General features: G+C 43.9%; 45 protein-coding genes (2 of these 45 running past the window's edge). 16 read left to right on the plus strand and 29 right to left on the minus strand.

What is annotated here, in order from left to right; all coding sequences use genetic code 11:
- The 3 genes from AC59JT_RS08825 to AC59JT_RS08835 form a co-directional block, all read right to left on the minus strand.
- A protein-coding gene (locus tag AC59JT_RS08825; protein WP_497397869.1) for an energy transducer TonB crosses the window boundary here: on the minus strand, positions 1-559 show its 5' portion. Its footprint begins 269 nt before the window's first position; 559 of the gene's 828 nt are visible here — the first part of the coding sequence; it begins with the start codon at positions 557-559; its stop codon lies beyond the left edge, outside the window.
- Positions 560-794: 235 nt separating this feature from the next.
- Positions 795-3,467 (minus strand): TonB-dependent receptor, encoded by a 2,673-nt coding sequence (locus AC59JT_RS08830; protein WP_497397871.1) that lies wholly within the window; start codon positions 3,465-3,467, stop codon positions 795-797.
- Positions 3,464-4,408, minus strand: coding sequence for a GLPGLI family protein (locus AC59JT_RS08835; protein ID WP_497397873.1), 945 nt, complete (start codon positions 4,406-4,408; stop codon positions 3,464-3,466). The genes AC59JT_RS08830 and AC59JT_RS08835 overlap by 4 nt, the downstream gene beginning before the upstream one ends.
- Before the next feature lie 184 nt (positions 4,409-4,592).
- Here AC59JT_RS08835 and AC59JT_RS08840 point away from each other — a divergent pair, with 184 nt between their 5' ends.
- The 4 genes from AC59JT_RS08840 to AC59JT_RS08855 all read left to right on the plus strand — a co-directional run bounded on the left by AC59JT_RS08840 (position 4,593) and on the right by AC59JT_RS08855 (position 9,433).
- Entirely contained in the window at positions 4,593-4,823 is a 231-nt protein-coding gene (locus AC59JT_RS08840) for a DUF4287 domain-containing protein (protein ID WP_497397875.1), read from the plus strand.
- 267 nt (positions 4,824-5,090) lie between these two features.
- Positions 5,091-7,058, plus strand: a complete 1,968-nt coding sequence (locus AC59JT_RS08845) for a PAS domain-containing sensor histidine kinase (RefSeq protein WP_497397877.1) — start codon at positions 5,091-5,093, stop codon at positions 7,056-7,058.
- A 3-nt stretch (positions 7,059-7,061) separates the two neighbouring features.
- The gene (locus AC59JT_RS08850; protein ID WP_497397879.1) at positions 7,062-7,496 is read left to right on the plus strand and encodes a response regulator; all 435 of its coding nucleotides are present in this window, start codon (positions 7,062-7,064) and stop codon (positions 7,494-7,496) included.
- A 41-nt stretch (positions 7,497-7,537) separates the two neighbouring features.
- Complete coding sequence (locus AC59JT_RS08855) at positions 7,538-9,433, plus strand: PAS domain-containing sensor histidine kinase (protein ID WP_497397881.1); 1,896 nt, start codon at positions 7,538-7,540, stop codon at positions 9,431-9,433.
- Here AC59JT_RS08855 and AC59JT_RS08860 read toward each other — a convergent pair.
- The 8 genes from AC59JT_RS08860 to AC59JT_RS08895 all read right to left on the minus strand — a co-directional run bounded on the left by AC59JT_RS08860 (position 9,430) and on the right by AC59JT_RS08895 (position 21,351).
- Entirely contained in the window at positions 9,430-9,924 is a 495-nt protein-coding gene (locus AC59JT_RS08860; protein WP_497397883.1) for a DUF421 domain-containing protein, read from the minus strand. The two genes, AC59JT_RS08855 and AC59JT_RS08860, sit on opposite strands and share 4 nt — an antisense overlap.
- 114 nt (positions 9,925-10,038) lie before the next feature.
- Positions 10,039-12,762, minus strand: coding sequence for a ThuA domain-containing protein (locus AC59JT_RS08865; RefSeq protein ID WP_497397885.1), 2,724 nt, complete (start codon positions 12,760-12,762; stop codon positions 10,039-10,041).
- A gap of 123 nt (positions 12,763-12,885) precedes the next feature.
- Positions 12,886-14,298, minus strand: a complete 1,413-nt coding sequence (locus tag AC59JT_RS08870; protein WP_497397887.1) for an efflux transporter outer membrane subunit — start codon at positions 14,296-14,298, stop codon at positions 12,886-12,888.
- A gap of 18 nt (positions 14,299-14,316) precedes the next feature.
- Positions 14,317-17,529 (minus strand): efflux RND transporter permease subunit, encoded by a 3,213-nt coding sequence (locus AC59JT_RS08875; RefSeq protein ID WP_497397889.1) that lies wholly within the window; start codon positions 17,527-17,529, stop codon positions 14,317-14,319.
- Between the two features lie 109 nt (positions 17,530-17,638).
- A complete protein-coding gene (locus AC59JT_RS08880) occupies positions 17,639-18,826 on the minus strand; it encodes an efflux RND transporter periplasmic adaptor subunit (RefSeq protein ID WP_497397891.1) in 1,188 nt (395 codons plus the stop codon).
- A gap of 123 nt (positions 18,827-18,949) precedes the next feature.
- Complete coding sequence (locus AC59JT_RS08885) at positions 18,950-19,549, minus strand: TetR/AcrR family transcriptional regulator (protein ID WP_497397893.1); 600 nt, start codon at positions 19,547-19,549, stop codon at positions 18,950-18,952.
- Positions 19,550-19,694: 145 nt separating this feature from the next.
- Complete coding sequence (locus AC59JT_RS08890) at positions 19,695-20,615, minus strand: helix-turn-helix domain-containing protein (RefSeq protein ID WP_497397895.1); 921 nt, start codon at positions 20,613-20,615, stop codon at positions 19,695-19,697.
- Between the two features lie 211 nt (positions 20,616-20,826).
- Complete coding sequence (locus AC59JT_RS08895) at positions 20,827-21,351, minus strand: lipocalin family protein (RefSeq protein WP_497397897.1); 525 nt, start codon at positions 21,349-21,351, stop codon at positions 20,827-20,829.
- A 54-nt stretch (positions 21,352-21,405) separates the two neighbouring features.
- On the opposite strand from AC59JT_RS08895, the gene AC59JT_RS08900 reads away from it, so the two are divergent.
- Complete coding sequence (locus AC59JT_RS08900) at positions 21,406-22,227, plus strand: SDR family oxidoreductase (protein ID WP_497397899.1); 822 nt, start codon at positions 21,406-21,408, stop codon at positions 22,225-22,227.
- A 132-nt stretch (positions 22,228-22,359) separates the two neighbouring features.
- On the opposite strand, the gene AC59JT_RS08905 is transcribed toward AC59JT_RS08900, so the two are convergent.
- From AC59JT_RS08905 to AC59JT_RS08920, 4 genes are all read right to left on the minus strand, one after another.
- Complete coding sequence (locus AC59JT_RS08905) at positions 22,360-23,256, minus strand: SMP-30/gluconolactonase/LRE family protein (protein ID WP_497397900.1); 897 nt, start codon at positions 23,254-23,256, stop codon at positions 22,360-22,362.
- A 21-nt stretch (positions 23,257-23,277) separates the two neighbouring features.
- Positions 23,278-24,756 (minus strand): alpha-L-fucosidase, encoded by a 1,479-nt coding sequence (locus AC59JT_RS08910; RefSeq protein WP_497397902.1) that lies wholly within the window; start codon positions 24,754-24,756, stop codon positions 23,278-23,280.
- 102 nt (positions 24,757-24,858) lie between these two features.
- A complete protein-coding gene (locus AC59JT_RS08915; protein WP_497397904.1) occupies positions 24,859-25,392 on the minus strand; it encodes a DUF4142 domain-containing protein in 534 nt (177 codons plus the stop codon).
- 87 nt (positions 25,393-25,479) lie between these two features.
- Positions 25,480-28,062: a phosphoenolpyruvate carboxylase gene (locus tag AC59JT_RS08920; protein WP_497397906.1), complete on the minus strand. Its 2,583-nt coding sequence runs from the start codon at positions 28,060-28,062 to the stop codon at positions 25,480-25,482.
- 203 nt (positions 28,063-28,265) lie between these two features.
- On the opposite strand from AC59JT_RS08920, the gene AC59JT_RS08925 reads away from it, so the two are divergent.
- Positions 28,266-30,401, plus strand: a complete 2,136-nt coding sequence (locus tag AC59JT_RS08925) for an FUSC family membrane protein (RefSeq protein WP_497397908.1) — start codon at positions 28,266-28,268, stop codon at positions 30,399-30,401.
- 359 nt (positions 30,402-30,760) lie between these two features.
- Here the strand turns inward: AC59JT_RS08925 and AC59JT_RS08930 are convergent, their stop codons facing one another.
- On the minus strand, positions 30,761-32,110 hold the full coding sequence (locus tag AC59JT_RS08930) for a PhoH family protein (RefSeq protein ID WP_497397910.1): 1,350 nt from the start codon (positions 32,108-32,110) through the stop codon (positions 30,761-30,763).
- A gap of 80 nt (positions 32,111-32,190) precedes the next feature.
- On the opposite strand from AC59JT_RS08930, the gene AC59JT_RS08935 reads away from it, so the two are divergent.
- Positions 32,191-32,808 (plus strand): hypothetical protein, encoded by a 618-nt coding sequence (locus tag AC59JT_RS08935; protein WP_497397912.1) that lies wholly within the window; start codon positions 32,191-32,193, stop codon positions 32,806-32,808.
- 792 nt (positions 32,809-33,600) lie between these two features.
- Here the strand turns inward: AC59JT_RS08935 and AC59JT_RS08940 are convergent.
- On the minus strand, positions 33,601-34,359 hold the full coding sequence (locus AC59JT_RS08940; RefSeq protein ID WP_497397914.1) for a TIGR03915 family putative DNA repair protein: 759 nt from the start codon (positions 34,357-34,359) through the stop codon (positions 33,601-33,603).
- A gap of 2 nt (positions 34,360-34,361) precedes the next feature.
- Positions 34,362-35,618: a putative DNA modification/repair radical SAM protein gene (locus tag AC59JT_RS08945; protein WP_497397916.1), complete on the minus strand. Its 1,257-nt coding sequence runs from the start codon at positions 35,616-35,618 to the stop codon at positions 34,362-34,364.
- A gap of 225 nt (positions 35,619-35,843) precedes the next feature.
- Between AC59JT_RS08945 and AC59JT_RS08950 the strand changes: the two genes are divergently transcribed.
- Positions 35,844-36,260, plus strand: coding sequence for an organic hydroperoxide resistance protein (locus tag AC59JT_RS08950; RefSeq protein WP_497397918.1), 417 nt, complete (start codon positions 35,844-35,846; stop codon positions 36,258-36,260).
- 81 nt (positions 36,261-36,341) lie between these two features.
- Positions 36,342-37,220, plus strand: a complete 879-nt coding sequence (locus AC59JT_RS08955) for a diiron oxygenase (RefSeq protein ID WP_497397920.1) — start codon at positions 36,342-36,344, stop codon at positions 37,218-37,220.
- A 109-nt stretch (positions 37,221-37,329) separates the two neighbouring features.
- Here the strand turns inward: AC59JT_RS08955 and bioB are convergent, their stop codons facing one another.
- Genes bioB through ribD form a run of 5 tightly spaced genes read right to left on the minus strand, consistent with a single transcriptional unit; the run spans position 37,330 to position 42,333 of the window.
- A complete protein-coding gene (bioB, locus tag AC59JT_RS08960; RefSeq protein WP_497397922.1) occupies positions 37,330-38,343 on the minus strand; it encodes a biotin synthase BioB in 1,014 nt (337 codons plus the stop codon).
- Positions 38,344-38,391: 48 nt separating this feature from the next.
- Positions 38,392-39,747, minus strand: a complete 1,356-nt coding sequence (mgtE, locus tag AC59JT_RS08965) for a magnesium transporter (RefSeq protein WP_497397924.1) — start codon at positions 39,745-39,747, stop codon at positions 38,392-38,394.
- A gap of 57 nt (positions 39,748-39,804) precedes the next feature.
- A complete protein-coding gene (locus AC59JT_RS08970; RefSeq protein WP_497397926.1) occupies positions 39,805-40,419 on the minus strand; it encodes an IMPACT family protein in 615 nt (204 codons plus the stop codon).
- 4 nt (positions 40,420-40,423) lie between these two features.
- A complete protein-coding gene (locus AC59JT_RS08975) occupies positions 40,424-41,284 on the minus strand; it encodes a DMT family transporter (protein ID WP_497397927.1) in 861 nt (286 codons plus the stop codon).
- Positions 41,284-42,333 carry a bifunctional diaminohydroxyphosphoribosylaminopyrimidine deaminase/5-amino-6-(5-phosphoribosylamino)uracil reductase RibD gene (ribD, locus tag AC59JT_RS08980; protein ID WP_497397929.1) on the minus strand — a complete coding sequence of 350 codons (1,050 nt, stop codon included), beginning with the start codon at positions 42,331-42,333 and terminating at the stop codon, positions 41,284-41,286. The genes AC59JT_RS08975 and ribD overlap by 1 nt, the downstream gene beginning before the upstream one ends.
- Before the next feature lie 41 nt (positions 42,334-42,374).
- Here ribD and prmC point away from each other — a divergent pair, with 41 nt between their 5' ends.
- The 3 genes from prmC (at position 42,375) to AC59JT_RS08995 (ending at position 44,704) form a co-directional block, all read left to right on the plus strand.
- Entirely contained in the window at positions 42,375-43,310 is a 936-nt protein-coding gene (gene prmC / locus AC59JT_RS08985) for a peptide chain release factor N(5)-glutamine methyltransferase (RefSeq protein ID WP_497397931.1), read from the plus strand.
- A 397-nt stretch (positions 43,311-43,707) separates the two neighbouring features.
- Entirely contained in the window at positions 43,708-44,148 is a 441-nt protein-coding gene (locus AC59JT_RS08990; protein ID WP_497397933.1) for a VOC family protein, read from the plus strand.
- Positions 44,149-44,152: 4 nt separating this feature from the next.
- Complete coding sequence (locus tag AC59JT_RS08995; RefSeq protein ID WP_497397935.1) at positions 44,153-44,704, plus strand: dihydrofolate reductase family protein; 552 nt, start codon at positions 44,153-44,155, stop codon at positions 44,702-44,704.
- A gap of 256 nt (positions 44,705-44,960) precedes the next feature.
- On the opposite strand, the gene AC59JT_RS09000 is transcribed toward AC59JT_RS08995, so the two are convergent.
- The 6 genes from AC59JT_RS09000 to AC59JT_RS09025 form a co-directional block, all read right to left on the minus strand.
- Positions 44,961-46,073: an aldose epimerase family protein gene (locus AC59JT_RS09000; RefSeq protein WP_497397936.1), complete on the minus strand. Its 1,113-nt coding sequence runs from the start codon at positions 46,071-46,073 to the stop codon at positions 44,961-44,963.
- A gap of 27 nt (positions 46,074-46,100) precedes the next feature.
- On the minus strand, positions 46,101-47,051 hold the full coding sequence (locus AC59JT_RS09005) for a DUF6282 family protein (protein WP_497397938.1): 951 nt from the start codon (positions 47,049-47,051) through the stop codon (positions 46,101-46,103).
- A gap of 5 nt (positions 47,052-47,056) precedes the next feature.
- Positions 47,057-49,321: a GH92 family glycosyl hydrolase gene (locus AC59JT_RS09010; protein ID WP_497397940.1), complete on the minus strand. Its 2,265-nt coding sequence runs from the start codon at positions 49,319-49,321 to the stop codon at positions 47,057-47,059.
- A 163-nt stretch (positions 49,322-49,484) separates the two neighbouring features.
- Positions 49,485-50,267, minus strand: a complete 783-nt coding sequence (locus tag AC59JT_RS09015; RefSeq protein ID WP_497397942.1) for a 3-keto-disaccharide hydrolase — start codon at positions 50,265-50,267, stop codon at positions 49,485-49,487.
- 71 nt (positions 50,268-50,338) lie between these two features.
- Positions 50,339-51,487 carry a hypothetical protein gene (locus tag AC59JT_RS09020; RefSeq protein WP_497397944.1) on the minus strand — a complete coding sequence of 383 codons (1,149 nt, stop codon included), beginning with the start codon at positions 51,485-51,487 and terminating at the stop codon, positions 50,339-50,341.
- Between the two features lie 24 nt (positions 51,488-51,511).
- Entirely contained in the window at positions 51,512-53,074 is a 1,563-nt protein-coding gene (locus tag AC59JT_RS09025; RefSeq protein ID WP_497397946.1) for a hypothetical protein, read from the minus strand.
- A 153-nt stretch (positions 53,075-53,227) separates the two neighbouring features.
- Here AC59JT_RS09025 and AC59JT_RS09030 point away from each other — a divergent pair, with 153 nt between their 5' ends.
- The 4 genes from AC59JT_RS09030 to AC59JT_RS09045 all read left to right on the plus strand — a co-directional run.
- Entirely contained in the window at positions 53,228-55,072 is a 1,845-nt protein-coding gene (locus AC59JT_RS09030) for an outer membrane protein assembly factor BamB family protein (protein WP_497397948.1), read from the plus strand.
- Between the two features lie 95 nt (positions 55,073-55,167).
- Entirely contained in the window at positions 55,168-55,617 is a 450-nt protein-coding gene (locus AC59JT_RS09035; protein WP_497397950.1) for a hypothetical protein, read from the plus strand.
- 55 nt (positions 55,618-55,672) lie between these two features.
- On the plus strand, positions 55,673-56,545 hold the full coding sequence (locus AC59JT_RS09040; protein ID WP_497397952.1) for a bestrophin family protein: 873 nt from the start codon (positions 55,673-55,675) through the stop codon (positions 56,543-56,545).
- A gap of 118 nt (positions 56,546-56,663) precedes the next feature.
- A protein-coding gene (locus AC59JT_RS09045; RefSeq protein WP_497397954.1) for an acyltransferase family protein crosses the window boundary here: on the plus strand, positions 56,664-57,671 show its 5' portion. It continues 99 nt past the right edge of the window; 1,008 of the gene's 1,107 nt are visible here — the first part of the coding sequence; its start codon is at positions 56,664-56,666; its stop codon lies beyond the right edge, outside the window.

The following is a 57,671-nucleotide window of genomic DNA, read 5'->3' on the forward strand; positions in this document are numbered from 1 at the left end:
CGTTGTTTCCGCCAACAGGTTCAGGCATTTTTTCCAGTGTCTCAAAGGGCTGTAACGCGTTAGGATCACCAGTGCCTACACCTGTTCCCCCGGTACCAGTTCCGGTGCCTGGGTCGGCATTTGTTCCACCTTCTGTGCCTTTAGATTCAACGTTCGAAATAACAACATTTTCTAACTCAGCGATTTTCGGCGGTTCAATTACCGCCGGAGTTTCCACCGGTCTCATCGCTATAAATATTTTAGTGGTTTGCTGCGCTGCCGGTTTTGCTGATTTTGGCTTTGGTTGTTCTACAGGTTTTTTTCGCTCAACAGGCGGCTTGGCTAGTTCAACCACTATTACCTTGTCTGTTGGGATAACAGCGGGCAGCGGTTTTACCCTAATAGCCATACCATAAGCGGCTGCAGATATGGTAATTGTACAAAGTGCAATTACCAATGCCTTCACCGTGTCTTTGTCATGATTTTTTCTTAGTTCGTAAGCGCCATAAGCTTTGTTTCTGTTAGCAAATACAACATCGAGCCACTCGTCATTGTACAAATTAAATTTTGAAGTTAGCATAGTGTTTGAGATTTAGTTTTATTAGTAAAACGATCTCAAAATATAATTTGTTGCAACAATATTGCATTTTAGTATTATTGCAACAACATTGCATTTTTATTTTTATTATTTCAATTTTGATGTTTTAACATTGAAATTATTTAAACAAATGCAATGTTGTTGCAATTGCCAATTATTTACTTACCGACTCGCAAAGCAACATTTTCACTCTTTTTCGGCGCAAAACGCGCGTTTGCTAAATATTGAACATCAGTTTTGCTAAAATAATACGGCCCGGTATGGTATAGTTGCTTGAGGTAAATACGTTGGCCGCCAAATAAACCGCCGTATAGTTTTTGGTGTTAAGCAGGTTTTGGGCGCTCAACTCAATATCCAGCTTAGTTTTCACGAATTTGTAGCGCACACAAGCGTCGGCAAACATATATTTCAAATCGCTGCTTTGCTGCTGGCGGGTGTAGTAATGATCAACCGAAAAGCTGGTAAACAGATTACTCAACGGGTTATAGTACAGCGTAGCGCTTTGTACCAGCCGTTCAAACTTGCTGCTGTTGGCCACTGCCGATGACTGGCTTGTAGTATGGCTATAATTTGCTTTATAGCTAAAGTTCATTTTGTCGCTCAGCTTGCTTTCGGCGCTGCCATTAACCATTTTAGTTATGGTGTTGTAAGGTAATATAATGCCATTTTGAATTTGGTTAAGCTTAGTGGTTTGATAACTTAACCCAGCCGTAAACGTGGTGCGCATACTAAACGAGTACTTGCTGGCAAAGCCGTTAAACATCCAGGTATCCATATTATTATCAAAAGGCAACACTACACGCTGTTGTATATTATTGGTAACCACACTGGTTGCAATGTTATTAGCGTTTTGGTGCGTATAAGCTGCATTAACACTAAAAAAGAACAGCGTAATAGCCCTTTTATAATTGTAACCCAACACAGCGGTTTGGCTTTTGCGTTCGGTCAGGTCGGCATTATTGGCATACAGGCTTCTGTAGTTGGTGAGTATATAGCCACGGTACACATCCTCTATCCCACCGATATTGTTGCGGTAATTATAGCTCAGGGTTACAAAGTTTTCAATACCGGTTTGGTATTTTATGGAAATCCGCGGATCGAAATACAAGCGGTTCAAGCCCCTTTTTAGCTTATAATATTCATCGTTATAATCTATCTGCTGCAGGCTTACAGGTAAAGCCATGTTTAGCTTTAATTTATTGCCGGGGATATCAATCGAAGCTTCGCCATATACTTTATTTCGGTTCCAATCCAGGTTATTACGCGCGCTATCGCTCACTAAAGCGGTGTTGCCATTATACTGCGTTACCGAAAGATCGGAAGTTAACGACTGTGATTGGATGCTAAAACCCGCCTTATAGCTCTGGGTTATAAACTGGCCCGGTATTTTGTACGAGAAATAGTTATTGGTAAATACCGATGGCACGTTAGCATTTTGTGTTAAGCGCGCATAGCCAACATTATTATTAAATATATCCGGATTTAAACCGGGATCTATTATCCTATTCTCAGGTTCGGTAAAACGATTGATATAGCTGTAAACCTCCATAATGCTGTTGTTTTTGAAGGTTTTCATAAAGTTGAATTCGTTACTCAGATCGGTTAAATTATCTTTAAAAACCTGGTTTACCGGCACACCGTTGGTCACCAATGCCGAGTAAGCCGTGTTGCGCGCATAATCTGTTTGCAGGCTGTTGTTAAGGTAAAACTTGCTCTGGTTCATGTTAAGTGTTAACTGGCTGCGTAGTATATCTGGCCGGCGCTGGTTGTACTGGGTTTCCGCGTAGCGGATGGTATCGTTAGGAAGATAGATCTCGCTGCTTTTACGATAATCCTGCCGCTGGCCATCATGCAGGTACGATACGTTAGCACGCAATTGCACATCTTTTTTCAGGTTCACCAGGTTATTCATATTTAACAAACCCGAGCGGTTGAACAGGTAACGGTTACGCGGCAGATCAGGATCGCCCGCTGTACCCAAAGACAATAACGTACTTGGCTGGTCGTTTCCAATGTTTGACAGGTAGTTTGCCCGGTTGTGGGCTATAAGATCTGTACCTACATCAAAGCCTACGTTATTGCCTTTCAAATAATTAATGCCTTTGTATTTATCCTTGAACATCATGGCATTCAGTTCGCCGTAATAGTTACCCGGCAGTCCGCCACCAACAGTCTCCTGCCCTACCAATTGTATTTTGGCGTCCTTTTTAATGGTGAGATTTAAGGCTACGTCATCGCTAACTACCTTGTTTTGCAGCATTTTTATAGGCTGATGGTTTTCCATCACCTGCACCTGGTCGACAACGCCGTTAGGGATAGTATTTGTAGCTATATTATACTTGTCATCCAGTAAGTTATCACCACCAATATAAAGATTTGATATAGCCTTACCATTATAGCTTATCTTACCATCCTTGGCCACATCAATGCCCGGCAATTTTTTGATCACATCGCCAATCACCCTGTCCTGCGGACTACTAAAGTCAGAAACCTTATAACTCGTAGTATCGCCACTGGTACGCAAAAAAGGTCGCGTGTTTTTGATCTTCACATCCTGCAGCATATTCACCGACGCGCTTAGCTTAAAATTATAAGCCTCATTAACGTTACTAACCGATCGTGTTTGTTTTTTAAAACCCAGGCAACTTACCTCCAGCTGCAGGCCCGCTTTATCAACATCCGCCGGAATGCTTATGCTATAGGCACCTTTATCGCTCGTTGTAGCGTAGGCAACAATTAAGTTGCCCGCGCTTTTAAGGTTAATACTGGCATAGCCAACGGGCTTGCCCAAACTATCGGTAACGGTGCCTTTAATGTTTTGCGCAACGCATAGCATGGGCAGCAGCATCCACAAAATGAACACTTTGCCCCCTTTGGCAAGGTCTATCATTTTTTCTCGGGTAACTCTAAAGGATTATTGATAACCGGGCCCCCGCTGTTTTGTATACGGATGTTATTACCTCCGCCGGGGCCACCAGGGCCGCCCGGGCCACCTAAACGCACACCCTGGCTTGCCATTGCGGCCTGTGCAAAAGCTGTGGGGTCTTTACGCATAGCATCCTGTAGCTTAGCAAACTCTTTTTCTGATGTTTTTACGGCATCAGTCGGTACCTTGATAACGTTAGGGTCTTCGTTGGCATCTTCCATACCAAACATGCGTACAGTTGGCATGCCTTGTGCTGCGGGTTCTTCTTTAGGTTTAACAAATGGTTTTGCTTCTTCCAGGCCATCAAATTTAAATACAACTTCTTTGTTAGTATCGTAAGCTTCCAGTATTAAACCAGGCAAACCGTTCAACTTCCATGGGCCGGCGCGGAAAGGTAATTCAGGGGCAAACCATGCGGTATAATCCCGTCCTTTAAAATGCGCGGTAGCTTTCTGGCAGCGCATACCGCCAAAGGTGGCGGTATCGGTGCTAATCTTCCAGCTAATGGCCGGCATTTGTTCTTCAATTAAATATGGCGTTATCAGGCGCTCTTTGCGGATAAATTTTTTATCGTTGTTAAACTGGTAATATTCTGTATTGGTTGTAGGCGTGCGGCTTTGCACATTGATACGCACCTGGCCCGATCCTTTTTGCTCGGCCAGTTGTTGTGCCATTTGCTGGCGCATCATGGCTTCCTGTATCTTACGATCGTAGCTTTTGTAGGCACTGGCGCTTCGGCCTAAAAACAGGATCATGTTTTCGATATAGGGCTTAGTACGATCTGTAGTATCGCGCAGGTGCGAAAACTTGTAACGCACGGTCAGTTTAGCCGTGTCAACCTGTTGTGCTTTGGCGCTGTAAGCCACTGAAGCCACCGCCGCTAAAAAAAGTAATTTTGCTTTCATTATTGTGATATTGAATAAATAACCTGAAACAAACATAACGAACAATTCGTAAATCTACGAAATAATCGTAATTGTTTAACAAATTTTAACAGTTCATTTTTTTAACAAAATTTAGTTTTTGCATAAAATCTTCGTTTTTTACTACTTTAGGCTATATTTACGGTACACCAGTTAATAAACATACATGTCATTCCAGGCTTATTTAGAAAACATAAAAACCAAAACCGGCAAAACCGCATCCGATTTCAGGGCGCTGGCCGAAGAGAAAGGTTTCACTCAAAACGGCAAACTAACAGCAACCACTAAAGCAGGCGATATTGTTAGCTGGCTTAAACAGGATTTTGATTTAGGGCACGGGCATGCCATGGCCATATTCGCTTTACTAAAGGGTAGTAAAAACGAGGACAGTATTTAATTTAAAGTGTAATTACCATTGTAATTGCGAAAAACGAATATTAGATTTGTTTTAATACCTGATCAGAATAGTAAATTACATTATAAAAACAGGCGCAAACCCGTTTTAAATACCTTAAGGTAATGATCAGGCCTATTACTTTCACCCCCTTACCGAGGTAATACCAATTTGTATTATTATTTCATACTCCTGCTTTATTACGGGACAATGAAACTTTGTTTTATAACGACATTTTTTGCCCATTAACCGCATAAAGTATACTTTAATATGCCGACGCGCCAGGATAATATACCAGCATTAAGCAATAGCCTTGATGATAAGCTGTTTCAGTTGCTTGTTGCCAATGTGGAGGATCATGGCATATTTATGATAGACCCTAACGGCATCATTATGAGTTGGAACCAGGGAGCCACCAACATTATAGGCTACACTGCTGATGAGGTTATTGGTAAGCACATCTCCATTTTTTACACACCCGAAGACGTTAAGAAAAACATTGCCCGCGATATTTTAAACCAGGCTTTAAAAAACGGCAATTACCAGGTTGAGGGCTGGCGGATATGTAAAGACGGCTCGAAATTTTGGGCACATGTGGCACTCACCACTTTGTATAATGACAAAGGGCACCTTATCGGCTTCGCCAAAATAATACGTGATGTTACCGAACGTAAAAACCGCGAGGACAAGAAAGCGGCCATTAACGCCGAATTGGAAAAACGCGTTAAAGAAAACACCGAAAAGATCATCGCTAATGAACTACGTTTCCGCAAGATCATTGAGAATAGCCATGATGGTATCTCGCTTTTAGATGCTGACCTGAATGTTATTTATCGTAGCCCATCTTCTGAACGCATAAACGGCTACAGCACTGCAGAGCGAGTAGAACTGGAAATTGAAGACCTGATACATCCTGACGACCGCCAACTGGTGAATGATATATTTAAGGAGGTGCACGCAAAACCCGGGTTACCCATCCTCACCTCCTATCGTACCAAACACAAAAACGGCCATTACATTTGGGTAGAATGTTTGTATACCAATATGCTGGATAATACCACCATTGGTGCCATAGTATGCAATTTTAAAGATATCACCTACCGTAAAACTGCCGAGCAGGAACTTAAAAACAAAACCGAGCAGATAGAGAACATACTGGAGCGTATCACCGATGGCTTTATTGCTTTGGATAACGACCTGCGCTATACCTACGCGAACAAACGCATAGGCGAAATGATGGAACAGACGCCCGAAGCCATGCTGGGCAAAAACATATGGGAGCTTTTCCCTGACGCGGCATCGTCCGAGTCGGCGAAGGCTTTTGAGCGTGCGTTAAAGGAGCAGGAGTATATTTATGTGGAGGATTATTACGCCCCGCTAAACCTTTGGCACGAAAACCATATTTATCCCTCACCCGCCGGTCTGTCCGTATTCATTCGTGATATATCCGAACGTAAAACTGCCGAGCTGGAGATACAGTACCTAAACGAAACGCTGGAGAAGAAAGTGACCGAGCGCACGGCCCAACTACAAGTAGCCAACAAAGATCTTGAGTCCTTCTCCTACTCGGTATCGCATGATTTGCGCACTCCGTTACGCGCTATTAACGGCTATGCCAGCATGCTTAAAGAAGACTTTGAAGATAAGCTTGGCGCCGAAGGTAACCGCATTATCAATACCATCAGCGATAATGCTCGGTTGATGGGTCAGTTGATTGATGATCTGTTGTCATTTTCGCGCATCGGTCGTAAAGAGATCAATGTGAATACCATTAACATGTACACGCATGTTAAGGCCTGCTTCAGGCAATTGTTTGAAAACGGGCCACAAAAATACCAGGTAACCATCCATCAGTTGCTGGATTGCGAAGGCGACAGTGCCATGATCAAACAGGTGTGGATGAACCTTATCGGCAACGCCATAAAATATACGTCAAAAACAGAATCGCCCAGTATAGAAATTGGTGTAATACCCGATAAACGCAAGAACACGTACTACGTAAAAGATAATGGCGTAGGTTTTGATATGCAATATAGCGATAAGCTGTTCGGTGTATTTCAGCGGCTGCACCGGCAGGACGAATTTGAGGGTACCGGCGTGGGTCTGGCCCTGTCAAAACGTATTATTGATAAGCATGGCGGCAAAATATGGGCCGAATCTGAACCTGATAAGGGAGCTACGTTTTATTTTAGCTTGCCTTGCAAAAAAGTAGCTGTATCAAAAACAGGAAAGGGCTAAGTGATGAACGATATAGAAATACTGTTAGTTGAAGACAACGTTTATGATGCCGAATTCACCATCCGTTCGTTAAAAAAAGTAAACCTGGCTAACAAGCTTTACCATGTTAAAGACGGTGCCGAGGCGCTTGATTTTATATTTGGCCGTAACGCTTACGCCGCCCGTGCAAATGATAAGCTGCCGAAAGTAATTTTGCTGGATATAAAAATGCCTAAGGTTGATGGCATTGAGGTATTGCGGCAAATTAAAGGCAATGATACTACCTGCAGTATCCCGGTAGTGATCATGACCTCATCAAAAGAAGAACAAGATATAATAACCAGTTATAAATTAGGCGTTAACAGCTATGTTGTAAAACCCGTAAACTTTGAAGGTTTTGCCAAAGCAGTTGCCGAACTAGGCCTTTATTGGCTAATGACAAATCAGCCCCCTCTGTAATTGTTGTTAAAGTTTTTTGAGTATAAATATTTGTATTCCTAATGACTATTCTACAGAAAATTAAGATCTTACACCTTGAAGATGTTTACACAGATGCCGAATTAATAAACAGAGTACTCACCAAGTCGGGTATTTTGTTTGACAGATTGCTGGTTGATAATAAATCGGATTTTGTGCGCGCGCTTAACGAGTTTAAGCCTGATATTATTTTGTCCGATCATTCCCTCCCCTCTTTCGATTCGTTAGAGGCGTTGACTATATTAAAGCAAAGCGGACTTAAAATTCCGTTTATACTCATAACGGCTACAATGTCTGAAGAGTATGCGGTTAGCGTAATGAAGGAAGGCGCCACGGACTATATACTCAAAGACCGCACGCAGCGTCTGCCAAGCGCTATCGAGAATGCCCTGAACAAATTTAAGCTGGAAGAAGAACATCGCAAAGCTTACGAAACCCAGGCGGCTATACTGAATGCTCTTTCCCCCAATATTACCCTACTAAACGAAGCCGGCAAAATAGTTGCTGTAAACGAGTCGTGGAAAAAATCGGCTTTACTAACTAACCTGGGCATGCCCAACTACGGTGTGGGCTACAGTTATATTGCTATTGCCGAAAAAGCCAACGCTGTTGACTCCGCCACCGCGGCAAAAATAGCTAAAGGTATACGCGAAGTGATATTGGGCCAAATACATGAATTTACCATTGAATACTGCAGTAATTTACCTGGCGGGAAACGTTGGTTTCAGTTGGTTGTAGCACCGCTGGCTAATGCTAATGATAAGGGAGCGGTAGTGCTTCACGTTGATATTACAGATCGTAAACTGGCGCAGGAATCGCTGGTACAATCAGAAGCTAACCTACGGTCGGTTTTTGAGAATACCGACCTGTGTATTATTTTGTTGGATGCCGGGCTTAACGTGGTATCATTTAACAGCAATGCCAGTGCTGCCATGACAAAACAGTTCAATAAAAAACTGAAGACAGGTGTCAGCCTCTTACGTTATTTCCCCGCCGAGCGGAAACCCGGGATCAAAAAAGCGCTTAAACTGGTAACCGAAGGCGAAGTTGTTACTTACGAAACTACGTACGAAGACCCGGACGGCTCAACACTATGGTACGAGGTAAAATGGGTAAGCGTAGTTACCGAGCATCGCGAAGACGCCGGCATAGTACTCACCTTTAAAGATATAACCGCTAAAAAAGAACAAGAAAAAGCAAGCAATAACATTACCGCCGATCTGGTACAACGCAATAAGGACCTGGAGCAGTTTGCCTATATCGTATCGCATAACCTGCGTGCGCCTGTGGCCAATATATTGGGACTGCTAAACCTGGAAGCCTTTAACCCCAGCGATGAGGAAGGCAAAGAAGTATTACAGGCGCTATCCTCGTCGGTAAATAACCTGGATAAAGTTATTGTCGATCTGAATAACGTACTGCAGATCAGTAGCCAGTTTAATGATAAAAAGGAAACAGTATCATTTACTGAACTGGTGCAGGAAATTAAGACCGGTATAAGCCAGATGATACAGAAAAACAATGCCAATATTCAGTACGATTTTAGCGCTATTGATGAGATGCTGATATTGAAAAGCTATATGCACAGCATTTTTCAAAACCTCATTGTAAACGCCATTAAATATCGCCGGGTAAATGAAGCGCCGGTTATTACCATCAACAGCAAAATATCGGGCAATACGATTTGTATTATTATTAAAGACAATGGCAAAGGCATTGACCTGGTACAAAACGCCAAGCACCTGTTTGGCTTGTATAAACGTTTTGATAAAACCGTGGAAGGTAAAGGCATGGGCCTGTTTATGGTAAAAACACAGGTAGAAAGCCTGGGCGGCCGTATAAAAGTACAAAGCGAATTAGGCAAAGGCACCCAGTTTGTCATCGAATTCCCGTTGGAAGGACGTAACGAAAGGCATTAACGGTTTTCTTTTTTCACGATACTTATTTCGCCACTGGTTTCCATGCGTATTTCGTCAACAGTGGTTAATGAGTTGGCTTGCCCGTGCAATCTAACATCGCTCATGAGGTCTTTTTTGCTGATTAGGCCGGCTTTCATATTGTCGTAATCAAATTTGCCGTTTTTGTAAAGCTCCATACTTTCGCCCCGTAGTAAACGGGCAAATCCTTCATTAAAAATGCAGATCCATGCCAGCAAACGGTGTAAAACAACCAGGCATAAACTGCAGACAACAGTGGGTAAAAATTCGGAAGCGCCAACTACTGCCCTGCTTAATATGGCACCCAATATTATAACAATGGTATTATCAAAAGCGGAACGTTTACCAAAGGTACGCCTACCCGAAATACGGATAAGGATGAGCGTGATAAAGTAGATGACAAGCCCCCTGGCACTCATTTGGTAAATGGTCAGATCCTTCCCTTCGCCAAATATTTTGATGATTAATTCCATATAGCTTTTATGTTTATTGTATAAAAGCTACCGGCACAATTTTGTTTTTAGTGCACGGCAACAAAAAAGGCCGAAGCATGATGCTCCGGCCTTTAGTTTTGATGTAGGGTGCTATTATTTTTTAGCTTTTAATGAAAACACCCAATCCAATATTTGTGTTATCTCTTCGGCTTTTAAGCTTGGGTGAGCCGGCATCACCGTATCGCCCCAAACACCGGTACCACCGCCTTGAATTTTGGTAATTAAGGTTGAATAAGTTGCCTTATTTTTTTGATACTTATTGGCCACTTGCGTAAATGACGGACCTATAGATACCGCTTCTGTACTGTGACAGGCCTTGCAATCTGACGATGCCATTAAGGCTTTGCCCGCTGCGAAAGGTAATGACGGATCAATTGGCTCTTCGCTGCTTCCTGCCGCTATATACACCGGCTTACTGATGGCTGATGCCAGTTTGCTATCCTTAACCGTTACAGTTGGTTTATATTCGGCCTTTTTTGTGTAGGTATGTGCTACAGTTGGCACGGTAGTAACTTTTTTCACGCCGCCGCCCAGGTTCCAGGTGTAGGTCATTTTATCCTTTTCGGGATCGGTTGCTTTTACTGATAACTGTACCTTTAAAGGCAAATTGCCATAGGTTTTATCCGCGCTAAGCGATGCAATTTCAGGAGCGCGGTTGCCTGCATTGTATTCAATGCGTGATATACCGGCATCTTTATTTTTCTTGAACCAGCCGTCGCTGTTACCATATTCTAAGACATAGATCTTACCGTCAGGGCCCATTTCCATATCGATCATGGAATTGAATTTGGTACCCTCAACAAATGGCTCCATGGTATCATAATCGCCATCAGGTGTCATGGTAACCGCTTTTATCCAACCGCGCACAAAATCGTAAATAAATAATTTATCGTTATAGTAATCCGGTAATCTGCCGGCAGCGGTTTTATAGTTTTCTGAATGATAAACCGGACCCGCCATAGCGTTACGACCACCTGAACCTACCTGCGGGAAATCGGGCGATGCTGCGTACGGGTACCAGATAAATGCCGGTTGTGCAGGTGGCAATACTTCTAAACCGGTATTGTTGCGGGAGTTGTTCACCGGACGAGCAGGATCAAAGGGCTCACCTACTTTACCGGTTGCATAATCATAAGCACGGTAAGGGTAGTTATTACCTACAAACAACGGGTAACCAAAGTTACCGGCCTTACGTGCCTGGTTAACCTCATCATAACCACGCGGACCGTGTGTAGCTAAACTATCATTGCTGGCATCCGGGCCAACTTCGCCCCAGTATAAAAACCCTGTTTTGCTATCCACCGAAATACGGTAAGGGTTACGGTTACCCATTACATAAATCTCGGGACGGGTTTTAGCAGTTCCTTTAGGGAAAAGGTTTCCTTCGGGAATATTATAGCTGCCATCAGGGTTAATTTTTATACGCATGATCTTACCACGCAGATCATTGGTATTACCTGAGCCACGGCGACCGTCATACTGTTCAAAGCCCGGGCGATCATCCAGCGGAGCGAACGAATACGTGTTAGGTATCTTTTTACCACCGCTCGGCTCATCAAACGGCGTAGTGTTATCACCTTGCGACACATAAAGCATATGATCTTTACCAAAGGCGATAGAGCCACCGGTATGGCAGCAAATTTCGCGGGTGGTACCTAACTGCAGGATCACCTTCTCACTTTTGCTATCAATTTTACCGTTGGTGAATGTAAAGCGGGATAAACGGTTTACTGACGTATCAACCGGGCTGTAAAACACGTAAACAAAATGATTCTTCGCAAAGTCAGGATCTATTTTAATACCTAACAAACCTTCTTCGGCATTTACACCCTGCGCTTTAAGTACATGATGATATACCGGGATAAAACCAACTTGCTTAGTCTTCTTTGTGGTGTTACTATACAACAAAATCTGGCCCTTACGCTGCGCCACCAAAATATCAAGATTAGGCAAAATGCTCATTTCGGTAGGTTCATCAAATTCGCCACCAACAGATAATTGTTTTTTGCTGAAGCGATTCGCATCAGGTACGCGCTGAACTTTGGCTTTACTGTAATTTAAAGGTGCATTTTTGCCGATGGCATATTTAATACCGCCTAGCAAATGTTGTAAAAAGAAATCTTCGGTAAAAGATTGTTTAGTGTGACCCAAACCTGTGTAAAACACGCGGCCGCCTTCAAAATCATGATACCAGGCGATTGGATGGCTGGCGCCCATAGCGAATTTTTTATCGCCTTCGTTATATTTCAGGCTTGATTCTTCCAGGTTGATCAGGATGTGAAGGTCTTTAGCTACGTTTTTGTAGTGATACCATTCGTCCCAGCGTTTCCATTCGGTGGGTAACATACTGGTTGAAATATGAGTTTTATCAACCACGGTTAAAGTAGCATTCTGTTGTGCGGGGTGATGTGCGAAATATCCACCCACCATACGGCCGTACCAATGCCAGTCGTATTCGGCATCTGCAGCGGCATGAATGCCCACAAAACCGCCACCGGCTTGTATGTAGCGTTGCAGATCGGTTTGCTGAACATTGTTTAGCATATCGCCGGTAGTACTTACAAATATTAGCGCGGCGTATTTTTTCAGGTTTGATTCTTCGATCTTTTTTGCATCAGAAGTGGTGTCTACCGCGAAGTTATTTTCATTACCTAGTTTGGTAATAGCGGCAGCACCAGCCGGGCGCGAATCATGCGGGAAACCCGCAGCTTTAGTAAACACCAGTACACGAGGCTTTACCTGCGCATTGGCCAAACTAATACCGGCCAACACCACAAGTAAGGTAGTGTTTAAAAAACTAAAAAGTTTTAATTTCATTGATAAAGGAGTTTTATTGGTTTTGATTTTCGGGTATGCTTATTAAGCACCGCTAAAAGTATTCAAATACCGATAAAACTCCTAATATCTTTTTAAAATAGCAATCGATTGTTTACGCTATCGTTACCGCCAGCCACCGCCAAGCGCACGGTATAGGTCGGCAACGGCGTTTAATCGTGCTGTTTTGATGGATGCTAATTGTAATTCGCTTTGCAAAACATTGCCCTGCGCGGTTATCACTTCCAGGTAGTTAGCCATGCCGTTTTTAAATAACTGGTTGGCATTACCTGTGGCTTGCTGTAATGTAGCTACGCGATTAGCGGCAATATCCTGTTGCTCTTTCAATTTATCAATACGTACCAAGGCATCGCTCACCTCGCCTACCGCGTTTAATACGGTCTGGCGGAATTGCAATACAGTTTTTTCGCGATTGATCTGCGCAACGTTATAATGGGTACGCAAAGTTTTTTTGTTTAATAACGGCTGCAATACGCTGCCCGATACCACACCAAATAATGATGCCGGTATGTTAAACCAGTTATCCGCTTTGAATGAGTTTACGCCGCCGCTGGCAGTTATACGCAACGCGGGATACATTTCGGCTTTGGTTAGGCCCACATTAGCGTTAGCGATAGTTAAAGCCAGTTCGCTACTTTTAACGTCGGGCCTGCGGTTAAGCAAAGCTGATGGCACACCGGCTGATAAATTATCACCGAAGGAGACATCGTTTAAAGCAGCCGTGCGGGCAACCTTATCGGGTAACGAGCCGCTTAACACGCGGATGGCATTTTCCTGCAACTGGATATCCTGTTCAAACTGCGGCACCAGTTGGCTTGCGGCCTGTAACTGTGCCTGTGCCTGCTGCACAGCCAACAAACTTACCTGCCCGGCATCAAACTGTAGTTTGATAATACGCAACGTGCTATCATTTAAACGCACATTTTTTTGCGCCGTAGCTAACTGTGCGTCCAGCATTAACAGGTTATAATAACCTTGCGATACGCCGGCAACAACGTTGGTTTGGATCAGCTTACGGGCTTCCTGCGTTTGCAGGTACGCAGCCAAAGCGCTTTTGCTTTGGTTACGTATCTTGCCCCAAATATCGGCCTCCCATGATAATGAAAGATTGGCCGAGTAATCTTCGATATGCTTACTACCCACGCCAAACGCGCCAAGGCTTAAGCCGGTAACGCTGTTATCGCTGGGGCGATTACTGCTTGCTGTAACGTTGGCGTTAATGGTAGGTACGTAGTTCCATTTAACCTGTTTAAGCAATTGTTGTGATGCTTCAATGTTTTTCACCGCTATCTGCATATCGTAGTTTTTTGCGATAGCACTATCAATTAATGTTTGTAGTGTAGGGTCGGTAAAGAAAGTTTTCCAGGGTACATCAGCAATGCTGGTGGTATCTGTAGTAGCGTTTCTGAACACCGCAGGCGCAGCGTCCTGCGGTGTTTTTACATCCTTGCTCACCTTGCAGGCGCTTAGTAAAAGCGCTGCAAGTGTGATTAGGGATATGTTTATATAGTTTTTCATTGTCTTATACTTTATAAATTAAACCAGTTCGGGCTCGTGTGCAGGTACGTGGTTGTTGTGATGATGATTATGCTCGTCGTCGCGGTTTAAAACGGCCAGCGGTACGCCGGTTATTTTTTCCTGTAAACCCTGGAAGATCACGAATAGTACCGGGATGATGAACAAGCCCAATAATACACCCGAAACCATCCCGCCCGCGGCACCAATACTGATAGAGTGATTACCTTGTGCCGACGGACCTGTAGCGATACTCATCGGGAATAAACCGAATACGAAGGCCAGCGAGGTCATAACAATTGGGCGCAGCCTTGCTTTTGATGCTTCGATAGCGGCGGATACCAGTGATAGCCCCGCGTTTCGTCGCTGCACCGCGAACTCTACGATCAGGATGGCATTCTTCGCCAGCAAACCGATGAGCATGATGAGCGCTACCTGTACGTAGATGTTATTTTCGATACCAGTTAAGCCTAGCACCACAAACACACCTAAAATACCTGTAGGGATTGAAAGGATAACCGCCAATGGCAGGATATAACTTTCATACTGCGCAGCCAGCAGGAAGTAAACAAACACCAAACACATCAGGAACACGATGGTTGACTGACCGCCAGAGCTGATCTCCTCGCGGGTTTGGCCCGAGAATTCGTAAGCAAAGCCTTGTGGCAATTCTTGTTTAGCGGTCTCCTCAATAGCCTTGATCGCGTCGCCCGAGCTAAAGCCAGGTTTTGGTATGGCGTTGATCTGGATAGAGTTGAACAGGTTATACCTTGAAGCAGTTTCTGAGCCAAATACGCGTTTAAATTTCACCAGTGTATTTACCGGTACCATTTCGCCTTTGTTATTTTTAACGAATACCCTGTCGATAGCTGAGGCATCGGTACGGTCGGCGATATCAGCCTGTACCACCACACGATAGTATTTACCAAAGCGGTTAAAGTCTGACGCTTGAGCAGTACCAAAATAAGCCTGTACAGTGGTTAGGATATCTTTAACGCTTACGCCTAATTGGTTGGCTTTTTCATCGTCAACTTCTAACTGTAACTGCGGGTAATCTGCTTTGTAAGATGTAAACGCGAACGCGATCTCCGGACGCTGCATCAGTTTGCCTATAAAGCCGTTGGCTATACCGCTAAACTTGTCTAAGCTACCGTTGGTTTTATCCTGTAGCATTACATCAAGCGCTTCCACGTTGCTAAAGCCCGGCACCGTAGGGAAACTAAACACGAAGAACGTACCACCCGGTATACCGGCTAATTTGCCCCTTACAATGTTCTGGATCTCGTCGATATTTTTAACATCGCCACGCTCCTCATTAGGTTTCAACAACAGGAAGATAACACCGGCTGATGGGCTGCTAGACTGGGTCAAGAAGTTAAAACCGGATAACGCGGTAACAAACCTTGATGAAGGCATTGTTTTCAGCTGATCTTCGGCCTGTTTAAATATTTTGTTGGTACCATCAAGCGATGTCCCTGATGGTGTAGAAACCGCTATCGCCACGAAACCCTGATCCTCTGTAGGGATAAAGCCAGATTTGGTAGTACGTACCAGGTAAACGCTGGCAACGATTACTAACGCAAGGCCCGATACAGCAACCCATTTATTTTTGATGAGCGATTTTACACCGATGATGTATTTATCAGTCATGTAATTAAAACTGCCGTTAAAGCCCGCGTAAAATTTCTCTACGAAGCCTTTTTTCGGTGCGTCATGACTTTCGCCGGTATGTTTGTTCTTTAAGAACAAAGCTGCCAATGCCGGGCTTAACGTCAAAGCGTTAACAGCCGATATTAGGATGGCAATAGCCATGGTCAATGCAAACTGGCGGTAAAATATACCTGTCGACCCCGTCATGAAACTAACCGGTAAAAATACTGCCGCCATAACCAGGGTAATTGATATAATAGCACCGGTTATTTCATGCATGGCCTGCGATGTTGCATCCCGTGGCGAAAGGCTTGGATTGTGCTCCATTTTGGCATGCACCGCCTCCACCACCACAATGGCATCGTCCACCACAATACCTATGGCCAAGACGAGTGCAAATAGCGTTAACAAGTTCACCGAGAAGCCAAACAAGTTCATGAAAAAGAATGTACCTATAATTGCCACCGGAACCGCTATGGCCGGGATCAGCGTCGACCTAAAGTCTTGCAGGAAGATAAACACCACGATAAACACCAATATAAATGCCTCTATCAGGGTATGTTCAACCTGGCTGATAGATTCGTCCAAATCTGTTTTAGTACGGTAGAACTGGTTGTATTTGATACCAACCGGGAAATCCTTCGATGCTTTTTCAAGCACCTTATCAACCGCTATCTGGATCTCGTTAGCGTTTGAACCTGATAATTGGATAACACCGATGATAACGCCATCGTGACCGTTAAGGTGACTGGCGCTGGTGTATGAATAGGTACCCAATTCAACACGCGCCACATCTTTTAAATGCAGTACAGAACCATCGGCATTAGCGCGGATAGCGATGTTTTGGTATTCTTCGGGTTTGGTGAGTTTACCTTTGTACTTAATTACATACTCGAAAGCTTCGTTACTTTGCACGCCAAGTTTACCCGGGGCCGCTTCCAGGTTTTTGTCCTGTATGGCTGCCATTACTTCGGCAGGGGTAATTTTGTAGGCTGCCAGCTGACTTGGATTTAACCAAACACGCATCGAGTAATCTTTAATACCACCAAACACACTTGCAGAACCCACACCCGGGATACGTTTAATTTCGGGAATGATATTGATCTGTGCGTAGTTGGCAACAAAGGTCTGGTCGTACTTTTTAGGATCTTCAGTGTAGATCGCTATGGCACCAATAAAGCTATTTTGCTGTTTGGTGGTAGTAATGCCATATTGCAGTACCTCTGCAGGTAACTGGCTTGAGGCTTGCGAAACACGGTTTTGAACGTTAACCGCCGCCTGATCTGGGTTGGTACCCTGTTTAAAGTAAACCGTGATACCCAGGGTACCGTCGTTACTTGCAGTTGAGGTCATGTAGGTCATGCCTTCAACACCGTTGATGGCTTCTTCTAGTGATGGGGTTACCGAACGTAAAATAGTTTCGGCGTTAGCGCCCGGGTATACAGCAGATACCAGCACCGCAGGCGGCGCTATATCCGGAAATCGCTCTAAGGGCAATTTAGAAAGGCCAAGCACGCCCACTATCACCAATAATATGGAGATAACGGTTGCCAGTACGGGCCTTTTGATAAATATCTTAAACATGGTTGTCTTTTTTGAGAGCCAAGAGTCAAGAACCAAGAGACAAGACGAATGTCCTATGGGTATTAAACTATGCTATCTTGATTCCTGGCTCGTGATTCATTCTTAAAAATTAGTTCTTAGCTACTTTCTCAGTCGCTTTTTGCGGAACGATAACTGCACCTTCCTGTAGTTTGTCAATGCCGCTCAGTACAATCTGGTCGCCGGCTTTCAGGCCTTCTTTTACAATGTAGTTGCCGCCGTTTTTGCCTTCAATAACTATAGGCACGCGTTTAACTTTATTGCTGTCCGCCAGCGCGAAAACAAATACTTTGTCCTGCATTTCTATAGTGGCCGATTCGGGTACTACTACTGCGTTGTTATGCAGCAGGCTTAAACGGATCTTACCGGTATTGCCCGAACGTAATAAACCCTGCGCGTTTGCAAAACTGGCACGAACGGTGATTGCCCCGGTGGTTTTATCAAACTGACCATCGATCATGTCAATTTTGCCCGCTTTAGCGTATTCGCTGTTATCAGCCAGTAAAAGGCTAACCGGCGGCAGGTTATTGATCTTGTCTTTTAAAGTGTTGCCGGCGTATTGCGATTTGAAGTTCACAAAGTCTTTCTCGCCTAACGAGAAGTAAACATGCACGTTATGCACGTCAGACAGTTGCGTTAAAGCTTCAACATCCTGTGGCGATACCAGGCTACCTTGTTTTTTAGTAAGCCTGCCGATATAACCGTTAACAGGCGCTTTTACCAACGTATAACCCAGGTTAATTTGCGCGGTAGCTACGTTTGCTTTGGCCGATTCGATATTGGCTTTAGCTATCTGGTTAGCTGCCTTAGCGGTTTTAAGTTGATAATCTGATACCACTTTGTTTTGTACAAGCGGTGTCAATTTATCTATTTCTAATTGTGAGTTTACTAAAGCCGCTTCGGCAGCGTGCAGACTAGCCAATGCGTTGTTTACCGCGGCGCGGAAAGGCTGTTCGTTAATTTTAAACAACGGCTGACCGGCAGATACCAACGCGCCTTCGTCAACAAAAACGCGGTCTAATGCGCCGCTAACCTGCGGACGGATCTCCACATTTACGGTGCCTTCTATAGCTGCAGGGTATTCCTGGTAAGTGGTCACAGTAGTTTGTTGTACCGCTTCAACCGGTAATTGCGGCGGTGGTGGTGCTCCCGGCGCAGCGGCCGGCGATGATGAACAACTATTTAATAAGGTTAATGATGCTAAAGCTATCGCGATAGCGATTACACTGTTAATTAATTTAACGGTGTTAAGTGAGTAAGGACGTGATGGACTTGTCATGATGGTATTAATTATTATTGATGTTTATGGTAGATTAATTTGTTGTTGACTTTAATTTAACACTGTTAAATACTTTAACAATGTTATTGTATGTGTAAAAAATTTTATTCTATTTAGGACTTGTTATCCTTTTATAGATCTGATGATCCCGCTTATAGCATTCATCAGTATTTGTTGGTTGGTTTCGTCGGTATTACCGCGGTCAACCATATTTATAGAGATCAGGCCGTGTATAACCGACCAAAAAGTATAGTATAATACACAAACCTCGCTTTCGGTACCCACCTTTGGCAGCATCAGCTCCACTATCGAGTCCCAAAATAAATCAGTCGGGATCTCTGATTCCGGTAGTTTCTTAGCCAGCTCACAACAGCTGGTTTCTACACCGTACATCAGCTTGTATAGCTCGGGTTCGGCAAAGGCAAAGTCCCAGTAGGCTATCCACATTGCTTCCAGTTGCTTTTCCGGCAGGCGATGTTTTGCTTTGGCTTCTTCCAGTTTTTTACCTAACAGTAAAAAACCTTTTCGAGTAAGCTCCAGCAAAATGGCGCTCTTGTTAGCATAGTATTCGTAAATGATAGGCGCCGTATATTCAATCTCGTCGGCTATCTTACGCATACTTAAGGCATCCCATCCCCCCTCTTTCACAATTTTAAGCGAAGCATCCAGGATATTACACCTGGTTTCTTCTTTTAAACGTGCTATTCTATCTTTACTTGCCATGCTATTACGCTTATTAATTTATTTAACAGCGTTAAGCAAAGGTAATACGAGTTTTTTAATAGCGTATCATTTATTTGTCATTTACTTAACGGTGTTAAATTTCTTAATGGGTGCATAACGTTTTGCGTAAATTAGCTATCGGGTATTAGTTAAAAGCCTGCCTGAACTCTAGCGGCGAGAGCCCGGTTTTAGCTTTAAACAAGCGACTAAAAGATTGCGGATGATCAAAACCTAACTCATACGAGATCTCGCTTACGGTAAGATCCGTGGTCGAAATCTTTTCCTTAGCCTTCTCCAGCATTTTGTCCTGTATGTGCTGTTGGGTGTTGCGCCCCGTCAGTGTTTTTAAGAGTCCGCTTAAATAGTTTGGCGAGATATTTAACTTTTCGGCTACGTATTGTACACTGGGCGAACCGAAGGCTAGCAGATCTTTGCCATTAAAATAATCGTTTAGCAGGTCTTCCAACCGGTCGAGCGTTTGATTACTCTCTATCTTACTGGTTAAAAACTGGCGATTATAAAATCTGTCGGAGTAATTTAGTAGCGTTTCTATATGCGATATAATAATATCCTGGCTAAACCTATCCATGTTGGCATCATATTCGGTCTGGATGTTTTGAATGATGTTGATCATCGTTGCCTCCTCCTTTTCGGTTAACACCAGGGCCTCATTTACCGCGTAATCAAAATATTCATACTTCCTGATGGTTTTGGCCAGTGGTGTGTTCCACAAAAAGTCGGGGTGGATATAAAGGCCCCAGCCGCTCACCTGGTGCGCTTCATCGTATTTTGGCGGCGCACCAAATACCTGCCCCGGCGCCATAAAGTACATCACTCCTCCGCCGGCATCATAATGGTGCTGACCATACCTGAAGTTAGTTTTTTTGTGCCTTTTTAAAGTTATGGTATAAAAATCGAGCGTACGGGTTGCGGCAGGGTCGCTTGCCTCCCAGCGGATATCTGCCATATTGATCACACTAATTAAAGGATGCTCGGGCCTTGGCAATCCTGCTAAGTGATGATACTCGCCTATCGTTTTAATTCGTTGTAGTTCTGTTGCTGACATACTATCTTGAATACCTTGTTGTTTTGATACAACAAAGGTAATGTCAATACGCACCAATAAAGTAACCGGATTTAAGCTAGTTGTAACAAAATCTAAGAAAGGGGGATATTTATGGTAGTAATAGTTCAAAAAAAGAAAGAGACACAAAATATTGTGTCTCTACATAAAGGATAAATTGTAGAGACGCAATATTTTGCGTCTCCGGAGTGTCTTAGCCCTGCACCGTCTTCAACAGCTTCCTCACATCAAAACCTTTATTAGCCGCCAACGTCACCAAATGATTATAGGTTTGTGAATCCATTACCGGTTTACGACCTAATATCCATAGGTATTTACGGTTAGGATGCCCAACCAGCGCATACGAATAATCATGCCCTAACCCTATTATCCAGTACTTACCTTTAAACGGCCAGAAAAACTGCACCGCTAGTTTAGCGTTGGTTTTGGTATCGGTCACCGTGGCTTTGCCGGTTATGGTTTTAGGTTTACCGTTTTTAATGCAGGTATTGGTTACACGTATGCTGCCATCGTCATTTTTAGAGTAAACCGCAACGGTATGGCTACAACCGCGTTCAAAGCTTTGCGGGAAGGCCGCTATCTCGTACCATTTGCCCAGGTACTCGTCCAGATCGACATATTGTACGGTTGCCAGTGGCGTATTTTGAGCGCTAACGGCCAGGGCAGCAATGCTTGCCACACCTAAAACTGCCGCTCCGGCTATGATCTCTTTCTTCATTTTCATATAATATTAACGCAGGGGGTCGACGAAAGTTTATCCAGCAATTAAAAAATGAGGATATTTGCCGGCATGACGGTAAGTATTTTAGGCTGCGGCTGGTATGGTATGGAATTGGCCAAGGCGTTGGTTAACACAGGCATTAAAGTAAAAGGATCAACCACTACGGTAGAAAAACTACAAACCATGGCCGATGCCGGAATTGAGCCCTTCCTGATAGACCTGGAACCCGACAATAAAGTTTACGACGTCGCTTTTTTTGAATGCGATGTACTTTGGATATCCATCCCGCCAAGGGCACGTGCAGGGCAAGGTGCCGAATACCTGAACAAAATAGGCTACCTTATCCCCATCATTCAAACCCATAACATTAAGCAGGTGGTGCTTATAAGCTCTACCGGGGTGTATGCTGATAATAATATCGAGGTAACGGAGCTGGATATTCCAGATCCGGATACCGACTCAGGCAAAGTATTATTTGCTGCTGAGACTTTGTTAAACGAGCAAAGCACTTTCACCACTACCATTGTCCGTTTTGGGGGATTGATAGGCCCCAATCGTGACCCGGGCCGTTTTTTTTCCGGCAAAAGCGGTATGGCGAACGGCGAAGCGCCCGTGAATTTGATTCATTTAACTGATTGTATTGGTATCAGCCTCGTTATATTAACTCAAAAAGCATTTGGCGAAGTTTATAACGCTGTATCGCCACAACACCCTACACGGCAGGATTTTTACACACAAGCCGCTTTGCGAAGTGGATACGAACTGCCGGTATTTGTTAATGAGAAGAAAAATTGGAAGCTGGTGAGCAGTGTGAATGTGCAGAAGATATTGAGGTATGAGTTTGTTGAGGCATTAACCATCACTGCCAAATAAGTAGAGACGCAATACTTTGCGTCTCCTTTAGGACATTTAAGCGACAATATATAAACTTCATCCCTATCATCCGGGAGACGCAAAACATTGCGTCTCTACGTTAACGATCCAATGATGTAATGACTAAGTTTTTTACTCCACCCCTTTCACATTCATCTTTAACATATAAAGCGTTTTGGATGAAGCGATAAATAATATATCCCTTTTCTTACCACCAAAAACAACATTACCTGTCCAGCCACCTTGAATTGGGATATTGGCTATCTTTTTCCCTTCGCGCGAATACACCGTAACTCCTCTGCCGGTGATGTAGATATTGCCCTGATCATCCAAAGTCATCCCATCAGATCCCTGGCTGAATAGCAGGGTTTGCTCGCTTAAAGTAGCGTCCGGGTTAATGGTATAACGATACGTTTTTTGCGCGCCGAGATCAGATACATACAAGTACTTACCGTCGGGCGTACCTACAATGCCATTTGGCTGCTTCATATCGCCAATTACTTTAACGGGTATTTTGCTGCCTTTGGCGAGGTAATAAACATGCTGGCCATCCAATTCTGATTTCTTGCGGGTCCAGTAATCGCGTTGGTAATATGGGTCGGTCATGTAGATGCCGCCTTTTTTATCCATCCAGATATCATTGGGGCCGTTCATTTGTTTGGCTTCTACGTTATCCAGTAACACTGTTACTTCCTTTTTGGGGCTAATAGACCATAGCTGACCTTTTTCATCGGCACAGACTATCAAATTGCCCTTCTTATCAAAGTAAGTTCCGTTAGCCCTGCCGGTTTTATCTATAAAAACAGATAGTTCGGCTTTCTTCACATCATACTTCCAGATTTTATCATTGGGCTGGTCGGTAAAGAAGACGTCGCCGTTCTTATCTACCGAGCAGCCCTCGGTAAAGGCAAATTGGTTAGATATTAAGGTAGGCTTGGCCAGCGTATCAAATAAAGCATGTTGCGCCGACGCGGTAAAGCCTATACAAATGGCGGCGCTCAGGGTTAGGGTGTGTTTTATAATGTTCATATTGGGTTTTATTGGTTGATGTTATAATGTAGCTTCTTTAAATAAACCTATATCGCTTAGCGCCACGCAAGCGGCAGCTTTAGTTACCCGCAGGCGCACTTTGCCGGTAGTCACGTCCTGCGGCAAACGGATCAGGCGGTTACCGCCAATACTGGTAGCGGTAGCTATCTGCTCCCATTTGCCATTGGTAAACGCGTCAAAAGCCACCGCATCAATCCGTTGGCCCAATTTTATATTCTCGCGCAAGCGGATAACATTGAAAGTCTTAGACTGGCGCATGTCGATGATTAGTTGGGGTGTGGTTACTTTATCGTCGGTGGCCCAGTAGCTGTACCTGTCGCCATCTGTTAAGTTAACAGGTCCATATTTTGCCTTATTCGCTCCGCGGATATTGCTGGCGGTTAGTGTGGCGCCTTTAGCGAGGTTATTGGCGAAAGTGTTTTTGATGATGGTGCCGAAATCGGTCAATGACTTCACATCATTATCGTGCAGCAAACCTAAACGGTTTGGCGAAAGCCCCAGGTCAAGGCATGCGCCTCTGCCTACGCTTTTATAATATAGGTCTAACAACGTGGCGGGAGATTTTACTTTATCATCCTGATCGGCATGGTAAAACCAGCCGGGGCGCAGGGCTACGTCGCATTCGGCAGGCATCCAGTACTTGCCGTCGCGATGGCCCTCGGTACCTTCTTTATCCAGAACAAAACCGTTACCAGGTTCTTTACCGGCTTCGGGCGCGTGTGGTGTGTAGGTTGCCCAACACGTTTCGCCCGCTATGCCGCGCTCATTACCCACCCAACGCACATCGGGGCCAACGTCGCCAAAAATAGTGGCACCAGGCTGCAGCGCGCGGGCTATGCCCCAGGTGACATCCCAGCCATAGTAAGTTGAGCGGTCTATTTTACGGGTTTCTTTGGCACCGCCATAATAACCATCGCCACCGTTAGCGCCATCGTGCCAAACCATAAACAGCTGACCGTAGTTGCCGTAAAGCTCTTTCAATTGTTTGCGGTAAACATCAGTAACATACTCGGGCTTGCCGTAAAGCGGGCTATTCCTATCCCACGGCGAGCAGTATACGCCCAGCTTCATGCCTAGCTTATCACAGGCCTCGCGGTATTCCTGCATCAGGTCGCCTTTACCATTTTTGTAAGGGCTTTTGCTGATGTTGTGTTCGGTAGTTTTGGTCGGCCAAAGGCAAAAGCCATCGTGGTGTTTGGCAACTACGATAATGCCTTTAAAACCGCCTGCTTTAGCAGCGCCCGCAATTTGCACGGCGCTAAACTGCGTTGGGGTCATGTCGGCAGGATTCTCATCGCCAAAACCCCACTCCTTGTTGGTATACGTATCCGGACCAAAATGTATCAAACAATACATCTCTGTTTCCTGCCAGCGTAGTTGGCGCTCGGTAGGTAACGGTCCGTAAGGTTTTGGAGCAGGCTGCGCCCTGACCAAGAAACTTAAGCTGGTAAGTAAACAAACGACAACGAATTTATTCATGAAAGCACTTTAATTGGTATTACTAATGTAAGCCTTTTTGTAATAGCATAATGATCTATCGCAATTGTATTAGGCTTTTTACCAAAAAAGAAGGCGCTATGTTTAACGCATGCCAGCACTTATCTCTCGTGCCGCATCTAAGTGCTTTTGCAGTAAGGGTAATGTTTTTTTGGCGAATGCCTGGATTTTTGCGCTGGTATTATGCTCAACACTCTTATAAAGGCCGATAGCTTCCTGGTGATGGGCTATGGTAGCATCAGTATATGCCCTGTCAAATTCTACACCTAGTTTGCCTTCCAGTTCCGCAAGCATGCGCTTATGTTCAGGCTCTATTACATTGGCTGTCATTACATTTTTATCGCTGGCTATCTGCTTGAGTTGGTTAACGGCCTGGGTATGATCGTCAGTAATTTTTTCGGCTAAGGCTATAATAGCAGGGTTTGTTGAGTTTTTCAAGGCAATGGCTGCAGCTCTGATCTCGGTGCGGCCTCCTTCGAGGCCCTCTTTTATAAAGTCTAAAGCTTGCTTGTCAACCAGGGTCATCCCGTTGTAGTTCTTTCCTTTTTTGCTGTCTTTACAAGATGGTAGCGTTAACGATAACACAACAACAAGGATTATATATGGCAGACTTCTCATTATAAAGGGTTTTGCAAATACAACAATCAAGCGAATGATCGGTTTGCAAAACCCTCGTAAAAATTAAGTTTTTTAAACTATTGTTAATTATGCCAGGTTACGACCGGCGTTTACTATGCCGTAAACTGTGCGGATAACCAACTTGTCATAAACCTCTTTTAATTCAGCATTTGGGTTGTTGTTAAGGCATTGCAAAGCGTAATGTTGCACAATTACCAGCGGCAATACAATACGTTCACGTATGGCTATCGAGCGGCGATCAACCGGCGAATCCTGCATTAACACTTCCGTACCCGTCAACTCAAGCAGCAAGCTTTTGGTTAGTTCAAACTCGTCTTTTAACTGTTTCCAAAACTTGCCGAATTTTTCGTCTTTTTCTAAATATGCCGTTACCCTGAAATCAGATTTAGACATGGACATGATGCAGTTATCCAACATCGTTTTAAAGAAACCCGATTTGTGATACAGATTTTCAATTTCGGCCCAGTTACCTTCATCTTTCATTTTCTTTAAAGCGGTACCTACACCATAAAAGCCCGGGATACTTTGCTTCAACTGGCTCCACGAAGTTACAAAGCTGATAGCACGAAGATCTTCCAGTTTTAAAGGTGCGTTTGCGTTACGCTTGGTAGGGCGGCTACTGATATTGATCTTAGATAACAATTTCAGTGGGCTAAATTTCTCCAGATACTCCACAAATAAGTCATGCGTACGCAGATCCATAAAGCGTTTATGGCTGGCTGCCGCCATATCAGATATCAGCGCCTTTTGGCCTTCGCTCAATACATCATTCGGGTCAGGCTTTAAAGCGGATACCACCCCTGCATTAATCAACTGCTCCATATTAAATCGGGCAGTTTCTATGGACCCATATTGCGAACTCACGGTTTGACCTTGTATAGTTAACTGTATATGATCATTAGCAATCTCGCTACCCATTGATGCGTAGAAACGGTGTGTTTTGCCACCACCACGTGCCGGTGGGCCGCCACGACCGTCGAAAAATGCCAGATCGATATTGTATTTACGCGCCATGGCGGTCAATTCAACTTTGGCGTTGTAAATAGACCAGTTGGCCATCAGGTAACCACCGTCCTTGGTACTATCAGAGAAGCCAAGCATTATCGTCTGCGCATTACCACGGCGTTTTAAATGCTCGGCGTAAAATGGATGAGTATATAGTTTTTCCATTACTTCGGCCGCAACTTTCAAGTCGTTCACGGTTTCAAATAATGGCATAAAATCGACAGTTAATGTCTCGGCTTCCCAACCGCTCCATAAAAACAGGTTCATCAGCTGCAAAATATCTGAAGCCTGCTGGCAATTGCTGATGATAAAACGTTGACAAGCTTTTTGGCCATTAGTGCGTTGAATTCCCTTCATCAACCTAATGGTATTCAGCGTGTCTTTGGTTAGTTCGTCCGCATCATCAGGGCACTTAAAGTCGATGCTATTGAACGTGATAGCCTTTAATTTTTCAGCTTCGCTTAATTTTAAATAACCTTCAGGCAAACCGGTATCAATTTTACCGGTAGTATATTTTAATACATCGCGCAGCACACGGCTATCCTGGCGCAGATCCAGCGTAGCAAAGAAACAACCGAACAGGCGTACCTTTTGTATTAAATCCTCCACTATATCAACAAACAAACTATCGTGGCTGGTTATCAAAGTTTCGCGCACGGAACGTAAAAGGCTTAATAATTCGCCTTGCAGATCTTTAGCGTCATCTTGTTGCTTGTTAAAAGCATTCTCGTATAGCAAGCTTTCCAGCGTAGCCATAGTAGTTTCAATACCACGGAAAGTTATACGGCGTTTCAATACCCTGAAATCACGATAATAACAACGGAAGATTATCTGGCGCAACAGGCAGGCCACATCATGAGTGGTTTTAGTGTTTACGTTGGGGTTACCGTCACGGTCGCCACCCGGCCAAAAACCAAGCTCCAATATCTGTTTGTCCCGGCTCTCGTCAATATCAAAATCATCCTCAAGTTTGGTCTGGATGGCTGATATAGCGTGATAAAATGTATTCTCTAAAAACCACACCAAACTAACAGCCTCATCAACCGGTGTTGGCGATGTTTTATTGAAGAAAGGCGTTTTACCCAGCTGTTGAAGTAAAACGTCTATATTATTGATATCGTTTGTTTTAAGCGCATCAATCAAATCGTTCATAATACCTAAAACAGTGCTAGGATAAAACTGTGTAGGATGCGCGGTAAGCACAAGGCGTAATGAAAAATTCTTCAATTTTTCGCTGATGGCTTCGTTTACATTCTCGCTGGTAGATGCTGCCTGTAATAGGCCTTGTAAGGTGCCTACGTCTTCTGCACGACCGATTTTACTGAACGATGAATCCTCAATAGCATCAAACAATACTACCTGTCTTTCTATATATTGTATAAAACGAAAAAGGCGGTTTAATTGTTCCTGATGATCAATATCCGGCACATATTTTTTGAAAAAAGACTCAATGATCTGTGTAGGAGATTGCTGCTTGATAGCACCCTTTTCGCAATGCGAACTAAAGAATGGTAATAAAATACCCGTATCTTTTACCTGGTAAAAGGGCAGCGTTTGAAACAAGCTGTTATATAACTCAAAACGGGTAACAACTTCATTATTAAAAGCTGTTTCGCGATGGCTGAGTTTTAACGTTGAGGACATAGTTAAATTTTATAATTGAGTAGATAGTTAGTAAGAGGTATCAGTTAATGTCGACTAAATCGGTGTGAATTTAAATAAATATCATCAAAAATTGAATTATTATTAAAAAAAATAGTACTTGCTACTAATATTAATTATAAAAATACCATAACAATAAAATTTTTGCAAAACAATATCTAAGCAATTTTAACGAGATTTGTAGTGTGGTAATTCAACGTAAAGAGGTTAAGAGTTTCTTTTTCAGTCAGTACTTTTCTGATGGCCTGCGTATGTCACTAGGTATACTCGCTCCTGCCCTGATACTTACCCAGTTTGATCTGTTTGATATGGGGATTGCCATGTCATTAGGTGCCATTTGTATTTGTGTGATTGATACTCCCGGGCCTGTTGTACATAAGCGTAACGCTATGGCTATTGGTAATTTGTGCATGTTTATAGTTGCTATAACTACGGGCTTCGCGCGGCTTGATCCTTATACTTTAGGTTTAGAGGTCACCGCTTTTTCTTTCCTGTTCTCCATGTTTATTGTGTACGGCAATCGTGCTGCATCAGTGGGTACAGCGGCTTTGTTGATCATGATATTTATGATCGATAAAGCTATACCGCCTAATGAAGTTTTGGAATACAGCGCCACTATTTTGGCCGGCGGGGTATGGTATATGCTGTTTAGCTTGATTTTCTTTGGCATTCGCCCCTATCGTGCCACGCAGCAGGAATTAGGCGAGAACATTAAAGAGATCGTGAAATTTTTGCGTATTAAGGCCGATTTTTATCTGCCTGATACCAACTTCGATGACAACTACCATAAACTGGTGCTGCAACAAATTCGCGTTAGCCAACACCAGGATGCTGTAAGGGAATTGCTGTTTAAAAGCCGCGTAATGGTGCGCGAATCAACCAATGCCAGCCGCGTATTGGTTTTAATATTTGTTGACCTGGTGGATATGTTTGAACACATCATGGCCACCCATTACGATTACCAGCAAATACGCGATAAGTTTAAAGATAGCGGTATTTTGAGCGATGTGGCCCACCTGGTACACCAAATGGCCAACGAGCTGGAAAACATCGGCTACGCCGTACAATCAAACACCGATTATAATAAACTGTATGATTTTATGCCCGCGCTTGAGCAGCTTAAGCTTAAAATTGACGCTGTAGGCAATGAGCAGGAAACCAGCAACCTGGTATTAAAAAAGATATTGATCAATCTGCGTGACCTGAACCAGGAGATCAAAAACATATTTAACTATTACAACTCCACATCTTCAGATATACTGGTTGAGAACTGGCGCGAGGTAGAATATTCAAAATTTGTTGGTCACCAGGATTTTGCGCCGCATATTTTCTTTGATAATTTTTCGCTGGATTCAACAGCCTTTAAGCATGCTTTAAGGGTATCGCTGGTATGTTTAGTTGGTTATTTGGCTGCTAAAGTACTGGCGCTGGGGCACCATAGTTATTGGGTATTGTTAACCATTATCGTAATCCTTAAACCGGGTTTCAGTTTATCCAAGCAACGCAATTATGAGCGTTTAGTGGGCACTATAACCGGCGGCATAATTGGGGTGATTATATTGGTATTCATCCCTAACAGCAAAGTGCAATTTGCATTCATGTTGCTGTTTATGCTAGGCACTTACAGCTTTTCGCGTTTAAATTATGTGGTGAGTGTCATTTTCATGACGCCATACGTGCTTATACTATTCAAAATTTTGGGTATTGGGCACATGGACATTGTGGGCGAGCGTATAGTGGATACGGTGATTGGGTCAAGCATTGCCTTTGCGGCCAGCTACATTATATTTCCTACCTGGGAATTTGAATATATTAAAAAAAGCCTTGCCCACGTTATTTACGCCAATGTGAACTACCTGGTAAAAATAGCCGAAAGCATTACCGGTAAAACGGTAACCACAACGGCTTACAAACTGGCCCGTAAGGAGGTTTACGTACAGTCGGCCAATTTATCGGCGTCGTTCGAGCGGATGACATCCGAGCCCAAAAGCAAACAGCGTAATATTAAGGATATTCATAAGTTTGTGGTGTTAAACCATATCCTGTCATCATACATAGCTACCGTAGCTTCCGAAATTACGATCAAGGGCATGCACAAAGCTACGCCGGACATTTTGAAACTGGTTAAGAAAAGCATTAATACACTAAACGAAACCAGCAAAAAGTTAGACGGCAAGCGTTGCGAATTTATTGGCGAAAAAGCCGAGCCTACCGGGGAATTTAATCCAACGGTTACAGATAATCTGGTTAAAGAGCAATTGGGCTTTATTAATAAGATAAGTGTGGATATTGCGAAAGTGACCGATAATGTTTTAGCATAGAGGCCTAATCACCAAACTTAAGGACAACCCCTAAAAATATGGAAAAGGATATAATTCCATAAGTTATCATTATATAACTGTAATCGATATCCGACCGTTTCTCATACAAGCCAATGATATTATCTTTTCGCCTGTAAAAAATATACGTTATCGCTCCGGCAATTAAATAGGATACCAAAAAAACAACAGCTATTCCATCGATGTGAACTAATAGTTTTTGGCGTAGAAAGTGATTGCATAGCATTACTACAGAAGCAATATTTAAAAAGAGCAACAAGTGAAATGAACTATACTTCCGGCCAGGACGTTCTCTACGTTGCAATACAAAAAATATTTGGTCTAAAAGGTCCAACATATTATCATAAGAGTTCCGTAGCCAAATTAGCCAACTCGCTTCGCTCCCCTTTTTGTAAGGTAATGTGCGCGTAAAGCGGATGATCTTTAGCTTTATCAATCAGGTAAGATAAACCATTACTCTCAGCATCCAGGTAAGGTGTGTCTATCTGGTAAATATCGCCTGTAAAAACAAACTTACTGTTCTCGCCTGCTCGGGATATAATGGTTTTAATCTCGTGCGGGGTGAGATTTTGAGCCTCGTCAACAATAAAGAATATTTTACTCAGCGTACGCCCACGAATGAAGGCCAGTGGCGCTATAGATATTTTATCGTTAGTCACCAGTTCGTCTAACTTGCTCTGCATCTTTTCATCCTCGGCAAACTGATCTTTAATGAATTTCAGGTTATCCCAGATAGGCGCCATATAGGGGTCTATTTTTGATTTTACATCGCCGGGTAAAAAGCCGATATCTTTATTACTTAAGGGTACTATAGGCCGGGTAACGTATATCTGCCGGTAATATTTCCGTTGCTCTAACGCTCCTGCCAAAGCTAACAGTGTTTTACCGGTACCGGCATTACCTTGTATGGTTACCAGTTTAATATCCGGGTTTAATAAGGCATGTATGGCAAAAGACTGCTCAGGGTTTCGGGGCTGAATATTCAATACCGGCTGCTCAACAACTCGCTCCAGTTGCCGGGTCTGGCTATTGTAGAAAGCGGATGAAGTGGCCTTTTTACCTTCAAGAATATAAAAATGGTTACCGGCATCTCTTGATAACTTTATATCTTCAGCAGGAAGACTATTTTTTTTATTCAACTGCGTGATAACTTTATCAGTAGCAGGTATTGTGGTCTTACCACTGTATAACTCATCCAGGTTTTTTACTTTGCCCGTTTCGTAATCTTCGGCATGCAGGTTAAGCGCTTTGGCTTTCAAGCGTAGGCAGATATCTTTTGATACCAGTACAACCTTTTTCTGAGAATATTCCTCCTGTAAGCCTATAGCTGCATTCAAAATACGATGATCTACTTTAGCCGAACCAAAAATCTGTTCGGCATTAGCTGTAGTGGTCTTAACATCTACCACTACCTTAAACTTGCCTTTGCTCTTGCCATTTAAAGGTTGCCACTCATTCACCAGGTTCTTGCGCGACAGGTCGTCTATCAAACGGATAAAACTCCGGGCCTCAAAATTACGGGTATCATTACCGCTTTTCATGTTATCCAACTCCTCTAGTACCTGTATAGGAATAGCTACATCGTGCTCATGAAAATTTTCGAAAGCGTTATGATCATATAAGATCACCGAAGTATCCAGTACAAATATTTTTTGCCCGGCACCCGGCTTGCTTTTATCTGGCGTATCCATATTGCTAAGTTAAGGATTTGCTGATGTCGACGAAAATATTAACCGTTAGTTTTATATTTACGTTCAGCTAAACCGTGTCAATGAAAGCTCTTAAGATCACACTTTTTGCCACCATCGTTTTATTCGTGGTGGTCAATACACAATATTACTGGGAAGCAACGATACAAACCGGTGGCATGCTTTTGTTCCTGTTTTTTATATTATTATTTCTGGCATTAGTTGTAAGTGTCTTTCAACAACTTGGTTTTCTGATATTACGTAGGGAACTCCGCATAACCCGCATTTATTTTATGATACCGATAATAGTGTTGTTAAGTATGATCTTTATTGAACCGGCAGGAATGATAGACCTTGAAAAGCTGGAAGGCAAAGATGTTCTGATAGCGTCAAGGGAAGGAGCGCTGGATTGCACAACTACAATAAAATTTAAGAGCGGTGGCAAATGTATTTTAACTAACGTTTGTTTTGGTGTAGGACGTTCAAGAGGCAAATATTGGCTGGAGAATGATACGATAAAGTTTGAGACCAATGCTGATATGCCTTTCACATTTGCAGTAATAGAGTCAGATACACTACAAAAGGTGCAATATTTAGTTTTACATCGGATGTCAAAAGATACATCTCAAAACAACAACAAGCCCTTTCGGCTAAACTTAATCTTAAACAAACTAGTCAAACAGGCGCAAAAAACCAACTAAAACAAAAACGGGAGTTCGCCTCTTTCGATTTGAATCTCCCGTTTTCAACCCTATGATTAACCGTAGTTACTCATCTGGCATCAAGTTTTGTGTATAGTGACCGACCTGATCTCATCTTTGTTACAATGCAACCGCGTCCCTATCTATTCCTTCCGAATTATTGATGGATCTGCTGTTTTGCAGTTGCCGACTGTTCATTACCCTTGCGGGCATTAACCGTCATAGTTATCTGCGCAACGCTGATCATCTTCGTTCTTCACGAACCGCGATAGTTCAACCATTTGCTAACTCAGATTGCTTCAAGGTCATTAGTTGTGCCTGTATTCTCCGTAAAAAATATTCGGCTCTCGTAATACCTCTTTAGCTGCTTTTCATTTTCTAAATCTCCGTAGAGTTTCTTCATTTTCAATGCAACTCAGGCTTTCCCGTGATCTTTAGCGCTTCCGAAGATTTGCCCGATTCACTTTTTGTTATTCCTGTAAGGCTGTCAAAGTACGTCGTTCTTGATATTATCAATATCGGGACAAAAACATACCTGATGCAAATTTTTTTGATGGTTTTTATTAACCGGTTGTTAACAAAAAACCGTGAGTTGTTAACACATCAAATTCATCTGCCAATTCGAGAAATAGCAGAAATTTTATACGAGCTACTAATAGGTGAATAAGATTTCTCGTCATTCTTCGTCGAAATGACCATTTGAATTTAAGGTTATCAACATCTCCCCTTATTCACATCAGGCCAACAAAACCTATTTTTTATCTCGTGAAAAAAGCGCAAAAACCGGCAATCTTAAATTTTCTCTGTCAAATGCCGCCAATATCTTTTAGGTATATGGCGCAAATGCAGCTTCGTATTTTTCCTGGCGGGGATGTTTACGCTATGAAAATAATTCTTCCACATGTGCTGGTAAATGGCTTCATCCTCTGTATAAGCTGTTATAACGTTGGCATCTGCAACGGCCGAAAGATCAAGCGTGACGTATTGCACATCGTGTAGGTTATAAAAAATGCCATAGCTGCGTTTCAAATCGTATATCATCCATTTCTGGTCGGCATAACGGTTTTTAAAATGGCGGATAAGTAAAGGCAGTACATTAAAATCGGGCGATATAGCGGCGTAGTAAGTGTCATCTTTAAGCTTCCTAAACCGCACAAAAGCTTCCATCCGATGCTTTTCGCGGCGCATCATACGCACCACTTCGGATACACGCAGCACATATTTATTCCCGTAGTCCTCCTCTATATTCCTTTTAGAGTCGAAAACATAGCGGATAAATCCCAAAACGTTCGCTTCTTCCCCATCAATTTCGGCCAGATGGGCTACATATAAACGTTGAACTGCATTTGGTGATAATTTTTGATGCAAGCCTTTTAGCACCCGGCGGGCATTGTTCTCATCCGTATAAATGTTTAAAATATCCTCAAACATGGCGCTATTATAAACGTCGTTTTTACGCAAGCATACCAAGTTCAGCTTACGCTGATAAATTTCAAACACAGCGCATAACAGGCCCTCAAAAGTGCCATCATAAAACAGGGTTGTCATCATGGCTAAAACAGGTTGAGTTGGTTAGGCTTGTTCTTTAAAAACTTGCTCTGCGATTCGGCCAGGATGAACTGTTTGATATTGGTGCCGGTAAGGTCCCGCCGCTCAAATTGCGGACTATTACAGGTTATAAAATATCTTGCGCGATTAACAGCCACTCCTATCTTTTTTAGCTGCTCCCAATTTAACTTACCAAACTTGCGTGCACTCACAATTTTTTGTGCGGATAGTACGCCTATGCCGGGTACCCGTAAGATCAACTGAAGATCGGCTGTATTTACGTCAATAGGAAATACGTGCATATTGCGAATCGCCCAGCCTAGTTTAGGGTCGATATCCAGGTCGAGCAAAGGTTGTTCGGTATTTACTATCTCGTTTACATGGAAACCATAAAAGCGCATCAACCAATCAGCCTGGTACAAACGGTTTTCGCGCACCATGGGCACCGCGCTGTTTAAAGCAGGCAAACGTTTATCGGCCAAAACCGGAACATAGCCCGAATAATAAACCCTTTTTAAATTAAAACTCTTATAAAAATAATTAGCCGACTGTAATACCTGTTGATCTGTATCAGGAGTAGCGCCAATGATAACCTGTGTACTTTGCCCGGCAGGTGCAAATATCGGCGCTTTTTTAAAAAGCTTCTTTTCGTCCTTACGAAGTATGATCTCGTTCTTCAAAAATCGCATAGGATCTATCATGTCCTGCCGGTTTTTTTCGGGAGCCAGTAGTTTCAGGCTTTCTTCTGTAGGCATTTCCAGGTTAACGCTCAGTCTATCGGCATACAGGCCGGCTTCGCGCATCAATTCATCGCTGGCACCTGGGATAGATTTTAAATGGATATAACCGTTGAAATTATGCTCGGTGCGTAGTTTCCTGGCTACTTGTACCAGGCGCTCCATTGTATAATCCGCATCCTTAAATATCCCCGAACTTAAAAACAGACCCTCGATATAATTGCGACGGTAGAAGTTAATGGTAAGATCAACCACCTCCTGCACGGTAAAAGCCGCACGCTTAATATCATTGCTTTTGCGCGATACACAGTAGGCACAATCGTAAATACAATGGTTGGTCAGCAATATCTTCAGTAACGATACGCAACGCCCATCTTCGGTATAACTATGGCAAATACCGTTACTGGCATTACCCAAACCTTTGTTCTCATTTTTTCGCTTGCTCCCGCTTGATGCACACGAAACATCGTACTTAGCAGCATCAGCCAAAATGCCTATTTTCTCCTGTATCCTGTCTACATTCATACCATTTCAAAAATACTAATATTTTTAGTATTTTATATTTTGAATAGTAGATTTTTATATTCTTAAAAGGGTTATTAGCTAAGTCAACATTTGACTTACGAAGTTTAATTCGGTGTTGTTTGCTTTTCAAAGGCCTCATTGAAGGCTTCGTCGTTTAAAAACTTCTTAAGTCTTAGCAAAGCGAAACATTATTCCAGCCCACCCGTTCCTCATAAAACTATTATTATGAGCGAAAAACTATATACCGCCGTTGTAACCGCCAAGGGCGGTCGAGATGGCCACATTAAATCATCAGATGGCATAATTGACCTTGACCTGAAAGCGCCTAAAGCCATGGGAGGCGAAGATGGTTACCCCAACCCCGAGTTGCTATTTGCCGGTGCCTGGGGTGCTTGTTATCTTGGGGCATTGGGCTCGGTTGGTAAGCGCGATGGGGTTGATGTAAGCGAGGCTACTGTTGATGTACATATTAGCTTTAACCAGGAAAGCCAGACCAGTTACGCTTTATCGGCAGAGTTACATGTACATGTACCCGGAGTTTCGCAAGAGCAGGCACAAAAACTGGCGGATGCAGCGCATAAAGGTTGCCCTTATTCAAAAGCCACACGCGGTAATATTGACGTAAAGGTAATTGCCGATTAACAAATAGCTTAGAGACGCAAAATACTGCGTCTCTAAGTTTTTAAGAGCAACGCCCGGTAGCTGTAATGCGTATATTTATATATGGATGTTAAAGAAGTTGAAAGACTGATAAAAATAAGCAGGGAACACCCGCTCATGCCGGATACCTATATTCCCTGGCAGCTTGAACCGGAAGTAGAGGAGATATTTTTGCCCGAGGTTTTGCACTCTTTACAAGGCCTTCCCATTTACGATACCCTCACGCCTACCCAAAAGCTGGAATTGGGCCGGCACGAACTGGTGCAAGTTATAGCATCCTACGCCTGGGGCGAATGTTTGTTTTGCGTTTTCATGACGCGGCATTTGATTACCCTGCGAGCAAGCGACGTAGAACATCAATTTTTGATTCGCGAACTAATAGAAGAACTTCGTCACCAGGAGATGTTTGCCAAAGCTATCGCGAAGCTGAATGGCAAGCCCATTAAGCAAAGTGGATTACATAAATTCTTTGGCGAGTTCAGCAATAAATATCTGCCCGCTGATTACCTGTTTATGGGTAGCGTTGCTGTAGAGCTGGTTACCGATGTATATGGCAACTATGCCCGTAAAGCGCCTGACATTTATCCCGTGCTCAAAAAAATGTTCGATCTGCATAATATTGAAGAAGCACGGCATATCCTGTTTACAAAAAGCCTTCTTAAAACATATTCCTCAAAAGCCGGGTACATAAAACGCACTTTATATAGTTATGTAATTCTATTCAACATACTGTTTGTGCGTACGATGTACGTAAAGCGGGAAATCTACGGTCGCATCGGCCTTGCTAACCCTGACGAAGTATACAAAGCAGCCCGCAAAAACTTTAAACAAAAGTTCGCCGACAAATGCCTACACGATATTATGGATTTTGTTGACAGCTGGAAGGGCTTTAATATGCTAACGCGATTCGCGTGGAGGTGGGTGTTGGGGGCAAAGATTTAGCAAAATGGAAAGGGTGTCATGCTGAGCTCTGTCGAAGCATGTGCGAAGGCCTTGCCCTCATACTTCGACAGAGCTCAGTATGACACCCGTCTCTTTATTCTTGATAAATTTATATTACCTCATTAATACTCATCTCTTTAATAGCAGCATGCTCGGGCCGGCCGTTTTTAAAGGCTTTGCGTGGGCTTAAACCTAACAGTTCAAACATCGCCATATCTTCATCAAAAGTTGGGTTTGGCGTGGTTAACAATTTCTCGCCGGCGAATATCGAGTTGGCTCCTGCCATGAAGCAGAATGCTTGTTCTACCGTGCTCATTTCGGTACGGCCTGCAGATAGTCGCACCACCGTTTTAGGCATAATGATACGCGTAGTAGCTATCATACGCACCATGTCCCAAATAGATACACGAGGCTGATCGGCCAGCGGCGTACCTTGCACCGGTACCAAAGCATTAATTGGTACTGATTCAGGATGCGAAGGTAGATTTGACAAAGTTTTCAGCATCGATATACGATCTTCGTTCGTTTCGCCTAAACCGATGATACCACCGCTGCATACAGATATTTTAGCTTTACGTACATGCGCTAGAGTCTGTAAACGGTCGTCATAGCTGCGTGTGGTGATGATACGTTTGTAATCATCTTCAGAGGTATCCAGGTTGTGGTTGTAGGCGTATAAACCAGCATCTGCTAGGCGTTGTGCCTGGCTTTCAGTAAGCATACCCAAGGTACAGCAAACTTCCATATCTAAAGCATTTACTGCGGTAACCATATCTAATACCTTATCGAAATCGCGGTTATCACGTACTTCGCGCCACGCGGCACCCATACAAAGCCTTGATGCGCCACCGGCTTTAGCACGTTGGGCAACAGCAATTACTTCTTCTTTAGGCATTATGGCATGTACATCAACGCCGGTGTTGTAACGGGCCGCCTGCGGGCAATACGCACAATCCTCAGGGCAACCGCCTGTTTTTATTGATATCAGCGAGCTGATCTGTACCTCGGCGTAATCCTTATTTTCACGGTGGATAGATGCCGCGCGATAGATCAGATCTAGCAGTGGCGTGTTATATATTTCGGTGATCTCTTCTTTTGTCCAGTTGTTTCTAACTTCAGTCATAGCGTGCTGTTTGAAGGTTCAAATTTAAAATAAAACCTTGTTACAAGGTTAATGATGCAACAAAAACTTACTTGCTAACCATAAAGGCAGCAAAAAGCCTATACAATCTGTAAAGGTAGTTATTATGATAGACGACCCGACTGCCGGGTCAATTCCTAAACGTTTTAGTATTAGGGGAACAGATGCACCGGTTAATCCGGCTACGATCAGGTTACCTGTCATCGCCAAAAATAACACCAAACCCAATAAAGGGTTAGAGTCATACCATAAAGCAAAGATCAACACGATCAGGCCATTAGCCGCGCCGTTGATCATCCCCACCAAAAACTCTTTTAATATGGTACGGTATGCCTGGTTATCGGTCAAATCGCTTAGTGAGATACGCCTAACGGTTACCGCAAGTGCTTGAGTAGCCGCGTTACCGCCCATACCGCCAATTATTGTTAAATAAGCTACTATAACAGGTAGCTCCTTTTCAATACCACTATAATGGCGTATAACCGAAGCTGCTAAAAACGCCGTACCCAAGTTTACTATCAGCCAGGGTAAACGGCTTTTCACCGCGTCTTGCCAGTTACCGCTTAGCTCCTCGTCTTCTGATACACCGGAAATCTTCAAGATATCCTCGGTGTTCTCCTCCTCCATTACGTCAATGATGTCATCAACCGTAATGCGGCCCAACAGCTTCATGTTATCATCAACCACTGGCATAGTGGTTAGGTTGTATTGCGATATCAGCTTCGCTACCTCTTCCTGGTCAACATCGGCCTTTACAAAAACCGGGTCGGGTTTCATCAGGCTGCGCACTTTGATGTTAGCGTGGGCCTTGATGATATCTTTTATGGATACAACACCCTGCAAAGTGTTGGCATCATCAACCACATAAATGGTGTAGAACTCCTCCATCTCTTCCGACTGGCGGATGATCTCGTCCAATGCCCCTTTTTTATCCGAATTGATATTAACACAAATAAGCGCCGGGTTCATCAAACCGCCGGCAGTGTTTTCATCATAACTTAACAGGGCCCTGATGCTGGTAGCATCCTCCTGGTCAATATCCTTTAATATCTCGTGCTGCTCGTCTTCATCAAGCTGCGAAAGGATGTCGGTCGCGTCATCATAATCCAGCTCCTCTACGATCTCCGAACGTTTCTCAGGATCAAGGTTGATTAATAACTCACCGGGACGGGTTTCCTCGTCCATTTCGGCAATAACGTCTGAAGCTATTACTGTTGGGAGGATGTTGATGATACGCTCTTTATCATCCTGCGAAAGTTTTTCGAATAAGATAGCGATCTCTGAAGCATGGTACTCCTTCAGAACTACCTCTAATTCAGCATCATCACCATCAAGGGCTGTTTTAATGCGGAGGAGGTCGGTTTTATCGATATCAAAAGATTGCATATGCGACTAAAATACGCATTTATACGCATAACAAACCATGAAATTTGGATTTATGAACTAAGCGCTGTAGTCGTATTTGGCGCTGAGGCCGGTCAGTTTATCGGCCTTCATCAACACCTCGTTAACCTGCATTTTACGGATGGAAACTTGTATACGGCAATCATTATCAAATTGCTGATCGAGGACTATCAAATTAGCTTCCTTGATCAGTCGCATTACATCGTTCATTAGCAGGTAGTCAAAGCTGAAGGTATAAACATCGTTAACAGTCTTTTCAATTATTGTAGCCTGCGCTAACGCTTCTTCGGTAGCCTGCTTGTAAGCATTGATGAGCCCGGGTACACCCAGCAAGGTGCCGCCAAAATAGCGTACCACAACCACTAATATATTTGTGAGGTCTTTGGACAGTAAGGTATTTAATATCGGCCTGCCGGCGGTTCCCGAAGGTTCGCCATCATCATTTAGCTTGAAAACCGCGCGGTCAATACCCAGGCGCATGGCCCAGCAATGGTGGTTAGCTTTAGGATGTTGGGCTTTGAGCGAATTAACTATATCCTTAATATCTTTATCAGAAACAATAGGATAAGCAAAGGCCAGAAACTTGCTGCCGCGATCGCGAAAGATGCCTTCAACCGGCTGAGCGATGGTACGGTAAGTATCGTTAAACAGCATCTGGTTAGTAGGTAGAATAAGTTATGATGATAATAGATACCAGGGCCAAACACAAGCCAACCTTATTAAGCGTTGTCAGCTTCTCTCTGAAAATGAACAAACCTACCAACGCGCCAATGATGATCACCCCAAGATTCATGGCCGAAAACACAGTTGACGGCTGCGACGAGAGCGCCTGGTGAGCTTTCAGGTAAAACAGGATATTACCAAAGTTTACGATACCCAACACCCAGCCTATCAAAATATGAGGCAGCGAGAACCTGGTCATCTTACGTGCCAGCTTAACAACAAAACCAACTATAGAAAAAAGGAACGACAACACGTATACTATAAACAATGATGTGGTATACGGAACGGCTTTAAAAGCAGCTATCTGCTTAAACAAAACATCAATAACGCCGAAGCCCAAAAACACTACTAACAGGAAAATCCATGAATTTGACTTACCGCGCCTTGCCCCTTCTTTGTGCCAGGGGATTGAACACACAATAGCCGCGAAGCCAACAACAATCCCAACACCTTTTAGAAAGCTTATAGCTTCGCCAAATATAAAAACGGCAGCCAGTATTGGGATGAACAGCGATAGCCGCTGCGCAACATCTGTACGTACGATACCGGTTGACTTTACCGACGCCGCCAGCATTACAAATATAGCAGGTAACAAAATACCTAAGGATACATAATTATAGATGGGTGCATTCTGCAGGCCGCCAAGTTGTGGTTTGAAGAATAACCAGGTGAGCACAATAGCCATGGAATAGTTCCACATGATGGCTTGCATCATATCAACCTGGTAGCGTTTGGATAGCTTTAGTAATATAGAAACCAGTACACTGCAACAAATACTCAATAAAACGTAAAGCATCAGCCGTTATTTAAAATGATCTGTAGTCGGTCGGGGCCTGAGGCTAGCTCCTGTGCAATAATACCGTTTATTTGTGGTGATGCGATGCCCGACAGCAAATTTTCAGGACCGGTAAACACGCGTGCCTCATCCCAAAGGTCGGCTTCTATAAAGCCATTCAACGTTGCAGCACCGCCTTCTATGATCAGCGACTGCACATCCTGCAGGTACAACTGAAACAAAATATACTGCGGCACAAAGCGCTCGAAGTCCTCTAAAGCAATGTACTTGTTCTTACCATCCACGTCCATTTTAACTTCGTTGAAGATAATGGTTTCTACCGATTGATCGAACACATGTAAGCCTGGATCAAGTTCAAGGCGACGATCGATCACCACGCGCTTAGGTGACCTGCCTTCTACTAAACGTACATTCAATTGCGGGTTATCAATGGCAACGGTGTTCTTACCTACCAGTATCGCATCCTCTTCGGCGCGCCATTGGTGCACCAGCTTGCGCGATTCGGGGCCGGTTATCCAGTGCTGGGTATTATCATGCGGTGCGAAGACGCCATCGGCGGTTTGGGCCCATTTGAGTATGATATAAGGCCTTTGCTTTTGTACACGGGTAAAGAAACGGCGGTTCAACCATCGGCACTCTTCCTCCAATACTCCAACTACCACCTCTATATCGACAGCCTGCAACTTCTCTATTCCCTTACCATCCACTTGCGCAAACGGATCGCGGCAGCCGACGACTACTTTTGGAATACGGTGTTTAATGATAAGATCGGCACATGGAGGCGTTTTGCCATAATGGGCACAGGGTTCGAGCGATACGTAAATGGTAGCTTGCTTCAACAGTTCCTCACCGTTAGCATGATCAGCCAATACCTGGTTTATGGCATTCACCTCGGCATGCGGGCCGCCATATTGTTGATGGTAGCCCTCGCCTATCACCTTGTCATCAAGCACAACAACGGCACCGACCATCGGGTTCGGGCTAACGGCACCTATGCCTAAAGCGGCAAGATCAATACAGCGTTGCATGTAAAACTGGTGATTGGGCATCCGGCAAAGATAGTGATTAGGTGCTAAGGATGGCCCTGCAAATGCTTAACTTTGACGCCATGGAGACCATTGGCGACGTATTTAAGGCTTACCGGCAAAAACTCAGCGACTTATACCCAACACAGGAAACTGATGCCCTTGCCTCAACGGTTTTAACTGAGATCACAGGCGCTTCAAAAGCCATCATCAAGGCTTTCCCCGAACGCGAGTTAAGCCTAACGCAACAGGAAGTGGCTAACCTGATACTTACCCAACTGCAAACTGGCAAACCTTTACAGTACATCATAGGCCATACCGACTTTTACGGGCTTCGCTTCATGGTTAACCCGGCTACACTGATTCCGCGACCGGAAACGGAAGAGTTGGTAGAATGGGTGCTATCGTCAGTTAGCAGTTGGCAGTTGTCAGTTGGCAGTCTTAATATTTTAGATATTGGGACAGGCTCGGGCTGCATCGCGATAAGCTTGAAGAAGAACCTGGCTGGCGCGACTGTCTCTGCAATGGACATATCACCCGAAGCATTAGCCACTGCTAAACAGAACGCCGAATTAAACGAAGTCGAAGTAACCTTTATTGAACAAGACATACTAAATCCGAAATCGAACATCCGAAACGGCGGAGCCCTCTTGAGCACCTTAGTAGAGCAAACAACTGCGAAAAATTCGAAATTCGAAATCATCATCTCCAACCCTCCATACGTAACCCTGGAGGACAAGAAGCGGATGCACACCAACGTAACCGACTTTGAGCCGCATACAGCCTTGTTTGTACCTGAGGACGATCCGCTGATCTTCTACCGGGCTATTGCCGATTTTGCTTTGGAGCGACTGGCGGATAATGGACTGTTGTTTTTTGAGATCAATGAATCGCTGGGTACCGAAACCGTAGAACTACTGCGATCAAAAGGATTTTCAGACATTGAACTGCGCCTGGATATGAGCGGCCGCGACCGGATGATCAAGGCCGTAAAGACATAGGGTGCGCCACTTTTAAAGTGGCGCACTTGGCGCACCTAATTTTCACAAGTTATTAATAATCAATAATTTACACGAAAAAGCGGCGCAAAGCGGCGCACTTTATAAAAAATACATAAATATTTAAATATCAATATTTTATATGGATTATATAAACTTAAATTATTAAAGCGGCACCAAAGTGGCGCACCTTTTTTACGGTTTTTCATCCTGAGCATAGCGAAGGATCTATACATTAAACAGGTAACACAAGCTTTTGTAGCTTGCAGAAGATCCTTCGCTATGCTCAGGATGACAACATCGTTGATTGCCTACCAATCGTTTGAAATGGCTAAAACATGCCCTTTATTTGGCCCAAATAACCCTCACTTCTTCAAATCATAACCCTTAGCTTTGGTTTATGAATCATCTGCTTAACATGAACAACGTCGGTATTGTCGTAGCATCGCTTGACAAAGCCGTCGCTTTTTTTTTAGAATTAGGATTAACCCTCGAGGGACGCGGCAACGTGGCTGGCGAATGGGCCGGGCGTGTTACCGGTTTCCCCAACCAAAACGTTGATGTTGCCATGATGGTAACACCCGATGGGCACAGCCGCCTGGAATTATCGCAATTCATCCAGCCCGAAGTGGTTTCTGATCATCGCGACGCGCCGGTCAATTCGTTGGGCTATTTGCGGGTGATGTTCCAGGTTAAGGACATTGACGGGCTGGTGACCAAATTAGCAAAACATGGTGCCGAACTGGTTGGCGAGATCGTAAACTATGAAAACGTGTACAAGCTTTGCTATATCCGGGGTGTAGAAGGTATCCTAATAGGCCTGGCGGAGCCATTAAATTAAACCTATGCGTACCATAAGCTTTGCCCTAAACATCAGCCTGGATGGTTACTGCGACCATACCCTCGGCAACCCGAGCGAAGAACTGATGGATTATTTCACCGGCCTGATGGACGATGTAGACCTGATATTTTACGGCCGGATCATGTACGAAATGATGTTCCCTTACTGGGCCGATGTTGCCCGGGATCATTCAGGCACACCGGCAGAGAACCGCTTTGCCGACAGGTTATGCGAGATAGACAATGTGGTAATATCAAAAACGCTGACTTCAACCGGAAACGGCAAAACCCGCATCATTCACGATGATCCCATCACCGAACTTCTCCGGCTGCAACAGCAGCCAGGTAGAAAGATATCTGTAGATACGGTCAGCCTCCTGCCCCAGCTTATCGCCGCCAATATCATCGACGAATTTCATCTTGTGATACACCCGGTAATTGCCGGTAAAGGGCGTCACCTGCTACCAAACGGCAGTTTAAATGAAACACTTTCTTTAAAACTGGTGGGCACTAAGACTTTTGATAATGGCTGCATAGCATTGCATTACACCCGTTAAAGCGGGTTTATTTGGCTAACGCCAGTCCTTTCTCTTTGTAAACCGTTGGCTAAAGCCAACGGCAATTATTGAATGCGTGATGAAAATCACCAGCTATATTATCCGCTGTGTTATTAATTGCTGTCGGCTTTAGCCGACGGATTGAGTAATATTCAAAAAGGCTTTAGCCAAAACTATCCTGTTGTTAGGCTAAAGTCCCCTATCTTGCTTTAATTGCCTATCTGTTACTCATCATTAATCACTCAAGATCGTTGCATCACTTCTTCACCGAAAACTTGTAAACCGTTTGAGAACTGAAGGTTTGCCCCGGCTTTAAAATCACATTGGGGAATGATGGCTGATTTGGCGAATCCGGATAATGTTGAGTTTCCAGGCAGAAAGCACCGTATTGTACAGATGGTTTTCCGCCTTTACCAATAAAGCGCGGGCTTAAGTGATTGGCGGAGTATAACACTACGCCCGGCTCGGTGGTATAAGTTTCCATGTAACGGCCGCTTTGCGCATCATAGGCGGTTGCAGCCAGCGCCAATTTACCGGTTTTGTTGCGCAGCGAATAGGTTACATCATAGCCATTACCTTCGCGCAACTGGGTATTTTGTTCTCGTATCCTGCTGCCCATTTTTTGTGGCGAGGTGAAATCAAACGGTGTTCCTTTTACATCTAATAGTTTACCTGTCGGGAACGGGCCTTTAGTGGCTTCCAGGTATTGATCAGCCAAAATCGATAACTCTGTACCCTCGGCGCTTGCATCTTTGCCTCCCGAAAGGTTAAAATACGTATGATTGGTTAACACCACCGGCGTTGCTTTATCAGTAGTAGCGCTGTAGGTAAGCATCAGTTCGTTGTTGTTGGTCAGCGTATAGATCAGCATTACTTTTAAATTGCCCGGGTAGCCGTTCTCACCATCTTTGCTTAGGTAGGTCAATTTCAATGCCGCTTCCCTGCTGCTTAGCAATTCCTCAGCATCCCAAATTTGCTTATCAAAGCCCTGCGGACCGCCATGTATATTTGAGGCCAGTTTGTATTCGGTACCGTCAATACTAAACTTAGCGCCTGCAATGCGGTTAGCCACGCGGCCAACAGTGGCACCCATTAAAGCATTCATACGGCCGGTATAGCCTTTTAACGAATCAAAACCTAATACCACACCCGCAAACTTTTTATCGCGATCGACCGTGATAATATCGCTGATGGTGGCACCATAGTTCAGTACCTTAACCTGCATACCATTGCTATTTTTCAGCGTATACTCATACACTTGTTTACCATTTAATTCACCGAAAGGCACTTTTGAAATGGATGGTTTATCGGCAGCAAAAACGCTGATCGCCAAAAGCAGAAAACAGGTTATTGATATGAGTTTTTTCATGGTTTAATATTTTGTTTGTGTTTAGTATCAATAAGATAAGCCCAGCAATTTAGCCGGATTTTTACGGGCCATTATAGCTATTTCAGCATCGTGTATACCATTAGCTTTCAATATCTCAATAAAGTTACTTAAACCTTCGGGATGCAGCGGGTTATTTTGCTGACCGAGGTCCGAATCTATTAAAAAATGTTCGGCACCAATAAGCCTTATCATTTGCACATATTTGATAATGGTAAATGGTGCCGGTTCCAGGCCTGCAGGCTGATAGCAAAGTTCGATGATGCCCCCCATTGATGCCATTAGCTTTAATTGTTCGGCATCGGCACCCAAAGCAATAGCGTGTGTGGCAACAATATTTTTTACGCCTGCCATCTGCGCGGCACCAATAATTAAAATAGATTCGCGGGGCGATGAGTGGCCAGTTTCCAGCACCAGGTCGTTTTGGGCGATGATGTCTAAAACTTCTTTCAGTTCGGGCACTATTTTACCGTTCTTCACCACCGGGATAAACTTTCTTGGGCCTCTCACGTTGGCAAAGTTATTCTCGGCATCGGTAGTCGGCAACCAAACCACCTTACCACGATGACCCGTAACCTGGGCCATCCTGCGTACTGCTTCGGGATTTATACCGCCTACTGCCCTGTTCAGTACAATACCGCCGAAAACTTCCAGCCCCTTTACCTCTCCCATTACCAACTCTGCCCTGTCTGCCGTGCTCATATAATGGTTTTTAAGCACCAGGCCACGCATGCCGGCTTGTTTGGCCAATCGCGCCAACTGCAAATCATTAATAGCACGAGGGATTACGTCAGGCGCTGTATGGCAGTGAAAGTCTATAACACCTGTAAGTTCACCGGTATCTAAAACAAAAGGTAACAAGCTTATTTTCGTCACGTTTGTTGCTTTGTATCGCGCACCTGTCAAGGATAGCATCAGCAAACAGCCGGTTAAAAATAAGCCAGTTACCTTAAGCTTCATTTATTCTATTTTTTGGTTAACGAGAATGGTTTATCATCAGCACCTAAACCACGTTGCTCGTTAGGGTTTGCGCCCATTTCCAGTTTCAATACACCGCCGTTTAACAGATCGGCATGGGTGATGAAGTTTTTGCTATAGGCATTGCCGTTAAGCGACGCGTTTTGTATGTATACGTGATCCTTATCATTTGCCGGAGCGTCTATCACGAACTTTTTACCGTTTTCCAGGTTCAAGGTTATCTTTTTAAACATCGGGCTGCCGAATACATATTCGCCGGTGCCCGGTGTAACGCTGTAAAAACCTAAAGCGCTTAGCACATACCATGATGATGTCTGGCCCTGATCTTCGTCGCCCGGGTAACCGTTCTCGGTAGCATTATATAGCTTGCTCATTACATCACGCGCGTGGAATTGTGCTTTCCATGGCTCGTTAGCATAGTTGTATAGGTAAACCATGTGCTGTATAGGCTGATTGCCGTGGGCGTACTGGCCCATGTTGGCCATCACCATTTCGGTCATCTCGTGGATCATGCCGCGGTAGGTACCCACTTTAACTTTGTTAGGTTCGCTGAAAACAGAATCCAGTTTAGCGGTGAAGTTTTTATTGCCGCCTATCAGGTCTATCAAGCCTTGTGTATCCTGGAAAACAGACCAGGTATAATGCCATGAATTACCTTCGGTGAACGGGCCGCCCCACTCTATCGGGTCAAAATTTGGCGTCCATTTGCCGTCAATATCTTTACCTCGCATAAAGCGGGTTGATGGATCATATACGTTGCGATAGTTATACATCTGGCGGGCAAATACATCCATGTAAAATTTATTACCTGTCATTTTAGCCAATTGGTATGCACACCAATCATCATATGCATATTCCAACGTTTTAGCGGTTGATTCACGGTATTTTGGGTATGGCACATAACCCAGGTTATAATATTCTTTAAAACCATCCCTGCCGTTAGCCGGTCCCCACGGACCTTTATTGGTAGCTTCGTGGTAATAAGCATCCAAAGCCTCTTTAGGATCAAACGTACGTAAACCTTTTGCCCAGGCATCCGCCAGTAAAGAAATAGCGTGATTACCTATCATACTGCCGCCCTCGCTCGGGAACGACCATGAAGGCAACCAGCCGCACTGCTTGTAGGCATCGATCAAAGCGCTTACATAACGGCCATGCATCTCAGGCGCTATTAATGAATTTAATGGAAATTGCGCACGGAAAGTATCCCAGAAACCGGTATCGGTATACATGTAACCCTGGTGCACAGTACCATCATACGGACTGAAATAATAAGGTTTACCATCGGCACCTATCTCATAAAACTTGCGTGAAAACAAGCTGGCGCGGAAGAAACAGGAATAGAAAGTCTCCATATCCTCTTTGCTGCCACCCTCAACCACAACTTTACCTAATGATTTATTCCAAACCGCGGCGGCTTTAGCTTTTGTTGCTTCAAGGTTTTTATCGGCACCTAACTCGTTTTTAAGGTTCAATTCGGCTTGTTCCTGGCTGATGTAGGATGAGGCGGTTTTAACCTGCACTTTAGCGCCGGCAGCAAATTCTACATAAGCACCTTTGCCCAAACCTTCGGCGGCGATTGAATCGGCGTGTACGGTATTGGTTTTGTTCTCCCAGGTACCGTAGCCTTTAATGGCTTTATCAAACTGTACAACAAAATAGCTTTTCCAGCCGCGTTTAAAACCTTCGCCGTTGTTTACAAAGCCGGTGATGCGGCCTTCTTTAGGGTAAATTTTAACACCGCTTAAACGGGTGTAACCATCCAGCACCAAAAAGCTTTTCTTCCCCGATGGGTAGCTGAAGCGTAAGTGGGCGCCGCGCTCAGACGGCGATATCTCTGTAGTTATTTTATTCTCAAAAGTTACCTTATAATAATTCGGCTTCGCTATTTCATCAGCGTGGCTGAATTTGGCTTCGCGTTTGTTTTCGTCAACAACCAATTCGGTCATTGGCATAAGCGAGAACACAGCGTAATCGCGCGTCCATGAGCTGCATTGGTGGGCTTGCTGAAAGCCGCGGATCTTATCTAAAAAATACTGGTATTTCCAGCCGTCGCCGTTTTTTCCTGTTTGCGGTGTCCAGGTGTGCATACCGAAGGGTAGCGCCGTGGTTGGGTAAGTGTTGCCGCGGGTTAACTGGTGTTTTGAGTTGGTACCCTGCAGGGTGTTAACGTAGTGTACCAGGTCGCCGGTTTGTGCGAAAGCGGTGTTAGCCAGCAGTAGCGACGTAAGAATTAAAGGTTTGATTTTCATTGTGAATAAATTGGCCTATGCTTTGGTTTGGTGCATGTTTTTATCTGTTTCAATAATAAGCATAATGCCTATACATTTACTTATTGTAATAATTTACTTACTAAAGGGCAAAAAAATAACCGGGCTGATGGGCCCGGTTATCATTGTGCGTTAATGTTTAAACTTAGTTAGGCCTGATCCAGATATTACGGTAGCTTACCGGCTGGCTTTTATCACCATGGGATTGCAACCTTAATGACGCTTCACCATGTTTAGTGTAAACGTGTTTCACAGTGGTTGATGTGCCGCCTTGTATAGTATAATTGCTTTGCACCAATACACCGTTAAAGAAAACGGTTACACGGGCAGGTTCTTTTACCGTGCCATCCTTGTTAAACTCTGGCGCAGTGTAAGCTACATCATAAACGTTCCACTCGCCTGCTTTGCGGGCCGGGTTAGCCAAAGGTATAGCTTCGCGATAGATGCTGCCGGCCATGCCGTTAACATAGGTTTTGTTTTCGTTATTATAAGTATCCAACACCTGCAGCTCGTACTTACCGCCAAGGAATATACCGCTGTTACCTTTTGATTGTCCGGTTAGGGTAATGCCTTCAGGTATTTTCCATTCGATGTGTAACTGGAAACTGCCGAATTTGCGTTTGGTTTCAATATCGCCTACGGCTTTGTTAACAGTGAAAATGCCGTCGGCTACAGTCCATTGCGCTGCGCTGTTGCCACGGCCTACCCATTCATCAAGGTTTTTGCCATCAAACAAAACAATAGCGTCTGAAGGTGCATTACCTAGTGCCGGAGCCGGGGTAACTACCGGTGGTGCCGGTTCAAATATCTCGGCATTGGTTGGGTTAGCCGAAGGTATGTTGGCCTTCTTAATAGCATCGGGTATTGTTTGTGCTAACGCGATGCTTGTTGCGCCTAAAAGGGCTACAGTTAAAAACTGTTTTTTCATATTTATTCTTTTTGGGTTATAGAGGTTACTGACGCGCAAGGTAAATATTAGCGTATTTATTTGCCAAACTGTTACAGGCTTGTTACTTCGCCGTTTTTTACCATGAGCTTGGCGGAGAAAATCATACTCCTATCCAACCTGGCAGCAATTGTTTCTTTAATCACAGCCGCGTTGCGGGATACTTTTTTATCGAAGACCTTTTTACCGTTTATGGTAACCGATATTTTTTTGTCGAGGTTAAGCAAGTTATCATTTAAATAGATGTACAATGTTTCGTCCTGGTTTTCGATGATGTTGATGTTATTACCATCAACCGCTACACGCACTTTTAAACCTTGCTTGGCGGTTTCTATCGGCGTACCTAACCAGTAAAACTGTTTGCGCAGGATGTCATCCTGTATCCAGATCACGTCCTTAGGCAAAGCGTTACGGGTGTATGAAGCCATCCATGGTACAGCAATAGTGTCTTTACGTCCCATCCAGTGCGGCATATCCGGGTAAACATGCGCGTCGTGAATAAAGCTGCCTTTATACTCGTTAGCCAGGCTATCCAAACGTTTGCCAAACTGCGCTACCAAGTCGTTACGTTTATAGGCCGCGTCTTTTCCGCCCACAAAAACAGCGTAAGGCAGGTTCTTTAAATTCAATATCTGCGCATCGCCCGGGTGACCGGCCATCATGGAAGCAGCCGCCCAGTAATCTGCCAAACGCGGGCCTAACTGAAACACACCATCGCCCCCGGCAGAGTAGCCCATTACGTATATCTTATCTGGATTTACGTCTTCCATTACAATAGCGCCTTTTACTACCTGGTCAAGTAATTCATCCATTGGGTAATCATGCCACATGTTCCAGGCATCTTTAGGGCTGCGAGGCACGAAGTAAACGCCTTCTTTAGGCTGATAGAGTTTCTTTTGGTTCTCCCATTGGCCATCGTTCACCTTTGCGGTTGTGCCGCCACCGCCATGCAGCGAAATATACAAACTGCGACCACCCGCAGGCTTTTCGCCAAATATCTGGGTGGTAAACTTCATGGTGTACTCTTTGTACTTAATTTCCTTAGCCGCCCAATCAATTGCCGACTTTGCTTTTTGCGCTTGTATTTGCGCCTGTAGTTCGGTAGCAGCAATTTCGGCTGCCTTCTTTTTACTCAGGTTGCTTTGTGCCGATGTGGTAAGGCTGTATAGTATAACAGCTATGAGTAACGTAAATCTGGTCATTTGCATTTTAATATCGTGTGTAAACTAGTTTCCGTGATAAAGGTAAAGCGCGCCATAGGTCCAGTTAGGGCCTGCCAGGCCGGGATAGTTAAACCTGTCCATCATTAGCGCTACATATTTAAAAGGATGACCTTCTGGCAGCTGCACCACATTAGGCCATACGCGCGAGCCTGAGGTAGCGTTCCATGGCGGCAAGTCCATTTTAAGCGTACCAGCTTCCTTTAAATCAGGATAAGTGTAAATAAATATCTTATTTTCTGAACTACCTGAGAAACAATACAACTTACCATCAATACGCTGTATAGATGTACCGGTTGAGTTATGCGCCACCGGACCGGCGATTTTTTTATACCCGCTGTTCCAGGTGTTTGATTCCATAATGATGGCTTTGTATCCGCCTTGGTTCTCGCAGGTTAATATGCGCCATTTTTTAGCGGTTGCGTCATACAAAATGTGCGGATCCTCAATATCACCAACAACACCAAACGGTTTGGCGCTCATGACGGAAAAGCCGAAGCGTGGATCGCGTTTACTTTCGATGGCCAGGAGTTGTTTCTTTTCGTTTTTGATATTGGCGTAAGCGCTAAAACCAGTAGTGATGCCACGCCATATTTCGTTTTTACGATCATAATATATATGCGAAGCTACCTCATTACGCAGCAAGCCATCATTACGATCAAACAGGATAATACCTTCCAGCTTCACATCAAACACCGTTGGGTTCATACTAAACACACCTTGCATATGGTGCGGCAATGCCCGCCCGCGGATGGACATAGTATACCATAAACGGCCTTTATCCAGCATGGGTTCGCCATTCTCGTAAGTAATGGCGCGGATATCCGCCAGGCCGTTACCGGTAGTTAAAGCAGCATCTGCCCTGTTAATATCAACCTGTCCATCCTTGATTTTAACAAACAAATTGGATTGGAAGGAATTGATTCTTTCTTTGCTTCGCAGATCTAAATAGTTACTGAAATCACTTTGACCAATAACTTTAGGCAACTCGCCATCCTGAATATACAACACCAGTCCGCTGCCCAGCATTTGTAGCATGAGTTTACCTTTTAAGTTGGCGGGCTGTTGCGCGTTAACCAATATCGAGGTATCAGTTAGTGTAACCGCGTCCTTAACAATTTTAAGCCTGGCGCCTGCCAGCGTATTGTTTTTAAAACCGGCGGTAACAAAAAACTGCTCCTTCTGCCCTGCATCCGAAAATTCGAAGCCCAATTGACCGTCGCCAGATATAGCGCCTAAATCAATAGTATAAGTAGCAAAAGGATTAAACCCACCAAACCAAATAGCTGTTTGCGTTTCGGCGTTTGATTGTATGATGAGCGTGTTGTTTTTTACACCAACTGCCGCTTGTTCTTTATAATAATGCCTGGCGGGATACATCACAGGCATACCCACAACTTTAGACGGATCAAGTTGAGCCAAAGGAATATATTGATCCTGATCAAACACCATGCGTTTAACGCCCTGGCGTACAAAATTAATATCAGCCGGTGCTTGTTGGCTTTGAGCCGATGGCCCGGCAACAACAAATGCTGCTAATAATATAAATGAGCTGAGTATTTTATTCACCGGTTTAATTTTGATTGGTATTAAATTACGTAGGTACGGTACGAATTTAAATAAATAGCCTAATACCCGCTAACAAATCGGCGCTTAACAATTCAATAAAATTGATGCAAGGTGTAAAAACCTTAATTTAGTCGGTAATACGATCATCGCCTTATGAAAAAAACGATTGGCTTAGTTATTTTGCTGTTGGCAATTTTTATTAACGCGCAAGCGCAAAACATAGCGTGGAAGTTTGCCCACGTGTCTGATATACACATCGGCAGCGGAACTTCTGAAGAGGACCTGCGCCGTACCATTGCCGACATTAATGCTAATCCCGAATTACAGTTTGTAATACTAACCGGCGACATCACGGAATTTGGTGCCGACCATGAGGAACGTACAGCCAAAGCCATGTTAGATAGCCTGAACAAGCCCTTGTATATAATCCCTGGCAATCATGATACCAACTGGTCGGAAAGTGGTGGTAATACCTTTAAAACTGTTTTTGGTGCCGAGACCTTCGCATTCAAAAAAAATGGTTTTTTGTTTTTAGGTACTAACTGTGGGCCCAATATGCGCATGAGCCCCGGGCAAGTACCACGCGAGAATTTGGTTTGGCTGGATTCGGTATTGGCTGCTACACCAACGGATATGCCCATCATATTTGCCAACCACTACCCTATTGATTCGGCTTTGAATAATTGGTACGAGGTTATTGATCGCCTTAAAACACACAACACCCAGCTAATTATTTGCGGGCACGGACATAATAATTCTTTTCATGATTTTGAGGGTATTCCAGGCGTTATGGGGCGTTCAAATCTGAGAGCCAAACAAGCTATCGGCGGATATAACATTGTCACTATCGATAGGGATTCTGTTTTCTATAACGAGCGTCGCCCCGGCGAGCAAACCTTGCCCACCTGGACAAAAACACGCCTCTACACGCATTCTTTTAACGATGCCGGCAAATATCGCCGACCTGCTTATGCGGTTAACGATCGCTTCAACAACGTTAAAACTGTTTGGAGCATACAGGATGACAGCGATGTTGGCGCGGGCACGGCCATAGCAGGCAATATGGTGATAACAAGCAACACGGCAGGCTGGATAAACGCTTACAACATCAAAACCGGTGCTAAGCTGTGGGGCACTAAAACCAACGGCAAAATTTACAGCACGCCTTGCGCTGAGGGTAAATACATACTGGTAGCAAGTACCGATAAAAACCTTTACTGCCTTAGCAAAACTGATGGCAAAGTATTGTGGAAAGCGGCTGCAGATAAACCCATCGTTGCCTCGCCCGTTGTAAATAAAAACCGGGTATTTTTTGGTGGATCTGATGGGCATTTCCGATGCTATGAACTCTCGACAGGTAAACAGTTATGGGATTTTGTCGGCGTAAAAGGCTTTGTGGTAACACGGCCTTTATTGCATGATGGTAAGGTTTATTTTGGTGGCTGGGGTAATAATTTTTATGCTTTAGATCAAGCCACCGGCACCTTGGTTTGGAATTGGAATGACGGCAACACCAATCGCATGTTTTCGCCGGCGGCTTGCGTGCCGGTTATCAGCAACAACCGTTTATTTATAGTGGCGCCTGATAATTACATGACCTGCTTAAATGCCTTAACCGGCGAGCTGATATGGCGTAAAAAAGATCCGGCCATCAAAGTGCGCGAATCCATGGGGATATCTGCTGATGGTAAACTGATCTACGCAAAAACAATGGGTGGCGACGTGGTGGGGTTTTCGGCAGAAGCTAACACTATGGATGTGCAATGGAAAAGCAGCCGCAATATGGGCTATGAAATATCACCGACAATGGTTTCTGAATATAAGGGTTTGGTATTTGGATGTAGTAATTCTGGAATGATATACGCTTTTAGCCGTAAAGACGGCTCACTGGTTTGGATGCACAAGGTATCAAACTCCTTGGTCAATCCGCTTAGCTTTTACAACAAACAATTAATAGCTACTACCATGGATGGAAAGATCGTTTGTTTGAAATACTAATCCTGTCGCTTTAAGCAAATATTAACATTACGTAAACAAATTAATTACCTGTAGCAGTAGGGTTTCAATGTGCGTATTCTTGAAAAACGTCACGTATGAATTTAAGATCTACTATCTACCTGCTTTCATTATCTTTTTTGTTTACATTATCTTTTTCTGCCTGTAAAAAAGATGTCATGTTCGGCTCTCCTTTAAAAGGACAACTGTTAGGCAGTTGGACATCTACACCACAAGATTCAAGATATCAACAAACTGTTTTTTTTGGCGCCGATGATTCGCTTACCATTCATAATCTTTATTTGAGCACGCCTAACAGCGCTAACACGCTTAAAGGTACTTACCATATTGAAGACAACAAACTAAGTGTTGTCGCTTATACAGTCACTTCCCAGGACGGAAACAAGGCACCGATAGTTGCCGCTATAAACTATAAAATATTTGACAAGGCAACGATCAAAATAGACGCCAACGTACTAACCATCGACTATATCAGCTATCCGCTGGACGGGCCGGTACCAACGCAACAAAAATTCATTAAAAACTGATCGCGACAGTAAAAAAAACTTGCGCAATAAACCGCTTTTACGACCTTTGTAGCCTATGATAGACTATAATCCCAAAAGCTGGTTTACGTTCATTTTCCGCGTACACAAAGCCGATACCTTTCGCAAACTTGCGCCGTTGATGCTGGGCATTGCGGCCTATTCGGCATTAATAGTATACTTGGAAACGTCGGTTTTTAAATTGGGAGAAAACAGCCATATACGCAACATAAACCTGGTACATGCTTTACTAACGTTCGTAATATCCACGCTGTTGGTGTTTCGTACCAACACGGCTTATGACAGGTGGTGGGAAGGCCGGCGCTTGTTGGGTTCGTTAACAAACACCAGTCGTAATTTAGCCATCAAATTAATGGCGATAACGTTGCCTGATACAGACCGCCAATTTTTTGCAGAAGCCATCCCAATGTATGCCGATGCGCTTCGCAACCACCTACGAGACGAACAATACCTGCCCCAAGAGAGTTCACAATTGACCGTAGATCATGAACAACATGTACCGAACCAGGTAGCCGCTGCAATGACTGCACAGATTTACCGTCTTCATCGCAACGGTGTAATTGCCCGCGAAGAGTTGTTATTGATCGGTGCCGATCTATCAGCCTTGACCGACATATGCGGAGGCTGCGAACGTATAAAAACTACGCCTATCCCCTTTTCATATAGCGTGTTTATCAAAAAATTCATATTCTTTTTTGTGATGACGCTGCCTTTTGGCTGGTCGTTTAGCCTGGGTTACCTGGTTGTGCCTTTGGTTGCCTTTGTATTATTTGTACTGGCCAGTTTAGAGCTGATTGCCGAAGAAATAGAAAACCCGTTTGGCTACGATGCCAATGATTTGCCCGTTGATAGAATATGCACCAATATCCGCAAACACGTTGGCGAGTTAATTGACAACCATAAAGTGTAATAGGCAGCAATACTTTGCCGGAATTATCATGTAAAAATGCCGAGACCTTGCCATAGCATTCGGTTTATATCCTATTTTGCGTTGATTTTAATTCCTGTTTGATATAATCAATGTATTAATGACTAACAATCAACTGGCCACTAAGCCACACTATCCTATTTTAGACGGCCTTCGCGGTGTAGCAGCGCTCATCGTGGTAACGTTTCACCTGGCAGAACCATTTTCGACCGGTAACATCGATAAATTTGTTAACCACGGCTATCTGGCGGTGGATTTTTTCTTCCTGCTGTCTGGTTTCGTGATGGGCTATGCTTATGACGATCGTTGGAACAAAATGAGTGTTGGCAGTTTTTTTAAACGCCGAATCATACGCCTTCAACCTATGGTGGTTTTGGGGATGACGCTGGGTGCTATCGGGTTTTACTTTACAGATTCTACCCTATGGCCACTTATACATACTGTACCGGTTTGGAAAATGTTGCTGGTGATGTTGGTGGGTTATACCATACTGCCGGTACCATTATCACTTGATATACGTGGTTGGGAAGAGATGCACCCGTTGAACAGCGTGGGCTGGTCGTTATTTTTTGAATACATTGCCAATATCCTTTACGCGGTATGGATCAGGAAGTTTTCTAAAACAGCATTAACCGTACTTGTGATCATTTCTGCCATCGCGCTAGCACACCTGGCCATAACCAATGGTGACGTTAGCGGTGGTTGGACGCTGAATGTGCCGCAAGTGCGTATTGGCCTAACGCGTGTTATGTTCCCCTTCTTTGGTGGTTTATTGCTTTCGCGGGTGGCCAAGCCGACACAAATTAAGCATGCCTTTTTATGGTGCAGCCTGCTGTTAGCTATAGTGCTGTATATGCCGCGTATAGGCGGTGCCGAACATCTTTGGATGAATGGCATTTACGACGCTGTTTGTATGATTATTGTTTTCCCGTTAATAGTATACATAGGCGCAAGTGGTTTGGTACAAACCCGGACAGAAAGCAAAGTTTGCAAATTTTTAGGCGATATATCCTACCCGCTTTACCTGGTACATTATGCCATCGTTTATTTTTACGTAGCCTGGATAAGCAATAACAAGGGCATGACGCTTACACAAGCCTGGCCTTAT

Source organism: Mucilaginibacter sp. A3364 (assembly GCF_059690715.1).

Coding starts and splice junctions, on each gene's coding strand:
- AC59JT_RS08830 (WP_497397871.1), bottom strand. CDS start 3,467: ATGATAGACCTTGCCAAAGGGGGCAAAGTGTTCATTTTGTGGATGCTG.
- AC59JT_RS08835 (WP_497397873.1), bottom strand. CDS start 4,408: ATGAAAGCAAAATTACTTTTTTTAGCGGCGGTGGCTTCAGTGGCTTAC.
- AC59JT_RS08840 (WP_497397875.1), top strand. CDS start 4,593: ATGTCATTCCAGGCTTATTTAGAAAACATAAAAACCAAAACCGGCAAA.
- AC59JT_RS08845 (WP_497397877.1), top strand. CDS start 5,091: ATGCCGACGCGCCAGGATAATATACCAGCATTAAGCAATAGCCTTGAT.
- AC59JT_RS08850 (WP_497397879.1), top strand. CDS start 7,062: ATGAACGATATAGAAATACTGTTAGTTGAAGACAACGTTTATGATGCC.
- AC59JT_RS08855 (WP_497397881.1), top strand. CDS start 7,538: ATGACTATTCTACAGAAAATTAAGATCTTACACCTTGAAGATGTTTAC.
- AC59JT_RS08860 (WP_497397883.1), bottom strand. CDS start 9,924: ATGGAATTAATCATCAAAATATTTGGCGAAGGGAAGGATCTGACCATT.
- AC59JT_RS08865 (WP_497397885.1), bottom strand. CDS start 12,762: ATGAAATTAAAACTTTTTAGTTTTTTAAACACTACCTTACTTGTGGTG.
- AC59JT_RS08870 (WP_497397887.1), bottom strand. CDS start 14,298: ATGAAAAACTATATAAACATATCCCTAATCACACTTGCAGCGCTTTTA.
- AC59JT_RS08875 (WP_497397889.1), bottom strand. CDS start 17,529: ATGTTTAAGATATTTATCAAAAGGCCCGTACTGGCAACCGTTATCTCC.
- AC59JT_RS08880 (WP_497397891.1), bottom strand. CDS start 18,826: ATGACAAGTCCATCACGTCCTTACTCACTTAACACCGTTAAATTAATT.
- AC59JT_RS08885 (WP_497397893.1), bottom strand. CDS start 19,549: ATGGCAAGTAAAGATAGAATAGCACGTTTAAAAGAAGAAACCAGGTGT.
- AC59JT_RS08890 (WP_497397895.1), bottom strand. CDS start 20,615: ATGTCAGCAACAGAACTACAACGAATTAAAACGATAGGCGAGTATCAT.
- AC59JT_RS08895 (WP_497397897.1), bottom strand. CDS start 21,351: ATGAAGAAAGAGATCATAGCCGGAGCGGCAGTTTTAGGTGTGGCAAGC.
- AC59JT_RS08900 (WP_497397899.1), top strand. CDS start 21,406: ATGAGGATATTTGCCGGCATGACGGTAAGTATTTTAGGCTGCGGCTGG.
- AC59JT_RS08905 (WP_497397900.1), bottom strand. CDS start 23,256: ATGAACATTATAAAACACACCCTAACCCTGAGCGCCGCCATTTGTATA.
- AC59JT_RS08910 (WP_497397902.1), bottom strand. CDS start 24,756: ATGAATAAATTCGTTGTCGTTTGTTTACTTACCAGCTTAAGTTTCTTG.
- AC59JT_RS08915 (WP_497397904.1), bottom strand. CDS start 25,392: ATGAGAAGTCTGCCATATATAATCCTTGTTGTTGTGTTATCGTTAACG.
- AC59JT_RS08920 (WP_497397906.1), bottom strand. CDS start 28,062: ATGTCCTCAACGTTAAAACTCAGCCATCGCGAAACAGCTTTTAATAAT.
- AC59JT_RS08930 (WP_497397910.1), bottom strand. CDS start 32,110: ATGGATACGCCAGATAAAAGCAAGCCGGGTGCCGGGCAAAAAATATTT.
- AC59JT_RS08935 (WP_497397912.1), top strand. CDS start 32,191: ATGAAAGCTCTTAAGATCACACTTTTTGCCACCATCGTTTTATTCGTG.
- AC59JT_RS08940 (WP_497397914.1), bottom strand. CDS start 34,359: ATGATGACAACCCTGTTTTATGATGGCACTTTTGAGGGCCTGTTATGC.
- AC59JT_RS08945 (WP_497397916.1), bottom strand. CDS start 35,618: ATGAATGTAGACAGGATACAGGAGAAAATAGGCATTTTGGCTGATGCT.
- AC59JT_RS08950 (WP_497397918.1), top strand. CDS start 35,844: ATGAGCGAAAAACTATATACCGCCGTTGTAACCGCCAAGGGCGGTCGA.
- AC59JT_RS08955 (WP_497397920.1), top strand. CDS start 36,342: ATGGATGTTAAAGAAGTTGAAAGACTGATAAAAATAAGCAGGGAACAC.
- bioB (WP_497397922.1), bottom strand. CDS start 38,343: ATGACTGAAGTTAGAAACAACTGGACAAAAGAAGAGATCACCGAAATA.
- mgtE (WP_497397924.1), bottom strand. CDS start 39,747: ATGCAATCTTTTGATATCGATAAAACCGACCTCCTCCGCATTAAAACA.
- AC59JT_RS08970 (WP_497397926.1), bottom strand. CDS start 40,419: ATGCTGTTTAACGATACTTACCGTACCATCGCTCAGCCGGTTGAAGGC.
- AC59JT_RS08975 (WP_497397927.1), bottom strand. CDS start 41,284: ATGCTTTACGTTTTATTGAGTATTTGTTGCAGTGTACTGGTTTCTATA.
- ribD (WP_497397929.1), bottom strand. CDS start 42,333: ATGCCCAATCACCAGTTTTACATGCAACGCTGTATTGATCTTGCCGCT.
- prmC (WP_497397931.1), top strand. CDS start 42,375: ATGCTTAACTTTGACGCCATGGAGACCATTGGCGACGTATTTAAGGCT.
- AC59JT_RS08990 (WP_497397933.1), top strand. CDS start 43,708: ATGAATCATCTGCTTAACATGAACAACGTCGGTATTGTCGTAGCATCG.
- AC59JT_RS08995 (WP_497397935.1), top strand. CDS start 44,153: ATGCGTACCATAAGCTTTGCCCTAAACATCAGCCTGGATGGTTACTGC.
- AC59JT_RS09000 (WP_497397936.1), bottom strand. CDS start 46,073: ATGAAAAAACTCATATCAATAACCTGTTTTCTGCTTTTGGCGATCAGC.
- AC59JT_RS09005 (WP_497397938.1), bottom strand. CDS start 47,051: ATGAAGCTTAAGGTAACTGGCTTATTTTTAACCGGCTGTTTGCTGATG.
- AC59JT_RS09010 (WP_497397940.1), bottom strand. CDS start 49,321: ATGAAAATCAAACCTTTAATTCTTACGTCGCTACTGCTGGCTAACACC.
- AC59JT_RS09015 (WP_497397942.1), bottom strand. CDS start 50,267: ATGAAAAAACAGTTTTTAACTGTAGCCCTTTTAGGCGCAACAAGCATC.
- AC59JT_RS09020 (WP_497397944.1), bottom strand. CDS start 51,487: ATGACCAGATTTACGTTACTCATAGCTGTTATACTATACAGCCTTACC.
- AC59JT_RS09030 (WP_497397948.1), top strand. CDS start 53,228: ATGAAAAAAACGATTGGCTTAGTTATTTTGCTGTTGGCAATTTTTATT.
- AC59JT_RS09035 (WP_497397950.1), top strand. CDS start 55,168: ATGAATTTAAGATCTACTATCTACCTGCTTTCATTATCTTTTTTGTTT.
- AC59JT_RS09040 (WP_497397952.1), top strand. CDS start 55,673: ATGATAGACTATAATCCCAAAAGCTGGTTTACGTTCATTTTCCGCGTA.